This window comes from Mycobacterium sp. 1245111.1, assembly GCF_001673405.1.
In the GTDB taxonomy this organism is placed as follows: domain Bacteria; phylum Actinomycetota; class Actinomycetes; order Mycobacteriales; family Mycobacteriaceae; genus Mycobacterium.
The window spans coordinates 1-56,664 of sequence record NZ_LZLV01000153.1; the positions used below are offsets into that span (position 1 = coordinate 1).

At 66.4% G+C, this 56,664-nt stretch carries 58 protein-coding genes (1 of these 58 only partly in view); 41 read left to right on the top strand and 17 right to left on the bottom strand.

The genetic code is table 11. The annotated features are described in order from the left end of the window. Positions 1–96: 96 nt before the first annotated feature. From A5658_RS25335 to A5658_RS25365, 7 genes are all read right to left on the bottom strand, one after another. On the bottom strand, positions 97–324 hold the full coding sequence (locus A5658_RS25335) for a deoxyribodipyrimidine photolyase (protein WP_067341959.1): 228 nt from the start codon (positions 322–324) through the stop codon (positions 97–99). Between the two features lie 83 nt (positions 325–407). Beyond that, positions 408–1,010: a dTDP-4-dehydrorhamnose 3,5-epimerase gene (gene rfbC, locus A5658_RS25340; RefSeq protein WP_067341961.1), complete on the bottom strand. Its 603-nt coding sequence runs from the start codon at positions 1,008–1,010 to the stop codon at positions 408–410. 1 nt (position 1,011) lies between these two features. Then, a complete protein-coding gene (gene rfbB / locus A5658_RS25345) occupies positions 1,012–2,007 on the bottom strand; it encodes a dTDP-glucose 4,6-dehydratase (RefSeq protein WP_067341963.1) in 996 nt (331 codons plus the stop codon). 21 nt (positions 2,008–2,028) lie between these two features. Further along, entirely contained in the window at positions 2,029–2,892 is an 864-nt protein-coding gene (locus A5658_RS25350; protein ID WP_067341966.1) for an LLM class F420-dependent oxidoreductase, read from the bottom strand. A gap of 20 nt (positions 2,893–2,912) precedes the next feature. After that, positions 2,913–3,764, bottom strand: a complete 852-nt coding sequence (locus tag A5658_RS25355; protein ID WP_067341968.1) for an LLM class F420-dependent oxidoreductase — start codon at positions 3,762–3,764, stop codon at positions 2,913–2,915. Positions 3,765–3,812: 48 nt separating this feature from the next. Next, a complete protein-coding gene (locus A5658_RS25360; RefSeq protein ID WP_067341970.1) occupies positions 3,813–5,324 on the bottom strand; it encodes an ATP-binding protein in 1,512 nt (503 codons plus the stop codon). Then, entirely contained in the window at positions 5,321–6,991 is a 1,671-nt protein-coding gene (locus A5658_RS25365) for an FAD-dependent oxidoreductase (RefSeq protein ID WP_067341972.1), read from the bottom strand. Before A5658_RS25365 ends, A5658_RS25360 begins: the two co-directional genes overlap by 4 nt. Before the next feature lie 247 nt (positions 6,992–7,238). On the opposite strand from A5658_RS25365, the gene infA reads away from it, so the two are divergent. The 8 genes from infA to truA all read left to right on the top strand — a co-directional run bounded on the left by infA (position 7,239) and on the right by truA (position 11,874). Then, on the top strand, positions 7,239–7,460 hold the full coding sequence (gene infA / locus A5658_RS25370; RefSeq protein ID WP_003418601.1) for a translation initiation factor IF-1: 222 nt from the start codon (positions 7,239–7,241) through the stop codon (positions 7,458–7,460). A 53-nt stretch (positions 7,461–7,513) separates the two neighbouring features. Then, positions 7,514–7,627 carry a 50S ribosomal protein L36 gene (gene rpmJ / locus A5658_RS27780; RefSeq protein WP_003879483.1) on the top strand — a complete coding sequence of 38 codons (114 nt, stop codon included), beginning with the start codon at positions 7,514–7,516 and terminating at the stop codon, positions 7,625–7,627. Positions 7,628–7,786: 159 nt separating this feature from the next. Further along, a complete protein-coding gene (gene rpsM / locus A5658_RS25375) occupies positions 7,787–8,161 on the top strand; it encodes a 30S ribosomal protein S13 (RefSeq protein ID WP_067341974.1) in 375 nt (124 codons plus the stop codon). A gap of 3 nt (positions 8,162–8,164) precedes the next feature. Next, positions 8,165–8,584 carry a 30S ribosomal protein S11 gene (rpsK, locus tag A5658_RS25380; protein ID WP_067341977.1) on the top strand — a complete coding sequence of 140 codons (420 nt, stop codon included), beginning with the start codon at positions 8,165–8,167 and terminating at the stop codon, positions 8,582–8,584. 10 nt (positions 8,585–8,594) lie between these two features. After that, the gene (gene rpsD / locus A5658_RS25385) at positions 8,595–9,200 is read left to right on the top strand and encodes a 30S ribosomal protein S4 (protein WP_067341979.1); all 606 of its coding nucleotides are present in this window, start codon (positions 8,595–8,597) and stop codon (positions 9,198–9,200) included. Positions 9,201–9,275: 75 nt separating this feature from the next. After that, the gene (locus tag A5658_RS25390) at positions 9,276–10,319 is read left to right on the top strand and encodes a DNA-directed RNA polymerase subunit alpha (protein ID WP_067341981.1); all 1,044 of its coding nucleotides are present in this window, start codon (positions 9,276–9,278) and stop codon (positions 10,317–10,319) included. Positions 10,320–10,394: 75 nt separating this feature from the next. Beyond that, entirely contained in the window at positions 10,395–10,994 is a 600-nt protein-coding gene (gene rplQ, locus A5658_RS25395; protein WP_067341983.1) for a 50S ribosomal protein L17, read from the top strand. Between the two features lie 7 nt (positions 10,995–11,001). Continuing rightward, complete coding sequence (truA, locus tag A5658_RS25400; RefSeq protein ID WP_067341985.1) at positions 11,002–11,874, top strand: tRNA pseudouridine(38-40) synthase TruA; 873 nt, start codon at positions 11,002–11,004, stop codon at positions 11,872–11,874. Here the strand turns inward: truA and A5658_RS25405 are convergent. From A5658_RS25405 to A5658_RS25415, 3 genes are read right to left on the bottom strand one after another with little or no spacing between them, the layout of a single operon-like run. After that, complete coding sequence (locus A5658_RS25405; protein WP_067341987.1) at positions 11,871–12,491, bottom strand: cutinase family protein; 621 nt, start codon at positions 12,489–12,491, stop codon at positions 11,871–11,873. The genes truA and A5658_RS25405 overlap by 4 nt on opposite strands. A 60-nt stretch (positions 12,492–12,551) precedes the next feature. After that, positions 12,552–13,211, bottom strand: a complete 660-nt coding sequence (locus A5658_RS25410) for a cutinase family protein (protein ID WP_067341990.1) — start codon at positions 13,209–13,211, stop codon at positions 12,552–12,554. A 35-nt stretch (positions 13,212–13,246) separates the two neighbouring features. After that, complete coding sequence (locus A5658_RS25415; protein ID WP_067342236.1) at positions 13,247–14,035, bottom strand: cutinase family protein; 789 nt, start codon at positions 14,033–14,035, stop codon at positions 13,247–13,249. 186 nt (positions 14,036–14,221) lie between these two features. Between A5658_RS25415 and eccB the strand changes: the two genes are divergently transcribed. Next, on the top strand, positions 14,222–15,631 hold the full coding sequence (eccB, locus tag A5658_RS25420; protein ID WP_067341992.1) for a type VII secretion protein EccB: 1,410 nt from the start codon (positions 14,222–14,224) through the stop codon (positions 15,629–15,631). On the opposite strand, the gene mycP is transcribed toward eccB, so the two are convergent. Next, positions 15,581–16,924 (bottom strand): type VII secretion-associated serine protease mycosin, encoded by a 1,344-nt coding sequence (mycP, locus tag A5658_RS25425; protein WP_067342238.1) that lies wholly within the window; start codon positions 16,922–16,924, stop codon positions 15,581–15,583. The two genes, eccB and mycP, sit on opposite strands and share 51 nt — an antisense overlap. An 11-nt stretch (positions 16,925–16,935) precedes the next feature. Then, positions 16,936–18,267, bottom strand: coding sequence for a type VII secretion integral membrane protein EccD (gene eccD, locus A5658_RS25430; RefSeq protein WP_197503223.1), 1,332 nt, complete (start codon positions 18,265–18,267; stop codon positions 16,936–16,938). A gap of 119 nt (positions 18,268–18,386) precedes the next feature. On the opposite strand from eccD, the gene eccCa reads away from it, so the two are divergent. The 9 genes from eccCa (at position 18,387) to A5658_RS25475 (ending at position 28,488) form a co-directional block, all read left to right on the top strand. Continuing rightward, on the top strand, positions 18,387–22,133 hold the full coding sequence (eccCa, locus tag A5658_RS25435; RefSeq protein WP_067341996.1) for a type VII secretion protein EccCa: 3,747 nt from the start codon (positions 18,387–18,389) through the stop codon (positions 22,131–22,133). Next, the gene (locus A5658_RS25440) at positions 22,115–23,341 is read left to right on the top strand and encodes a type VII secretion-associated protein (protein ID WP_082993419.1); all 1,227 of its coding nucleotides are present in this window, start codon (positions 22,115–22,117) and stop codon (positions 23,339–23,341) included. Before eccCa ends, A5658_RS25440 begins: the two co-directional genes overlap by 19 nt. A gap of 43 nt (positions 23,342–23,384) precedes the next feature. Next, positions 23,385–23,732, top strand: a complete 348-nt coding sequence (locus A5658_RS25445; protein ID WP_067341998.1) for a WXG100 family type VII secretion target — start codon at positions 23,385–23,387, stop codon at positions 23,730–23,732. An 11-nt stretch (positions 23,733–23,743) separates the two neighbouring features. Then, positions 23,744–24,049, top strand: coding sequence for a WXG100 family type VII secretion target (locus tag A5658_RS25450; protein WP_067342000.1), 306 nt, complete (start codon positions 23,744–23,746; stop codon positions 24,047–24,049). A gap of 406 nt (positions 24,050–24,455) precedes the next feature. Continuing rightward, complete coding sequence (gene rplM / locus A5658_RS25455; protein WP_067342002.1) at positions 24,456–24,899, top strand: 50S ribosomal protein L13; 444 nt, start codon at positions 24,456–24,458, stop codon at positions 24,897–24,899. Then, on the top strand, positions 24,899–25,390 hold the full coding sequence (rpsI, locus tag A5658_RS25460) for a 30S ribosomal protein S9 (protein ID WP_082993420.1): 492 nt from the start codon (positions 24,899–24,901) through the stop codon (positions 25,388–25,390). Before rplM ends, rpsI begins: the two co-directional genes overlap by 1 nt. Positions 25,391–25,489: 99 nt before the next feature. After that, complete coding sequence (gene glmM, locus A5658_RS25465; RefSeq protein WP_067342005.1) at positions 25,490–26,827, top strand: phosphoglucosamine mutase; 1,338 nt, start codon at positions 25,490–25,492, stop codon at positions 26,825–26,827. Between the two features lie 41 nt (positions 26,828–26,868). Beyond that, positions 26,869–27,171, top strand: coding sequence for a type VII secretion target (locus A5658_RS25470; RefSeq protein ID WP_067342007.1), 303 nt, complete (start codon positions 26,869–26,871; stop codon positions 27,169–27,171). Next, the gene (locus A5658_RS25475; protein ID WP_067342009.1) at positions 27,172–28,488 is read left to right on the top strand and encodes a hypothetical protein; all 1,317 of its coding nucleotides are present in this window, start codon (positions 27,172–27,174) and stop codon (positions 28,486–28,488) included. It begins immediately after the preceding gene. 5 nt (positions 28,489–28,493) lie between these two features. Here A5658_RS25475 and A5658_RS25480 read toward each other — a convergent pair whose 3' ends face one another. After that, positions 28,494–29,336 (bottom strand): hypothetical protein, encoded by an 843-nt coding sequence (locus A5658_RS25480; RefSeq protein WP_067342242.1) that lies wholly within the window; start codon positions 29,334–29,336, stop codon positions 28,494–28,496. Positions 29,337–29,499: 163 nt separating this feature from the next. Here A5658_RS25480 and A5658_RS27785 point away from each other — a divergent pair, with 163 nt between their 5' ends. The 5 genes from A5658_RS27785 to A5658_RS25495 all read left to right on the top strand — a co-directional run bounded on the left by A5658_RS27785 (position 29,500) and on the right by A5658_RS25495 (position 34,265). Further along, complete coding sequence (locus A5658_RS27785; protein WP_082993421.1) at positions 29,500–29,880, top strand: hypothetical protein; 381 nt, start codon at positions 29,500–29,502, stop codon at positions 29,878–29,880. Between the two features lie 262 nt (positions 29,881–30,142). Continuing rightward, on the top strand, positions 30,143–30,376 hold the full coding sequence (locus A5658_RS27790) for a hypothetical protein (RefSeq protein WP_231997453.1): 234 nt from the start codon (positions 30,143–30,145) through the stop codon (positions 30,374–30,376). 158 nt (positions 30,377–30,534) lie between these two features. Beyond that, entirely contained in the window at positions 30,535–32,403 is a 1,869-nt protein-coding gene (gene glmS / locus A5658_RS25485) for a glutamine--fructose-6-phosphate transaminase (isomerizing) (protein WP_067342012.1), read from the top strand. Positions 32,404–32,526: 123 nt separating this feature from the next. Continuing rightward, positions 32,527–33,402, top strand: coding sequence for a DUF4436 domain-containing protein (locus tag A5658_RS25490; protein WP_067342014.1), 876 nt, complete (start codon positions 32,527–32,529; stop codon positions 33,400–33,402). Next, positions 33,399–34,265, top strand: coding sequence for a DUF4436 domain-containing protein (locus A5658_RS25495; protein WP_067342016.1), 867 nt, complete (start codon positions 33,399–33,401; stop codon positions 34,263–34,265). Before A5658_RS25490 ends, A5658_RS25495 begins: the two co-directional genes overlap by 4 nt. On the opposite strand, the gene A5658_RS25500 is transcribed toward A5658_RS25495, so the two are convergent. Next, positions 34,240–36,177, bottom strand: coding sequence for an NAD(P)/FAD-dependent oxidoreductase (locus A5658_RS25500; protein WP_067342018.1), 1,938 nt, complete (start codon positions 36,175–36,177; stop codon positions 34,240–34,242). The two genes, A5658_RS25495 and A5658_RS25500, sit on opposite strands and share 26 nt — an antisense overlap. A 129-nt stretch (positions 36,178–36,306) precedes the next feature. Here A5658_RS25500 and A5658_RS25505 point away from each other — a divergent pair, with 129 nt between their 5' ends. Next, positions 36,307–36,939 carry a rhomboid-like protein gene (locus tag A5658_RS25505; RefSeq protein ID WP_231997444.1) on the top strand — a complete coding sequence of 211 codons (633 nt, stop codon included), beginning with the start codon at positions 36,307–36,309 and terminating at the stop codon, positions 36,937–36,939. Here the strand turns inward: A5658_RS25505 and A5658_RS25510 are convergent. After that, the gene (locus tag A5658_RS25510; protein WP_067342244.1) at positions 36,911–37,837 is read right to left on the bottom strand and encodes a class I SAM-dependent methyltransferase; all 927 of its coding nucleotides are present in this window, start codon (positions 37,835–37,837) and stop codon (positions 36,911–36,913) included. The genes A5658_RS25505 and A5658_RS25510 overlap by 29 nt on opposite strands. A 72-nt stretch (positions 37,838–37,909) precedes the next feature. Between A5658_RS25510 and A5658_RS25515 the strand changes: the two genes are divergently transcribed. From A5658_RS25515 to A5658_RS25575, 13 genes are all read left to right on the top strand, one after another. After that, the gene (locus tag A5658_RS25515; RefSeq protein ID WP_067342020.1) at positions 37,910–39,331 is read left to right on the top strand and encodes a bifunctional ADP-dependent NAD(P)H-hydrate dehydratase/NAD(P)H-hydrate epimerase; all 1,422 of its coding nucleotides are present in this window, start codon (positions 37,910–37,912) and stop codon (positions 39,329–39,331) included. A gap of 12 nt (positions 39,332–39,343) precedes the next feature. After that, positions 39,344–40,726, top strand: coding sequence for a glutamate decarboxylase (locus A5658_RS25520; protein WP_067342022.1), 1,383 nt, complete (start codon positions 39,344–39,346; stop codon positions 40,724–40,726). A 97-nt stretch (positions 40,727–40,823) separates the two neighbouring features. Continuing rightward, positions 40,824–41,984, top strand: coding sequence for an alanine racemase (gene alr / locus A5658_RS25525; protein WP_197503224.1), 1,161 nt, complete (start codon positions 40,824–40,826; stop codon positions 41,982–41,984). Continuing rightward, positions 41,981–43,108 carry an alpha/beta fold hydrolase gene (locus A5658_RS25530; protein ID WP_231997445.1) on the top strand — a complete coding sequence of 376 codons (1,128 nt, stop codon included), beginning with the start codon at positions 41,981–41,983 and terminating at the stop codon, positions 43,106–43,108. The genes alr and A5658_RS25530 overlap by 4 nt, the downstream gene beginning before the upstream one ends. Beyond that, positions 43,101–43,562, top strand: coding sequence for a tRNA (adenosine(37)-N6)-threonylcarbamoyltransferase complex ATPase subunit type 1 TsaE (gene tsaE, locus A5658_RS25535; RefSeq protein ID WP_067342026.1), 462 nt, complete (start codon positions 43,101–43,103; stop codon positions 43,560–43,562). The genes A5658_RS25530 and tsaE overlap by 8 nt, the downstream gene beginning before the upstream one ends. Further along, positions 43,547–44,182 carry a tRNA (adenosine(37)-N6)-threonylcarbamoyltransferase complex dimerization subunit type 1 TsaB gene (gene tsaB / locus A5658_RS25540; protein WP_369830571.1) on the top strand — a complete coding sequence of 212 codons (636 nt, stop codon included), beginning with the start codon at positions 43,547–43,549 and terminating at the stop codon, positions 44,180–44,182. Before tsaE ends, tsaB begins: the two co-directional genes overlap by 16 nt. After that, a complete protein-coding gene (gene rimI / locus A5658_RS25545; RefSeq protein WP_067342028.1) occupies positions 44,179–44,637 on the top strand; it encodes a ribosomal protein S18-alanine N-acetyltransferase in 459 nt (152 codons plus the stop codon). Before tsaB ends, rimI begins: the two co-directional genes overlap by 4 nt. After that, positions 44,634–45,659, top strand: a complete 1,026-nt coding sequence (gene tsaD / locus A5658_RS25550; RefSeq protein ID WP_067342030.1) for a tRNA (adenosine(37)-N6)-threonylcarbamoyltransferase complex transferase subunit TsaD — start codon at positions 44,634–44,636, stop codon at positions 45,657–45,659. The genes rimI and tsaD overlap by 4 nt, the downstream gene beginning before the upstream one ends. Positions 45,660–45,835: 176 nt before the next feature. Continuing rightward, positions 45,836–46,138, top strand: coding sequence for a co-chaperone GroES (gene groES, locus A5658_RS25555; RefSeq protein WP_067342032.1), 303 nt, complete (start codon positions 45,836–45,838; stop codon positions 46,136–46,138). Between the two features lie 78 nt (positions 46,139–46,216). After that, a complete protein-coding gene (gene groL, locus A5658_RS25560) occupies positions 46,217–47,839 on the top strand; it encodes a chaperonin GroEL (RefSeq protein WP_067342035.1) in 1,623 nt (540 codons plus the stop codon). A gap of 53 nt (positions 47,840–47,892) precedes the next feature. Beyond that, positions 47,893–49,404 (top strand): adenylate/guanylate cyclase domain-containing protein, encoded by a 1,512-nt coding sequence (locus tag A5658_RS25565; protein WP_067342040.1) that lies wholly within the window; start codon positions 47,893–47,895, stop codon positions 49,402–49,404. A gap of 147 nt (positions 49,405–49,551) precedes the next feature. Then, the gene (locus A5658_RS25570) at positions 49,552–51,060 is read left to right on the top strand and encodes an adenylate/guanylate cyclase domain-containing protein (protein WP_067342042.1); all 1,509 of its coding nucleotides are present in this window, start codon (positions 49,552–49,554) and stop codon (positions 51,058–51,060) included. A 96-nt stretch (positions 51,061–51,156) separates the two neighbouring features. Further along, complete coding sequence (locus tag A5658_RS25575; protein ID WP_369830570.1) at positions 51,157–51,732, top strand: class I SAM-dependent methyltransferase; 576 nt, start codon at positions 51,157–51,159, stop codon at positions 51,730–51,732. 25 nt (positions 51,733–51,757) lie between these two features. Here A5658_RS25575 and A5658_RS25580 read toward each other — a convergent pair whose 3' ends face one another. Further along, positions 51,758–52,159: a hydrogenase gene (locus A5658_RS25580; RefSeq protein ID WP_067342048.1), complete on the bottom strand. Its 402-nt coding sequence runs from the start codon at positions 52,157–52,159 to the stop codon at positions 51,758–51,760. A 133-nt stretch (positions 52,160–52,292) separates the two neighbouring features. Here A5658_RS25580 and A5658_RS25585 point away from each other — a divergent pair, with 133 nt between their 5' ends. Genes A5658_RS25585 through A5658_RS25595 form a run of 3 tightly spaced genes read left to right on the top strand, consistent with a single transcriptional unit; the run spans position 52,293 to position 54,971 of the window. Then, on the top strand, positions 52,293–52,940 hold the full coding sequence (locus A5658_RS25585; RefSeq protein WP_067342050.1) for a hypothetical protein: 648 nt from the start codon (positions 52,293–52,295) through the stop codon (positions 52,938–52,940). 37 nt (positions 52,941–52,977) lie between these two features. Continuing rightward, positions 52,978–53,400: a Rid family hydrolase gene (locus A5658_RS25590; protein ID WP_067342052.1), complete on the top strand. Its 423-nt coding sequence runs from the start codon at positions 52,978–52,980 to the stop codon at positions 53,398–53,400. Between the two features lie 50 nt (positions 53,401–53,450). Continuing rightward, the gene (locus A5658_RS25595; protein ID WP_067342054.1) at positions 53,451–54,971 is read left to right on the top strand and encodes an adenylate/guanylate cyclase domain-containing protein; all 1,521 of its coding nucleotides are present in this window, start codon (positions 53,451–53,453) and stop codon (positions 54,969–54,971) included. Here the strand turns inward: A5658_RS25595 and A5658_RS25600 are convergent. Continuing rightward, complete coding sequence (locus A5658_RS25600) at positions 54,968–56,083, bottom strand: NmrA family NAD(P)-binding protein (protein WP_067342055.1); 1,116 nt, start codon at positions 56,081–56,083, stop codon at positions 54,968–54,970. The two genes, A5658_RS25595 and A5658_RS25600, sit on opposite strands and share 4 nt — an antisense overlap. Before the next feature lie 111 nt (positions 56,084–56,194). Between A5658_RS25600 and A5658_RS25605 the strand changes: the two genes are divergently transcribed. Then, a protein-coding gene (locus tag A5658_RS25605) for a TetR/AcrR family transcriptional regulator (protein WP_067342056.1) crosses the window boundary here: on the top strand, positions 56,195–56,664 show its 5' portion. Its footprint extends 151 nt past the window's final position; 470 of the gene's 621 nt are visible here — the first part of the coding sequence; its start codon is at positions 56,195–56,197; the stop codon falls past the right edge of the window.

The window sequence follows — 56,664 nt, forward strand, 5'->3', positions numbered from 1 at the left end:
CTCAATCATCAAGCGCACCAAGCTGTTTCATGCGGACCCGCACCCCCGGCCCAAGACGACCAGCCCCCGCCCTTCTAGTTGCCGGCGCAGCCGAGGCTACTTCTTCGACGGGACGATGATCACCGCGATCAGCGTCAGGATGCTGAAGAACAATCCGAGGATGCCCCAACCGATTGCGCTGCGGCCCTTGGTCGCTGCGATGAGTGCGCAGACGATCGCTGCGATGATGCTGCCGATTGCGACGAAAATGCCTTTGATGCCACGCAGGATGAAGCCTGCGGCCTCCGGCTGGGTGTAGCCGGCCAGCAATAGTTGGTGAAGCATGACGACCTCCTCGACGCCAACTGGGGTCACCCGTCTGAAACCCCGGGAGGAAATACCCCAAACGGCGTGAATCAAACCACGTTCTAGCTGTTATGCAGGCTCTCCACGAATGCCCGGGCCTCGTCCCATGTCGGCAGCAGGCCGGCGGCGCGCACTTCGTCCAAACTCGGTGCGGCGGCGTCCCGGTCGGAAATCAGCAGCTCGTGCCCGCCCGGCCAGTCGATCGCCACGGCGGGATCGGTGGGGGAGATGGTGTGTTCGCGTTGCGGGCTGTACTCGGCCGAACACAAATACATCAACGTCGAATTGTCCTGCAGCGCAAGGAAGCCGTGTGCGAGGCCCTCGGAGATATACACCGACTTGTGGCTGCGGTCGTCCAGCGTTACGGCGTCCCACCGGCCGAACGTCGGCGAGCCCACCCGAATATCGACGACGACGTCGAACACCGAGCCGGACACGCAGGTCACGTATTTGGCTTGGCTCGGCGGCAGTTGGGCGAAGTGCAGACCGCGCAGCACACCGGCGGCCGACACCGAGCAGTTGGCCTGGCGGACGTCCAGGCGATGCCCGGCGAACTCGGTGAAACCGCGGTCGGTGAGCCATTCGAAGAACAGACCGCGCGAATCGGGATGCACCGCCGGCGTGATTTCCCATGCTCCGGCAATGTCGAGTTCACGGACCTGCATCTCATTGACCCTGTCGTTCGTAGCGAGCCTCGGCGGCGTCTTTGAGGGGCCGCCACCACGATTCGTTGTCGCGATACCAGTCGATGGTGGCGCGCAACCCCTCGGCGAAATCGGTATGTTTTGGCGCCCAGCCCAATTCGTCGCTCAGCTGAGACGGATCGATCGCATACCGGAGGTCGTGCCCGACCCGGTCGACGACGTGGTCGAAGTCGTCGGGATCGTGGTCCATCAGCTCGAGCAGGGTCCGCAGCACCGAAAGGTTGTCGCGTTCGCCGTCGGCGCCGATCAGGTACGTCTGCCCGGGCCGACCGCTGTCGAGGATGCGGCGGACCGCGTCGTTGTGGTCCTCGACGTGGATCCAGTCCCGGACGTTGGCGCCCTTGCCGTACAGTTTCGGCCGCCGCCCGGTGAGGACGTTGGTGATTTGGCGTGGGATGAACTTCTCGACGTGCTGATACGGCCCGTAGTTGTTGGAGCAGTTGGAGATTGTCGCGCGCACGCCGTAGGAGCGCACCCAACCGCGCACCAGCAAGTCGGACGCGGCTTTGGTCGACGAATAAGGGCTCGACGGGTTGTAGGGCGTGGATTCGGTGAACCGCTGCGGATCGTCGAGCTCCAGGTCGCCATAGACCTCGTCAGTGGAGACGTGATGCAGCCGCACCCCGAACCGGCGCACCGCTTCCAGAATGGTGAAGGTCCCGATCACGTTGGCGTGCACGAACGACGCCGGATCTGCGAGCGAATTGTCCACATGGGTCTCGGCCGCGAAATGCACCACCGCATCCGACTCGGCGACCAGTTGCGAAACGAGCTCCGCGTCGGTGACGTCGCCCTCGACCAGCCTGATGTCGTTCTCGACGGGAGCCAGTGATTCACGGTTACTCGCATAGGTCATCGCGTCCAACACCGTCACCGCGTCGTCCGGATGCTCGCGCACGGTGGCATGCACGAAGTTCGCGCCGATGAACCCGGCGCCACCGGTCACCAGCAGCCGCATGGCGAAACCCTAGCGTGGCCCTCAGCCGGGAGGTGTCAGATCCAGCGGTCCGGCGAGTGCTTCGAGCGCGCCGAGGAGTTTGCCGTCGGGCCCGCCCAGCACCTGGATCGCCACGTGATCGGCGCCTGCCTCACGGTGCTCGTTGAGCCGCGCCGCGACCTGCTCGGGCGTGCCGTGGGCGACGACGGCGTCAATCAGCTTGTCGCTACCGGGTTTACGCACATCCTCGTCGGTGAACCCGAGCCGGCGCCAGTTGTTCACGTAGTTGCGCAGGCCGAAGTAGTGCTCGGCGGTCCGCCGCCCGATCTCGCGGGCCTCGTTGACGTTCTCGGTCAGCACCACCTTGTGTTCGGGCGCCAAGAACACCGTGTTGCCGACCTGTTCGCGGGCCTGCGCGGTGTGTTCGGGCGTGGTCAGGTAGGGATGGGCTCCGGCGCTGCGTTCGGCCGCAAGAGCCAGCACCTTCGGGCCCAGCGCCGCGAGCACCCGACGGCTGGTCGGCACGCCCGCGCCATCCAGCTCATCGAGGTAGTCGACCAGCGCGTCGTAGGGCTTCTTGTACACGTCGGTGTGCTCGGGGTGGCCTACCCCGACACCCAGCAAAAACCTTCCGGGGTAAGCACTTTCGATGCGTTCGAAGGACTTGGCCACGTCTGCCGCCGGCGATGCCCAGACGTTGACGATCCCGGTCGCCAACTGCAGCGTCGACGTCTCGGCCAGGGCCGGTTCCACCCAACTGAGGTCGGCATCCGGCGATCCACCGACCCAGACGGCGCCGTAGCCCAGCGATTCGATCTGTTTGGCGACGCCCGGGCTGACGGACCGATTGAGCAGCCAGACGCCGTATCGGCCCAAGTCAGGTTTGAGCGAAACGCCCTCGGTCATCGAGATCCCCCTCTGGTTCGTCAGGCCGGGGTCAATCCCAGCGGCCCCGCGAGTTCGGCCAACGCCGACACCAGGTTTTCATCTTTGGTCAGGACCTGTACAGGCACGTGGTCGGCGCCGGCGTCCAGGTGCTCCTTCAGCCGCGCCGCGATGGCCTCTGGGCTGCCGTAGGCCACCAGCGCATCGATCAGGCGGTCGCTGCCCGGAAAAGTGGTCTCTTCCTCGGAGAATCCCAGCCGCTTCCAGTTGTTGCGGTAGTTGGCCAGGTTGAAATACACCGGGAGCAGCTTGCGGGCGACTGCCCGGGCCTGCTCGGCATCGGTGGTCAGCACCGCCTTGTGCTCGGGGGCCAGGAATGCCGACGGGCCCATCAGTTCGCGCGCCTGCGCGGTGTGCTCCGGCGTGGTCAGGTACGGGTGCGCGCCGGCGCTGCGCCGCGCCGACAGCTTGAGCACCTGCGGCCCCAGGGCCGCGACCACCCGACGGTTGGCGGGGACGCCGAATTCGTCGAGCTGGTCCAGGTACTCCACCAGCGCGTCGTAGGGCTTGCGGTATTCGGTGATCGCCTCGGGATGGCCGACACCGATGCCCAGTAGAAAACGACCGGGGTAGGCGCGGTCGATGCGATGGAAGGACTCGGCGACCGGTTTGGCCGCGTCCGACCAGATGTTGACGATGCCGGTGGCCACCTGCAGCGTGGTCGTCGCTTCCAGGATGGGTTCGACCCAGGCCAGCTCGGCCGGCGGCGAGCCGCCGACCCAGACCGACCCGTAGCCGAGGGCTTCGATGTCTTTGGCCTGCTCAGGCGTGACGCCGCGGCCGAAGGATCCGAACCGGCCAAGGTTGGGTTTGCTCGCAACTGAATCGGTCATGGTCGCTCCAACCTACCGCCCGACCGACGCTATTCCGGGGCCCGCGAATTACGGCCGCGCAATTTCCTCGGCAGCCTCGCCGTCCTCTGGCAGGGCCACGTCCACGACGGGCGGCATCTCCAGCGGCAGCAGCACGATGAATCGCGTGTCGCCCGGCACAGACTCGACCCGTAGGTCGCCGTGGTGTTTGTTGACGATGATCTTCCAGGCCAGATCGAGGCCCAGGCCGGTGCCTTCACCCACCGGTTTGGTGGTGAAGAACGGCTCGAAGATGTGCTCGAGCACGTCTTCGGGAATTCCCGGGCCGGTGTCGCAGATCTCGACCCGCAGCATCTCGTTGGCCTCGCGGCAGGTACGGATCGTCAACGTGCCGCCGGCACTTCCCATCGCCGCGATCGCGTTGTCGATGATGTTCGTCCAGACCTGGTTGAGATCGCCCGGGAAGCAGGGGATTTGCGGCAGGGAGTGATCGAATTCTTTGGCCACCTTGATGTGGCAGGTGCTGTCCTTGCCCAACCGGTCGGCGAACATGGTCAGCGTGCTCTTCAACAGATCGTGCACGTCGGCCACCTGGAAGGGCGCCCGATCCATTTGCGAATACTGCTTGGCGTCGGCGACCAGCGCTGAAATGCGTTGGCTGGCCTCGAGAAGCTGATTCATCAACAGCTCGCTCTCGATGGTGTAGCTGATCCATTTGATCGCCTGTCCCAACGACGTCGAGGCTTCCAGTTCCTCGGCGGTGGCGGCGATGCGCTCCAGCCAGTCGGTGTCGATGCCGCCCTCGACGAAGGTCGGCGCGATCTCCCAGCCGTCGTCGATGTCGTGATCGTCCAGCCAGTCACCGACGGCGTCCTCCCGGTCCGCTGTCTCGATCGCAGTCAGGTGTTGGGAAGCCGACTTGGCGACCTGCTCGGCGACGGCATCTTGCAGTCGCACCAAGGCGTTCAGCGTCTCGGGGCTCACGGTGCCGTCGGCCAGCATCGCCAGTTTGCCGCGCATGTTCGAGATCCGGCCACGCAATTCCTGGGCCGCCCGCGCGATGGCGGCGGCCGGGTTGTTCAGCTGATGGGTCAGCCCCGCCGAAAGCTGGCCCAGCGCAAGCAACTTCTCACGATTGTCGATCAACCGACGGGTCCGTTCGGTGCCGACGGCGATGCCGTCGAGCAGGTGAACCGCCATCGGGAACTGGTCTTTCATGAACTCGGCGAACGCCGGAGCATCCATCACGAAAAACCGTGAGGGCTTGGTCACGTGCACCGATGCGGTGTAGAGCTGTTGTTTCTCACCGGTAAACGCTTGCCACGCACCGCAATACACGCCGCGATGCGAGGTTCGGTTGGTTTCGATGTCCTGCCCGCCGGACAGCTTGGACATCGCCAGCTCACCCTCGATCAGCACGTAGAAACAGGTGGCGGGCTCACCTTCGAGAAACAGTGGGCCCGGCTCGTAGTGCGCGATCTCGCCGACGGCGCACAGTGTGGCGAGCTGCTCCTCGCTGAGATGCTCGAAAAGGAACAGCGTGCGCAATTCGTCTGCGTCACAACTACTTTCGACGGTCATGATTCCGCCAGGTAACGGTGCACCAGCATCACGGCCATTGACCCCTCTCCGACCGCCGCCGCGACTCGCTTGGCGGACTCGGACCTCACGTCGCCGGCGACGAATACGCCAGGCACGCTGGTTTCCAGATGATGTGGTGGACGGTCCAGCGTCCAGCCACACACGTTGTGCAGATCCGGCCCGGTGAGGATGAAGCCGTGATCGTCGCGGGCGAGAACGCCGTCGAGCCAATCGGTGCGCGGCGCCGCGCCGATGAAGATGAACATCCGGGCGCATTTGACATCTTCAGTGCGGCCGGTTTTGTTGTCGATCAGGGTGAGGGTCTCGAGGTGCTCATCGCCTGTGGCGCAATGCACTTCGGTGCAGGTGCGGACATTGATGTTGGGCCGCGCCTCGATCTGCTGAATCAGGTAGTGCGACATCGAGGCTTCCAGGGACGGCCCGCGCACCAAGATCGTGACCGATTTCGCCCGGGTCGACAGCTGCATCGCCGCCTGGCCCGCCGAGTTCGCGCCGCCGATGACGTAGACCTCTTCGCCCTCGCAGTCCGCCGCGACCGAGGCGCCGTAATACACGCCGCGCCCGGACAGGACGTCGCAGCCTTCGGCGTTCAACTGGTTGTAGGAGACACCCGTGGCGACGATGATGGCGCGCCCGTCGATCGAGCTGCCGTCGTCGAACCGGACGGTCCGCTTGGATCCGCTGACTTCCAGCGCGACGGCCGTGCGGGTGGTGATGAGTTCGGCGCCGAACTTCTCGGCCTGCCGGCGTGCCCGGGTGGCCAGCTGGTCGCCGGAGACCCCGTCCGGGAAGCCGAGGTAGTTCTCGATCTTCGAGCTCTGGCCGGCCTGTCCGCCGGTCGCGGTGGATTCGATCAACACCGTGTGCAGGCCTTCGGAGGCGCCGTAGACGGCGGCGGCCAGGCCGGCGGGCCCGCCACCGACCACGATCAGGTCGTAGAAGTCCTGCGATGGGGTGGTCGTCAGGCCCAGCTTGTCGGCCAGCTCAGCATCGGTGGGCTCGACGAGAGGGTCGCCCTTCTCGGTCACGACGACGGGCAGCCGCTTGCCGTCCTCACCGGCCGCCAGCAGCAGCTGTTCGCCGTCGGGGTGGTCGGCCTCGAACCACTTGTAGTGCAGCCCGTTGCGAACCAGGAAGTTGCGGGCCTCCCAGGACCGCGCGTGCCAGCGGTGCCCGATGAGCTTGGTGTGCGGGATCGCGCGCTCCGGAGTCCGCCGCCAGGCCTCCAGCAGGTCGTCGATGACGGGGTAGAGCTTCTCCTGGGGCGGATCCCATGGCTTGAGCAGGTAATGGTCCAGGTCGACGACGTTGATGGCGTCGATTGCGGCGTGGGTGTCGGCGTAGGCGGTCAGCAGCACCCGCTTGGCAGCGGGGTAGAGGTCCATCGCCGCTTCGAGGAACTCGATGCCGGTCATCTGCGGCATCCGATAGTCCGCGACCAGCATCGCGACCGTCTCGCCGCGTAGTTTGAGCTGCTTGAGGGTGTCGAGCGCGTCGGGGCCAGATTCAGCTCGGACGATGCGGTTGGCGTCGCCGTAGCGGCGGCGCAGATCGCGCGCAACGGCCCGAGACACCGCGGGGTCGTCGTCGACGGTCAGCATCACCGGTTTGCGGGAGATGGCATCGGCACTTGCGGGGCTAGTCATCAGCGTCAAGTATGCGCTTGTCAGAGCTGGCGCGTCAGGCGACCGTGGCGGCCCCCAAATTCTCTGACAGCGATTTTGGTCAGCACGAATCAGCAGGTATCGTGGAGCAACGGTGCTTCATCGCGCTGGTTTCTCGCGTGCCCTGTCTTAGGAATTTCCTGTCACTGGCTCACGTTGTAGGGCCGGCGCATGCTGCGCTGATCCGGGCGTAGATGCAACGACACTAAACGAGGATTCGAAGAGAAGTATGGCCAAGAAGGACGGCGCCATCGAGGTCGAGGGCCGCGTGGTCGAGCCCCTGCCCAATGCGATGTTCCGCATTGAGCTGGAAAACGGCCACAAGGTGCTTGCCCACATCAGCGGCAAGATGCGGCAGCACTACATCCGCATCCTGCCCGAGGACCGGGTGGTGGTGGAGTTGTCTCCCTACGACCTGTCCCGGGGCCGCATTGTGTACCGCTACAAGTAACGCCAGCCCGAACCAAGCAACCGACGAGTAGACAGAACAGGATCTGAACAGCCGTGAAGGTGAACCCGAGCGTCAAGCCGATCTGCGACAAGTGCAGGGTGATCCGTCGGCATGGACGGGTCATGGTGATCTGCTCTGATCCGCGCCACAAGCAGCGTCAGGGCTAAGAGCCCCGAGCTAGGCGTACACAACTGAATGCAGACCTCCCAGCACCACTGAACGCATAGGGCGTTCAGCCACGTCCGGAACGGAGGCCGGACCCCGAAGCGCTCAGTCGGGAACGGGCTGGGGATTGAGACCTCCGCATAGAGAAGGAATGCCACCCCATGGCTCGACTAATGGGCGTCGACCTCCCGCGCGACAAGCGCATGGAGGTCGCGTTGACGTACATCTTCGGCATCGGCCGAACCCGCTCCCTCGAAATTCTGGCCGCGACCGGGATCGACAAGGATCTGCGCACTAAGGACCTCACCGACGATCAGGTGACCCACATGCGCGACTACATCGAAGGCAACCTCAAGGTCGAGGGTGACCTGCGCCGTGAGGTTCAGGCCGACATCCGCCGCAAGATCGAGATCGGCTGCTATCAGGGCCTTCGGCACCGCCGCGGCCTGCCGGTGCGCGGTCAGCGCACCAAGACCAATGCGCGCACCCGTAAGGGCCCCAAGCGCACCATCGCCGGCAAGAAGAAGGCCAGGTAAGTCATGCCCCCAGCAAAGAAGGCTGCTGCCTCCGCGCCCAAGAAGGGTCAGAAGACCCGGCGGCGGGAAAAGAAGAACGTCCCGCACGGCGCCGCGCACATCAAGAGCACGTTCAACAACACGATCGTGACGATCACCGACCTGCAGGGCAACGTCCTCGCGTGGGCGTCGTCGGGTCACGTCGGCTTCAAGGGGTCGCGTAAGTCGACGCCGTTCGCCGCACAGCTGGCCGCCGAGAACGCCGCCCGCAAGGCGCAGGAGCACGGCGTCCGCAAGGTCGACGTGTTCGTGAAGGGCCCGGGTTCGGGCCGCGAGACCGCGATCCGCTCGCTGCAGGCCGCCGGACTCGAGGTCGGCGCGATCTCCGACGTCACTCCCCAGCCGCACAACGGCTGCCGCCCGCCCAAGCGCAGAAGGGTCTAGGTAAGAAAACATGGCTCGTTACACCGGACCCGTCACCCGCAAGTCGCGCCGCCTCGGCGTCGACCTGGTCGGTGGTGACCAGTCGTTCGAGAAGCGCCCCTACCCGCCCGGTCAGCACGGCCGCGCGCGGATCAAGGAGAGCGAGTACCGCCAGCAGCTGCAGGAGAAGCAGAAGGCCCGCTTCACCTACGGCGTCATGGAGAAGCAATTCCGCCGCTACTACGAAGAAGCGGCCGGCCGTCCCGGCAAGACCGGTGACGAGCTGCTGCAGATCCTCGAGAGCCGGCTGGACAACGTCGTGTACCGGTCGGGCATTGCCCGCACCCGGCGGATGGCCCGTCAGCTGGTCAGCCACGGCCATTTCACGGTCAACGGCGTCAAGGTGACCATCCCCAGCTATCGGGTGTCGCAGTACGACATCATCGACATCAAGGGCAAGTCGCTGAACACCGTGCCGTTCCAGATCGCCCGCGAGACCGCCGGCGACCGTCCGATCCCCAGCTGGATTCAGGTGGTCGGCGAGCAGCAGCGGATCCTGATCCACCAGTTGCCCGAGCGCGCGCAGATCGAAGTGCCGCTCACCGAGCAGCTCATCGTCGAGTACTACTCGAAGTAACACCCCTGCGGCCGGCCGGCCGGAGGTCTTAGCGGCATCAAATAGCGGGTGCCGAGAAGGAGATAAAGAAACACCATGCTGATTTCACAGCGACCGACCCTGTCCGAAGAGATCATCAGCGACAGCCGTTCGCAGTTCGTCATCGAGCCGCTGGAGCCGGGTTTCGGCTACACGCTTGGTAACTCGCTGCGGCGCACGCTGCTGTCCTCGATTCCGGGCGCGGCCGTCACCAGCATCCGCATCGACGGTGTGCTGCACGAGTTCACCACCGTGCCGGGTGTCAAGGAAGACGTCACCGACATCATCCTGAACCTGAAGAGCCTGGTCGTGTCGTCCGAAGAGGACGAGCCGGTCACCATGTACCTGCGCAAGCAGGGCCCGGGCGAGGTCACCGCGGGTGACATCGTGCCGCCGGCCGGCGTCACCGTGCACAACCCGGAGATGCACATCGCTACCCTGAACGACAAGGGCAAGCTCGAGATCGAGCTCGTCGTCGAGCGTGGCCGCGGGTACGTCCCGGCCGTGCAGAACAAGGCCTCGGGTGCTGAAATCGGCCGTATCCCAGTCGATTCCATCTACTCGCCGGTGCTCAAGGTGACCTACAAGGTCGACGCGACCCGTGTCGAGCAGCGCACCGACTTCGACAAGCTGATCCTCGACGTCGAGACCAAGAGCTCGATCGGCCCCCGGGACGCGCTGGCGTCCGCAGGTAAGACGCTGGTCGAATTGTTCGGGCTGGCACGGGAACTCAACGTCGAGGCCGAGGGCATCGAGATCGGCCCGTCGCCTGCCGAGGCCGACCACATCGCCTCGTTCGCCCTGCCGATCGACGACCTGGACCTGACCGTGCGCTCGTACAACTGCCTCAAGCGGGAGGGCGTGCACACCGTCGGCGAGTTGGTCTCGCGCACCGAGTCCGACCTGCTCGACATCCGCAACTTCGGTCAGAAGTCGATCGACGAGGTGAAGGTCAAGCTGCACCAGCTCGGCCTATCGCTCAAGGACAGCCCGGCCAGCTTCGACCCGTCGGAGGTCGCCGGCTACGACGTCGCCACCGGCACCTGGTCGGCTGACGCCGCCTACGACGACCAGGACTACGCCGAAACCGAACAGCTGTAACACCCCAACCTCTCGAAAGAGAGCCGTCCCGGTCCTACCTGATACGGGGGCCGGCCCCATTTAGGAGAAGTCGAAATGCCCAAGCCCACCAAGGGTCCTCGCCTCGGCGGGTCGTCCTCGCACCAGAAGGCGATCCTGGCCAACTTGGCGACGGCGCTGTTCGAGCACGGCCGGATCAAGACGACCGAGCCCAAGGCGCGGGCACTTCGGCCCTACGCCGAGAAGCTGATCACCCACGCCAAGAAGGGCACGCTGCACAACCGGCGCGAGGTGATGAAGAAGATCCGCGACAAGGACATCGTGCACGCGCTGTTCGCCGAGATCGGGCCGCACTTCGCCGACCGCAACGGTGGCTACACCCGCATCATCAAGGTCGAGAACCGCAAGGGCGACAACGCCCCGATGGCGGTCATCGAGCTGGTGCAGGAGAAGACGGTGACGTCTGAAGCCGAGCGTGCGCGTCGGGCGGGTGGGTCGAAGGCCGCCAAGGCTCCGGCTGCCAAGGCCGCACCCGAGGCCGCCGCGGCGGCGCCGCAGGCTGCGGTCGAGCCGGAGGCCATCGCGGACGTGCCGGACGCGGTTGCGGAAGCGCCTGAGGCCGAAGCCGCTGAGGCCGAAGCCCCTGAGGCCGAGGCTCCTGCCGAGGAAGAAGCCAAGGACGCTGACGAGTCCTGATCTGCCGTTGAACGACGTGCCCGCCATCGACTCCGATGGTGGGCACGTTCGTCTTCGGCTCGATATCGCTTACGACGGAACGGAATTCGCGGGCTGGGCCACGCAGGCCGGCCAGCGTACCGTCGCGGGCGTTCTCGAGGAGTCGCTGTCGACGGTGTTTCGCAGCGCGGTGCGGCTGCGCGCCGCCGGTCGCACCGACACCGGTGTGCATGCGACCGGACAGGTTGCTCACGTCGACGTGCCCCTCGACGCGCTACCCAACGTCTATCCACGCACTCCGCGGCCGAACCAGCCCGAATTCCAGCCGTTGGTCCGCCGCCTGGGTCGATTGTTGCCCGCCGACGTCCGTGTCCGTCGAATCGTGCGCGCGCCAGCGGGTTTCGATGCGCGCTTCTCGGCGCTGCGCCGACATTACGTCTACCGGATCTCCACCGCCGACTACGGGGTGGATCCGCACCAGGCCCGCTTCATCACCAGTTGGCCGCGGCTGCTGGACGTCGACGCGATGGCATCCGCCTCTCGGAAGCTGTTGGGGCTCAACGACTTCGCCGCATTCTGCCGACACCGTGAAGGCGCGACGACGATCCGCGACCTGCAACGGTTCGACTGGGAGCGCGACGGCGACCTGATCACCGCGTATGTCACCGCCGATGCGTTCTGTTGGTCGATGGTGCGGTCACTGGTCGGGGCGGTGCTGGCGGTCGGGGAGCATCGCCGGACCGCCAGCTGGTGTGCTCAATTGCTCACCGACACAAGGCGTTCCAGCGACTACGCCGCCGCGCCGGCGAGGGGTTTGACATTGGTCGGGGTGGATTACCCGCCGGACAGCGAGTTGCAGGCGCGCACGCTGATCACCCGCGACCTTCGGAAAAGGGACTAGATCCGGCCGGCGACGAAATTTGCCGCCTGATCCACCAGCCCCGAGTCGATGTATGACGGCTGCAGGTGTGAGGACCAGTGCATATCGTGGATGCCTGGTTTGCAGATCGGGTCGCCTTGCGCGCACTGGTCAATCGTCTTGCCTGCGAAGGCGGGGGCGACGTTGTGGGTGCCGTTACCGAACAAGGCGACCGCCGCGACGTGCCGATCCATACCCGGGGGTATGTGGCCCGCGGCTGCGACGTCAGCCACCTCGGCACCGAGGGAATAGCCGCCGAGCACCTCGCGGGTGTCCGGGCAACTTCTTGCCATGGATTGAACGTGCGCGCCCATATCATTGGCGCCGCTTTCGACGTCGATATTTGCCGGATAGTTGACGCCATAGGCCCCGACCGACATGTTCGGCAGCTTTGCGCGCAGCGAGTTGACCAACGCGTCGCCGACCGCGCCGAGTCCGGGTGGCTCCTCACGGCCGCGGGCGAACACCACCTCCACACCGGGGCAGGCCGCGGACGCCGTTGGCAGCGACGTCCATGCCAGGGGTGCCAGGGCCGGGGCCGTCAGCAATCCGTCGGCGAGCAACGCCACCGCTGCTAGACGGAGTAGGCCAGATCGCATGAGCAAACGGTAACCGGGAAAACTATTCGCCGGCTGTGAGCAACCTATAGATCGGGGGGGTTAGCCGAGTTTGCCGGCGACGAAGTCGGCCGCCTGGTTGACCATGCCGTCCTGGATGTAGCCACCGGCCATGTGTTGGCTCCAGTTGTTCTGCCAGGTGTGCGGGTCGGCCGGGTTGCAGATGGGGTCGGCGCCGTGGCACAGGTCGATGGTCCGGTCGTTGTAGACCGGGTTGAGGTTCGCAATGGGCCCCACCCAATTGCTGCCGTTGCCGAAGAGGGCGACCGCGGCGATGTGCTGATCGGCGCCCGGGGGGAGCGGGTTGTTGAAGCCGAACGCCGAGATCGGGGCCGCCATCACGACGTCGGTGACCGCCGCGCCGAGGGAGTAGCCGCCCAACACGATGCGGGTATCCGGGCAGCCGTTGATCGTCGACTGGACGTGTGCGCTCATGTCGTTGGCGCCGATGTCGACTTGGGTGTCGGCGGGGTAGCGCACGGCGTAGAGGCTGACGCCCCGGTTGACCTTCGATCGCAGCGCGCCGACGAACGCGTTACCGATGACCCCGGCGCCGGCCGGCTCCTGGCGTCCGCGGGCGAACACCACCTCGACGGGCGAGCATGCGGCCGAGGCCGCGGGGATTAGCGCGGGCGCCAACGCCGGCGCCAACACTGATACCGCGGCCAGACCCAGGGCAGCCGCTGCACGCGCAATTGTCATGGGCCGATCCTATTGGGCGCGCGGACAGTAAGCGATCAGTGGAAGGACGCGGGCTGGGTCTGGTCGACCACGGTCGGGCCGGGGCCGCCGGGGATGGGGCCGGGCGCCGGACCCTGGCCGGGTCCGAACGGTCCGGGCGCGTACGGCGCGGGCGACCCGAGGCCGGGCGGGATGCCCAGGGGCCCTTCGGGTCCGGTCTGCGGCAGCACCGTCAGCAGTCGGGTCTGCACGAAGCTGGCGGCCTGGTTGGTGTAGACGGGCACGTAGCCGTCGGTGTGGCCCTTCCACTCGTTGCCCTGGCCGGCGTGGCAGATCGGGTCTTCGGGGTTGCAGTAGTCGACGGCCTTGGCGCCGAACAGCGCGCTCTGGGCGGCGATCGATCCCCCGCTGCGGTCGGCCGGGTTACCGAACGTGGTGACCGCGACGACGTGGCTGGCGTACTGCGCCGGCAGGGCATCGCCCCAGCCGACGCCGCCGATCTGGGTGCCGGTGACGATGTCGACCACCGACGCGCCCTGGGAGTAGCCGCCGAGCACCTGCGGAGTGGCCGGGCACTTGTCGGCCACCTCCTTGATGTGCTTGATCGCGTCCTTGGCGCCGTCGTTGCCGTGGATCTGCAGCAGCGTGGCGCGGTAGTTGACCGCGTAGGCGTCGATGTTCTTGCCGGTGTTCTGGCGCAGCGCGTCGACGAGGGCCTGGCCGACGCGGCCGAGGCCTTGCGGCTCGTCGGTGCCGCGGGCGAAGGTCACCGACACGTCGGGGCAGTTGTCGGCCTTGGCCGACGGCGCGGCGCCCGGTGCCACGAGCAACACACCCGCCCCCAGCAATGCGGCGGCGGTCAGGCTAAAGGGGCGTGACCAGGATTTACAGTAATTACCACGGCTCTTGCGGCTAAGGCTCACCAGGCGATTCTACGGATTTTTGGGTCCGCGGTCACATCTACGGTTTTGCCACTCTGGCTGTGGATCGTGGGCGGGGCGCGGGGCGGCCGGTGCCTATCGTGATGGGGGATGGCATGGCACCCGACCACCAAGCTCGAGATCAGCGGTCACCGGTTTCTGCGCCGACGTATCGAGTGCGCGTTGCTGGGCATCGACCTTCGTGCCGTTAACGAGTCGATCCGTGCGCCCGCGCAATCGCTGACGGTCGGCCTCGTGTTGGCCATCCTCGTGGTGGCCGCGTGCCTGGGCCTCGCCCTGCTGCGCCCCCAGGCGCGGGCTACGACGGCGCCGATCGTGATGGAGCGGCAGTCCGGCGCGCTTTACGTCCAGTTGGGCGACACGCTGCATCCGGTGCTGAACCTGGCCTCGGCCCGACTGATCATGAAGACCAATGCGGACCCCGAACCGATGGCCGCGTCAGCGCTCAGCAGCAACAAAATGGGTGCGCTGCTGGGCATCCCCGGCGCTCCGCAGTTTCTCGGAAAGCCACTCGAAGAAAGCGAATCGCAGTGGACCGTCTGCGACGAGCCCGACCGCACGACGGTCATCGTCGGTCGCCAGGCGCAGTCCGACATTCTGCGGCGGGACCAAGCGCTGCTCGTCACGCCGACCACCGGTGGCTCGACGTACCTAGTGTTCGACGGCCGACGGGCCGTGGTGAACCCGGATGACGCTGCAGTCGCGCACGGGCTGGGGTTGGACGGCCAGACGCCACTGCCCGTTTCGGCGTCGCTGCTGAACCTCATTCCGGAGACCCCGCCGATCACCCCGCCTCGGATTCCTGGCATCGGCAAACGTGGACCCGATTCCCTTCCAGGCTTTCCGGTCGGCAGCGTGCTGCGGGTGGCCCACAGTATCGGCGACGAGTACTACGTCGTGTTGACCGACGGCGTCCAGCGGGTCGGGCAACTGGCCGCCGAACTCGTTCGGTTCTCCGATTCGCAAGGATCTCGCACCGCCGTTTCCGTTGCGCCCGACGTCATCCGCGCCACCAAATCGGTGACGCGACTGCCGGTGTCCGACTTCCCCGATCGGGCCGTGCCGCAGTCGGTGGCGGCCGGTACCACGGTCTGCGTCGGATGGGCCCACGCCGCGTCGAAAAGAGCTACTGTCTCGATTTCGCTTGGCGGACTGCCTGTTCCAGCGGGGCAAGCACCAGTCGCGCTGGCGCAGGCCGATGGAAAAGGGCCTGCCATCGACGCGGTCTACCTGCCGCCGGGGCGCGTGGCCTACGTCCGCTCAGCCAGCCTGTCCGGCAGCGACGCCCGGGCGGGTACGCGGTACCTGATCTCCGATACCGGTGTCCGGTTTGGGGTTCACGACGACGATGCGGCCAAGGACCTCGGGCTGCCGGCCGCCGTGGTCGCCGCACCGTGGCCGATAGTCGCTAAACTGCCCGCTGGGCCGGATTTGAGCAGGGCCAATGCCTCAGTCGCACAGGATGTTCCGGTCATCTCTCGACCGCTCGGCGCGTCGTAGTCGGGCGCGCAATGAGCCAGCGGTCAGCGCCGCCGCCAAGATGCCGGCGCAGATCGCGGCCCCGGTGAACGCTGCATGTCGGGCGCGGTGATCCGGGGGCGCGGTACGCGCGGGTTCGGCGGCAGGCACCCTCTTCTGGGTCGCCGGTGGGGTCGGAGCGGTCGGGGTATCGGTGCTCACTGCGGCCAGGAAGTCGACTCTGCCGTAGCCGATTCGCGGGTTCCACCCGTTGGGCGGATGGTGAGCGGTGGCTTTGATGCGTTGTATCACCTGACGGGCTGTCCACATCGGAAACCGCGAGCGGACCAGCGCCGCCAACCCGCTGACAACCGGCGTCGCGTAGCTCGTGCCCGACAGCGGAGTCGAACCATCCTTCCCGGCAAGCGCATTCGCCAGCCCAACACCGGATGGGCTCAGGGAGATCACCGCTTCGCCGGGCGCGGCGACATCGACCCACGGCCCGGCGAGTGTGAACGACGACGGCTCGCCGTGTGCATTCACCGATCCAACGGTCAGTACATAGTCGTCGTACCAAGCGGGGCTCACAACGCCCCCCGACTCGGAGGCCTGTGCGGGACACTGCCCGGTGCCGGCATTTCCCGCGGCCGCCACCACGACGGCGTCCTTGGTGTCGACGGCATAGGCCAGCGCGGCGCCCAGCGGGCGATCATCGAGCGCGGAGTCGTCGGGGGCGCAGGCCACCGAGGAAATGTTGATCACCGTGGCGCCGAGGTCGGCGGCGGTGCGTACGGCTCGTGCCATGGTGTCGACGTCTCCGAACCCGGATCCCGTCCGGCCCGACGCCGCGCCGAACTTCGTGCTGGACTGCCGAATGCTGATGAGTTTGACGCCTGGAGCGACACCGCTGAAATCGTCGCCGTGACTGGAATCCACTGCAGCGCCGACGATCCCAGCAATGACAGTCCCATGACCATCGCAGTCCTGGGTCCCGTCGCCGGTGTAAACATAGTCGCCACCCGGCGCTAGATACGGCAATCGCCGATGTGGCGCAACTCCGGTGTCGATCACGGCGACGCGCTGACCCGAGCCGTCTGTCAGTTTCCAAACCTGTTGCAGATCAAGCCCAGACAGCTGTGTTACGTCGGCGTCGCGAATTACCGACGACACTGCGCAGATCTCGCGCTGGACGGTTGGTTGGGGCGGGTGAGCGGGTGCCGGCGGTGGGAGCCGGCTTTCGTCAACAGGTGGCGGCGATACCGCGTTGGCGGGCGGTGCGGTAAACCACGGCAGGACGGCCAATGCCGCGACCGCCGCACGTCGTCGCCGTCCCAATCGCGGTGACCTCACGGCAGATTCAGGCCGCGCGCTGCGCCGTACAGGCCGCAGAGCCAGAAAGCCAGCGGGGCAATCGTCGCCAGCGCGAAATACTGCGCCAGTTCCACGCTTCGCCGACCTGTCGGAAAGACTGTCGTTGAGCCGCTGATGAATCCAAGGTAGAGCGCAACGAGGCTCAGGGTCATCGACAGCGCCGCGATGGGCAGCGCCTGACGGGGGTACGCAACTGCGGCAGCAACGACAACCGCGCAGAGCGTCGCCGCCCCGCAGACGATCGGCGGCACCGATCGACCGATGTCCTGATGCGCCCGCGCCCGAAGCACTAGCACGGTGCCTACCATGGCGGCGAAGCCGATACTGGGCAGCGAAAGTTTGGCTGCCGCACCGATGGCCCCCAGCGCGGCCGAGGCAGAGAATGCGGCGATCAGACTGTTGAGCCAGGTCCGCGCGCGGACCGCCTTTTCGCGCAGCCTATCTGGGCTGTCGGCCGGCACCGGCGACAATCGTGCGAGCAGGACCGATATCGGTGCCGCCGCCTCGACGAGCGCCAACGAGATCGCTGCTAACCCTGCTCCAATCGCCGGCATCGGCGCGATGGTGACCGCACTCACCGCGGCCGCGATCGCACAGGCCGCTGCCAGGCATGTCAACGTGGTGAAGACGGCTGCGTGGCTGGCGAACCCGCGGACAATCGCCGCGACTGTGCCCATGGCGGCTACCGCGAAGAGCGCGTTGGGAGCACCCGGACCACCAGGGATGGCAAACAGCCCGGCAAGTGCGGCAAATCCGGCGCCCATCAAGCCCAAGGTCAGGCCCGCGCCCGGTTCGTCGAATACCCGATCCGCGATTACCGCCGCCAACACGGTGAGCAGTCCGATGCTCAGGGCAACGACGACGCAGCCCCTCCGGTGTGCGTCGACGTCAAAGGCCGTCCGGATCAGCACCGCGGCAGTAACGCCGGCCAGACAACAAGAGACCAGAGCGCCGGCAAGCCGCGTCGCGCGTCGGGTCCAGGGCCGTTCGGCCTGCGCGACGGTCGCCGCCACGGCCTCGGCCGCATCGTCGCAGGATGGCGGGACGAACTCAGTCGGCGAGCGAACCAGGAACAATGTGCAGCCATCCCGAATCCCCAATTCATTCAACGTCTTCGACGCATCCAGCACACCACCACCAGGGCGGGACAGCTGGAACGAGACAGCGGTGTTGACATTGCCCTGGCCCAGCGCGTCGACGATCGACGGGATGACTGATCCGACCGGCACCGCGGCCGACACCACGAGGTCGACACGGGCGGCGTCGGCATGAACAGCCACTCGCCGCTGCCCGGTCGCTACCGACACCCGATACACATCGACCTCCCTTCGTCGCATCGGACGCTAGCCGCACGGCACCTGACCCGTATGCGTTGCTCCACAGGCGACTTGCCGCGGAATACGGCTGTGCCTACCGTGCCCGAAACATGGAGGTCGATCAGGCGGAGCGAATACCGCCGCCGGCTCACGAGACCACGGACATCGACATCGCGGTACCACCGGAAGTAACGCGCACGCAGTCGAATCCGCTGATCCGCCTCGTGCCGATCATCACCGCCGTCGCAACGGTCGGCGCGATGGCTGCGGCGTACTACGCCCGATCGACTGTGGTGCGCAATCCGGCGTTCATGATGTTCCCGCTGATGATGCTCGTGTCTGCGGTCGCGACGGCGCTATCAGGCGCGGACCGGCGTCGCGGCCACATCAATGTCCAACGCGCAGACTATCTCGGCTATTTATCGGAGTTGCGGACCACCGTGCTGAAGAATGCAGCAGCACAGCACTATTCGATGACATGGCGCCACCCCGAGCCCGACACGCTGTGGACACTGGTCGGCGGCGCCCGCATGTGGGAGCGAGCAATCACGGACTCAGATTTCTGCCACGTGCGCATAGGCCTCGGAACGCTGCCTCTTGCGACGCGGTTGGTGGCGCCCGCCACGCAGTCGGTGAACAGGTTGGACCCGGTGGGAGTGGCCGCGCTGCAGCGCTTTCTCCGGACGCACTCGACGGTGTCGAACCTCCCGATCGCGGTTCCGCTCGACGGGCTGGCCGCGGTACGCATCCGGGGCCACGCCAGCCAGGCGCGGGCGCTCGCGCGCGCGATGATCTGTCAATTGGCAGTGATGCACAGTCCGGAGACGGTATCGATCGCGGCCGTCGTCGACGAGCGAAGCCGACCCGACTGGGAATGGCTGAAGTGGTTGCCGCACAACCGACATCCGAATGCCACCGACGACATCGGACCGGCGCGGATGGTGTACCCCTCGGTTGCAGCGGCGCGTGCTGCGCTCGGCGCGCAAGGGCAGCGGCACACGGTCGTCGTCGTCGACAGCGAGGAGCGATCCGACGACCGCGCCGGCCACGCTGCCACGATGCTGACGATCGAGAGCACGGACGACGAGCCCCTGGTCGTGTTCGCGTCGGGCCAAGAAGTTGCCGCCCATGCCGATCAGCTGAGCTACGCGACCGCGCTGGTATGCGCGCAACGACTGGCCGGCTACCGGGTCGGCCGATCGAGCGCGCGGTCGCGCGGCACGGATTGGCAGGACCTCGTCGGCATAGCTGATATCACTTGCTATTCCGCGGTTGCGCACCGGAGCGCCAAGACCCTTGACGAATTCCTTCGCGTGCCGGTCGGCACAAACGACACTGGCGAGCCGGTGGAACTCGACATCAAAGAAGCCGCTGCGAACGGAATGGGTCCGCACGGACTCTGCATCGGCGCAACGGGTTCCGGAAAGTCGGAGTTCCTCAGGACCGTCGCTCTCGGCATGATCGTCGGTCATTCACCGCAAGACCTCAACCTGGTGCTCGTCGACTTCAAAGGCGGTGCGACGTTCGCCGGACTCGACCCCGCCCCGCATGTGGCCGCGGTGATCACGAACTTGGCCGACAAGGCGGCGCTGGTAGCCAGAATGCGCGACGCGTTGATGGGCGAGATGTATCGCCGCCAAGAAGTGCTCCGCGCCGCGGGGAACCTCGACGGCGTTACGGCGTACGGCCGCAGGAGACGCGCCGGGGCGCGACTGGATCCGTTGCCGGCCTTGTTCATCATCGTCGACGAGTTCTCCGAATTGCTCAGTCAACAGCCAGATTTCGCCGATGTCTTCGTCGCGATCGGCCGGCTTGGACGGTCATTGGGCATCCATCTGCTGTTGGCAAGTCAACGTCTGGATGAAGGCCGGTTGCGGGGTCTGGAATCGCATCTGTCTTATCGAATCTGCCTGAAGACACTCTCGGCCAACGAGTCTCGAACAGTGCTGGGCACACCCGATGCCTACGAGCTGCCCGGAACGCCGGGTGCCGCGTATCTGAGGGTGGGCACCGATGCGCCTGTCCGGTTCCAGACCGCGTTTGTCTCCGGCCCTAGTGCGACGTCACTCGCTGTCGACGAGCACGTTTCACCGGCTCGTAATACCGGGGCGCTGGTGCATGCGTTCACCACGGCACCCGTCGGCCCGGTCTCATGTGATCGCGGGGCCGACACCGAATCTGGCGCATACCGCACCGTGCTGCAGGCGATCATCGAACAACTATGCGACGATGGCCCGCGCGCGCACGAGGTATGGCTACCGCCGCTGTCGGCATCGCCGTCCCTGGACACCGTCGGTTGTGACCTCGAACCCGCGGCGACGTTGACGGCTCCAATCGGAATCGTGGACCGTCCTTTCGAGCAGCGACGGACGCCGCTGATGGTCGATTTATCCGGGGCGGCAGGCAATGTCGCCGTGGTCGGCGCGCCGCAGTCCGGCAAGTCGACGGCGTTGCGGACGCTGATCACCGCCCTGGCGGTCACGCACGACCCGCGACTGGTGCAGTTCTACTGCCTCGATTTCGGCGGCGGCTCGTTGGCGATGCTGCGAGACTGGCCGCACGTCGGCTCCGTCGCGGGGCGTTCCGATGGCGAGCGGGTACGCAACACGCTGTTGCGACTCGCTGGCATCGTTCGGTCGCGTGAGACGCTTTTCCGTGAGCACGGCATCGAATCGATGGGCCACTATCGGCGGCTCAAGGCGGAGCAAGACCGGCGGTGCGACCGATTCGGCGATATCTTTCTCGTTGTCGACGGTTGGCTCAGCCTGCAACGCGAGGTCGAGGCAGCGGAGTCGTGGTTGACATCGCTTGCTGCGGAGGGCCTCTCGTACGGTGTACATACTGTGGTGACTGCCTCGCGTTGGGCGGAGATCAGGCCTGCCTTGAGGGATCAGATCGGAACGCGTATCGAGTTGCGGCTGGGTGACCCATCGGATTCCGAGGTGGACCGTCGTCGGGCTCAGCAGGTGCCAGAGGGAAATCCCGGGCGAGGGCTGTCCCAAGATGGCATGCACATGGTCGTCGCGCTACCCCGCCTTGACGGCGACGGCGTTGAGAGATTGCGGCGCCGCCATGGTGGATGGGTGGCGCCTCCCGTCCCAGTGCTACCGGCACACATTGATCTCGAGCGCATAGTCGAACAGGCGGCTGAGGTCGACACCGGGGTAGTACTTGGCGTCGAGGAGACCGAGCTTGAGTCGCTGACAATCGATTTCGCGCAGCAGCAACACCTGTTGATCCTCGGCGACGGCGAGTGCGGTAAGACAGCGACGTTGCGCGCTTTGTGCGGCGAGCTGCTGCGAACTACGAGTCCCGCCCAATGCCAACTATTTATCGTCGACCCGAGGCGCTCGCTACTTGGCGTTGTGGAGCCTCAATCCGGGCAGCTCGGCGACTACGTCACTTCTGTCGATGCGATACGCGACGCCATGCCGCGGTTGCTGGAGCTACTGCGTCGACGATTGCCTCCCGCAGACGTGACGGCGACGCGATTGCGCGACAGATCGTGGTGGTGTGGACCGGAAATCTACACCGTGATAGACGATTACGACCTTGTCGGCGGCGCGGGTGGTAACGCACTGACAGCGCTGCTTGAGATACTCCCGTATAGCCGAGATGTGGGATTTCATCTTGTGGTGGCGCGTCGCTCTAGCGGTGCCGCCCGCGCCATGTTCGAGCCTGTGCTCGCCGGGCTCCGAGACGCCGGCTGCGCGACGCTGTTGATGAGCGCAAGTGCCGAGGAGGGGCTGACTGTTGGCCCGGTGCGTCCGTCGCCGCTGCCGCCGGGGCGGGGAGTGTTGATTACGCGTCGCGGCGACCCGCAGACGATCCAAGTTGGGTGGACACCGGTGCCGTGAGGGCGCACCTCATCGAGGTCGGTCCAGCTGCGGTTCGTCGATTATGTTGCGGCGGAGCGACTGTCGCCGACGCTGACGCCGAACGGGAGGCGTTCGCGAGCATCGACGACCCCGTGGCCCTTGTCGGCCTTCGACCGGTGAGCGTCGAATCGCTATGGCGACAGGTCCTTGCGTCCGTCGACTGCGGGTCGGCCGGGCAGGTGACGATCGTGCACCCGTCCTGGTGGTCGCCGCACCGGCTCGATGTCATCCGCGCCGCCGCGCAGGATTTGGCAGGCCTTGCCGAGATGCGGTCGCGCTCATGGCTGCTGGCTAAGGCCTCTCCTTCCGGGACTGCGTCGGCGACGTTGGTCGTAGAAATCGCAGACGGTTTCGTGGTCGCGACCGGCGACGGTGTGGCGGTCGAAGCGCGCAATCGGGACGTCGAGGTCGTCGCGGAGGCTGTCGCGGATTCAGTCCTTACGACGGCACCCGGCACCGCTCAGACGGCGGTCATCGATGCCCCGGCAACTGTGCGCGGGGCTCGAAGACTCGCAGCGGCGATCGTCAAGCGTCTGCCGCACACCGCCGGGATGACGGTGGTGCTTGTCGACGACATCCGGCTGAGAAGGATGGTCGGAGAGCTGAAACCGAGCGATCAAACATTCGCTGAGTCGAATCACCCGAGAAGGGCGGAGAGGGCTTGGCAGGGATTGACGTTGGCGGTGATCGTGGCCGGTGCGGTCATCGGCGTGGGCGCGGTCCATCGTCATACCGCCGCTCGCGCAAATGAGCCCTTACCGACGACGTACTTCGTGGAAGGTCACGTCGCACTTGAGATTCCGGCTCAGTGGCCGACGCGGCGCATCGTAGCGGGACCGGGTTCGGCGCGAGTAGAGATACGTTCGCCAACGGATCCGGACGTGGCGCTCCAGGTAACGCAGTCGCGCGTCGCGTTGCCGGGTATGGACGCGACCGCGGAGTTTCTCAAGAGTGCGATCGACGCTGCGCCGGTCGGCGTATTCGTCGACTTCAACCCGGCGGCCCGTAGTGCAGGACATGCCGTGGTGACGTATCGCGAGGTTCGGGATGAGCATGACATCCGCTGGACGGTGTGGGTCGACAAGTTGGTCCGGATCAGTATCGGATGTCAGAACCCCCGCGGTCGCGACGCCGCCGTGCGCCGGGAGTGTGAAACCGCAGTTCGGTCAGCGCGGGCATTGATCTGAGATCGGTGGGAACCAGGCGCTGCCGGTTCGAGTCTTATTTGTCATGAGCGTGGAAAGAGGACACGTGAGCGCACCGACAGGTGGCAATGCACTCAGTACCGATTTCGACTTGATGAGGTCGGTCGCGGCGACGATTGATACCCGCAATGAGGAGATTCGTGCGGCGCTGCAGGCCTTTATCGGGCGCATGACTGGCGTGCCGCAATCGGTGTGGGGCGGACTGGCGGCGTCGAGATTCAAAGACGTGGTGCACCGGTGGAACGCCGAGTCGGTGAAACTCCATCAAGCGCTGCACGGCATTGCGGAGACCATTCGCTACAACGAAACCTCGCTTCGGGACGCCGCTGAGAACCATGCGCTGCACATCGGTGCTGCCGCCGGAAACCTGTGAGGCCGGCGGCGATGGATTCGCGATTGTCATACAACTTCGACGAGATAGAAGCTTCTGTTCGCCAAGACATTCACTCCGCGTCGGCGCAGTTCAACTCGGCGTTGCAGGACCTCAAGGCGCAGGTCGCTCCGTTACAGGAACTGTGGACTCGCGAAGCGGCGACGGCATACGGCGTGGAGCAGATCAAGTGGCATCAGGCTGCCCATGCACTCAACGAAATCTTGACGGACCTCGGCAACGCCGTCCGCGATGGCGCCGACGATGTCGCGGCCGCCGACCACCGAGCGGCAGGGGTGTGGGACCGGCACGGGCGGTGAGTGTGTCCAGAGACCCTGCGCGGTTCCGTCGGTGGGAGAGACCGACGGAACCGCGCAGTTCTTTTCTCATGAGTCACAGCAGCACCGTCTCTCGGGTGGCACTCTTTTTTGAAATCGTGCTCATATGCGATATCACCGGGCCGGGTGATATCGCCGGTGGTCACAAAACGAAAAAAGAGTGCCACCTCGGATCGGGGACAGATGAGGTTCGTGAGCCCGTTGAGGTTTGCGGGCGCCGGTGAAGGACACGTTTTGACCTGCCCGGATAACCGCAGGTAAGCTGCTCCGTTGGCGTGCGGAACGCCGGGACTCGGGTCAACGTCGGTCGCCGAGAACATCCCCTCCGCAAGCGTCTGACCGGCACCCGGGTCACCGGGATCCACTCGAGAGAAGGATAGGTAAGCGCGTGTCCACTTACGTGCCTAAGGCGGGTGACACCACGCGGACGTGGTACGTCATCGACGCCCAGGACGTGGTGCTCGGTCGCCTTGCCGTGGCGGCAGCCAACCTGCTGCGCGGCAAGAACAAGCCCACATTCACCCCCAACGTCGACGGCGGTGACTTCGTCATCATCGTCAACGCCGAAAAGGTCGCTCTGAGCGGCGACAAAGAACACAAGAAGCTGGCCTACCGCCACTCGGGTTACCCCGGCGGGCTCAAGAGCCGCACGATCGGTGAGCTGCTGCAAAAGCATCCCGACCGCGTCGTCGAGAAGGCCATCGTCGGCATGATCCCCAAGAACAAGCTCGGCCGTCAGATCAAGCGCAAGCTGCACGTTTACGCCGGTCCGCAGCACCCCCACGCTGCTCAGCAGCCGACCCCGTACGAGATCAAGCAGGTGGCCCAGTAATGACCGAGACCGCAGGAACCGAAACCGAGGTCGTTGCCGACCAGGTCGAAGAGACCGTCGTCGAAGCTGCCGCCCCGGCCCCGCGCGAGGACCACATCGTCATCGAGCGCCCGATCCAGACCGTCGGCCGCCGCAAGGAAGCCGTCGTGCGGGTCCGCCTGGTGCCCGGCACCGGCAAGTTCGACCTCGACGGCCGCAGCCTGGAGGCCTACTTCCCGAACAAGGTGCACCAGCAGCTGATCAAGGCCCCGCTGGTGACCGTCGACCGGGTGGACTCCTTCGACGTCTACGCCCACCTCGACGGTGGCGGCCCGTCCGGCCAGGCCGGCGCGCTGCGGCTGGCGATCGCCCGGGCGCTGATCCTGGTCCAGCCCGAGGACCGGCCCGCGCTGAAGAAGGCCGGCTTCCTCACCCGTGACCCGCGTGCCACCGAGCGCAAGAAGTACGGCTTGAAGAAAGCCCGTAAGGCGCCTCAGTACAGCAAGCGCTGATCCAGGCGGCAATCACGGCCGCGTTTCAGTTGGGTGGCACTACGGGCATTCCCCATGTCACGCGTGTGCGCGGTCACCAACTGTGAGAGGTTTGACCGCATGGGTCGACTTTTCGGCACTGACGGCGTCCGAGGGGTCGCCAATCGCGAGCTCACCGCCGAGCTCGCATTGGCCCTCGGCGCCGCCGCAGCCCGGCGTCTGACCAGGGCGGAGAGCGGGCGTCGCCGCGTAGCGGTGGTCGGTCGCGATCCCCGAGCCAGCGGCGAAATGCTCGAATCCGCGGTGATCGCCGGTCTTACCAGCGAGGGCGTCGACGCGCTGCGCGTCGGCGTGCTGCCGACCCCGGCGGTGGCCTACCTGACCCACGACTATGACGCCGACTTCGGCGTGATGATCTCCGCGTCGCACAACCCGATGCCCGACAACGGGATCAAGATCTTCGGGCCGGGCGGACACAAACTCGACGACGCGACCGAAGACCAGATCGAGGATCTGGTCGCCGGCGGCCCGGGTCTGCGGCCAGTCGGCACCGGCCTCGGCCGCGTGGTCGACGCCGACGACGCGCTGGACCGTTACCTGCGGCAGGTCGGCAAGGCCAGCACCGCTTCGCTCGACGGGTTGACCGTGGTGGTCGACTGCGCGCACGGCGCCGCGTCGGTCGCCGCGCCGCGGGCCTACCGCGCGGCCGGTGCGAACGTGATCGCGATCAACGCCGAACCCAACGGCCTGAACATCAACGACCGTTGCGGCTCAACACATCTGGACGTGGTACGAGCCGCGGTGCTGGAGCACGGCGCCGACCTGGGCCTGGCGCACGACGGTGACGCCGACCGATGCCTGGCCATCGACGCCGCCGGTGAGGTCGTCGACGGCGACGCGATCATGGTGATTCTCGCGTTGGCGATGCAGGAGGCCGGCGAACTGGCCGGCAATACGCTGGTGGCCACCGTGATGAGCAACCTCGGCCTGCACCTGGCGATGCGGGCGGCCGGGGTCGAGGTTCGCACCACCAGTGTCGGCGACCGATATGTGTTGGAAGAGCTGCGATCTGGGAATTTCAGTCTCGGCGGTGAACAGTCCGGTCACATCGTGCTGCCCACGCTGTCGACCACCGGCGACGGGATACTGACCGGCCTGCGGCTGATGTCGCGGATCGCGCAGACCGGCGCCTCGCTCGCCGGGCTGGCCTCGGCGATGCACACGCTGCCGCAGGTGCTGATCAACGTCGACGTCGCCGACAAAGCCGCCGCTGTGGCTGCGCCCTCGGTCCAGTCCGCGGTGCAGCAGGTCGAGGACGAACTCGGCGACACCGGTCGAATCCTGTTGCGGCCCTCCGGAACCGAACAGATGATCCGGGTGATGGTCGAGGCCGACGATGAGCACGTCGCTCACCGGCTCGCCGCCCACGTCGCCGACACGGTGCGCGCCACCCGCTAGCTGTTTGGAACCTTCGTGCGGCTCGGTGCGTCGAATTTGTTATGGCACAACGAGACGCATTCGTGGACGCTGCAGCTGTGCATGCCGTCGCGAATCGATTTGACGACGCGGCACATCTCATCGACGGCGCGATACGCACCCAGGTGAGTCGGTTGACGTTCGACGGGGCAACCTCGGGCCGCGCCTACATCGGCCAGGGCGACGCACTGCGGTTCGCGCTGCACCGGCTCAGCGGTGAGCTTGCGCAATGGGCACGAGCCAGCATGGAAGTCGCCGCCGCGCTGCGGGCCGGAATCGACCGCTACGCCGACGCCGATCAACTGGCCGCGGCGCGGATCGGCTAGATGAGCGACCGCTACGACGTGGCGGCCCGGCTCGCCGAAGGGGAGCCCGCGGCGGCACGCATTCAGACCTACGTGCAGGCTTGCCACTCGCTCGGTTATCAGCAGCCAGAGCTCACCGCGCATGCGTCGCAGGTGGGGGACTGGTACGGCACCGAAGTGGGCCTTGACCTGCGGGTGCTCGACGCCGATGTCGCCGAGCTTCGCGCCGCGGCGACGGCGATCGACGAGGCGCTGTGGGTGCAGCGGACGCAGGTCACCGAGCTCGCGGCGGCGTGGCGAGGGTCTGGCGCCGAGTCGGCCACGCGCTTTCTCCAGCGCCATTGCGACTTAGCGGAGGAGGTGGCCGGACACGTTCGCGCTGCCGCCGAGCAGTGCGCCACACTTCGCGACGACCTGTGGCAGGCCATCGACGGCAAGGTCGCCACCACCGTCGCGATCGACGAACGCCATTCGGCGCAACGATCGACCTGGCTCGCCGCGGCGCGGGCGGTCACGACTGGCGGGGGTGAGCGGTCGACGGCCGAGCTGGTGGTCCAGCGCGAGGTAATGCCGTTCGTGGACAACGACATTCGCAACGACTGGCTGGCGGCCATGAGTGCGGCCAATGCGTCGGTCGCAGCGTCTTACGACGACGCCATTCACGCGCTGGCGTCGACACGCGATGTACGGTTCGACATACCGGACGACCTCGGCCCACGCTGGCAACCCGATGAACGGCCGACTCCTCCTGCGGCACCGGTGATGTCATTGCCCGCAAGCCCGTCGCCGACCATTCCGGCGGCGGCGCCGGCCGCACCGCAGCCGACACCCGAAGCGCCGCAGCAGCTTCCAGCAGACGATCCCGATCCGTTGCCACCGGCGCCTACGAGTCCGCTCGGCGATGCGGCCGGGTTATCAAGCGGGGCCGGGGGTCTCGGCGGGCTTGGCGGCATGACCGGTGGACTCGGCGGCATCGTGGGGAGCATCGTCGACGGCATCGGCAGCCTGCTCGGTTTACTAGCAGGCGGTTCGGACGAGAGCCTCGGCGACGACCCCGTGGACCTGGACGACGACGACCCGCTCCTTGACGACGTCGACGAGCCAGACGACGCCGGACTCGAACCGGTAGCCCTCGACGAGAACGTCGTCCCCGAAGCGCCTGCCGTCGAATGTCCGCCCCTACCAGCCAATGCCGTCGCCGAGCCGGCCGCGCAACCCGTCGACCCGCCCCCGCCCGATGCGCCGCCCGCTGATCCACCTCCGGCGGCAGAGCCTGCCGCCGACGGGTCGACGCCGTGTGAGATCGCGGAAGACCAACTGCCGCAGGCCGGGCAGTGAGGAGGCTAGCCCTTGAGCAGCGCGACGAACTTCTCTTCCGGCGTCAGGGGTGCGGCCTCTTCGCCGAGCGGGAGTGTCGTGGGTAATTGCACGTCGGGGTCGGCGAAATCGCGATAGGTCTTGTCGCCGCCGAGCGTGTAGAGCAGGTAGCCGGTCAGCAGTGCGCGAACTCTCTTCTGCGTCTTGCGATCCGGACCGCCCAGCCCGAACGCTGTGGTCAACCGGCGACCCTCGGCCAGCCCGTTGGCCTGAGCCTTGCTGACGATTCGCAACGTCGCGGCGTCCCAGGCCTGCCAGAGTTCAATGGCGTTGGAGCGCAATGCCTTCCCCGAACCCGGCGCGCTGAACACCACGCCGGGTACCCGCAGCGTCGAGGCCGGGTCCGTGGGCGACGGGGTGGTGACCGCCGGGAACAGCGCGGCGACCGCCTGCGGCTTGACCTTCATGCCGGCGGCGGCGAACACCGCGGCCGAGGCGCCGAAGCCGTGCCCGATCACGCCGAGCTTGTCCGGATGCACGCTGATCTTGCCCGGGCCCAGTCGTACGCCGGTGGCGATGTCCAGCGCGGTACCCATGTCGAAGGCGAGGTTGAGCACCGACGGCGCCACCCCGCGCTCGGTGTCCGGGGCTGCCGCGACGATGCCCCAGGACGCCAGGTGCTCCAGAAAGCCGGCATACCGCGCCACACCGGTCAGCCAGTCGTGGCCGAACGCCACAGCGGGCAGATGCAGACCCGCCTCGGGCGTGTACACGACGCCCGGCAGGCCCGCGAAGGCCAGATCGCCGCGCAAAACCTTGTGTGGACCGCGCCGGCTCAGAGGGCCGATCAGCTTGCTGGTCTTTGCCACCCGATGACGGTAGCGCACGTCGCGGGCATTGATACCTCGCACACAGAGCCAACCACTTCCCGGTATTGAATCTCATTCAATACCAACGGTATTCACAGCAACTCATAACAAATTTTGCGGGCTAAGGGTTTAGCTGGATTAGACCGGGTGGTACCAAGAAGGGGTGACAAACATCAAACGAATCGCAGCTGCGACCGCTATCGCCTCGGGTCTTGGACTTGCTGGCGTCGGTGCGGCGAGCGTCGCTGAGGCCATGCCGATGGCCCCGATGCCGGACTACCACTGGTGTCCCGGCCAGTGGTGGGACCCGGGTTGGGGCAACAACTGGGACTGGGGCCGCTGCCACGACGACGGCTTCTTCGACGGTGAGCCCCGCGACCAGGGTCACTGGCACGGAAACGGCCCCTGGCATGGGGACGGCCCCGGATGGGACAACCACGGTCCGGGGTGGGATAACGGCCGCGGCCCCGGGGGCCCCGGCTGGGACAACCACGGCCCAGGTGGCCCTGGCGGCCCCGGTTGGAATGACCACAACGGCCACTGAGCCGGTTAACCGATAACTGACCTTTCGCAGGTCAGCGGCGTGCAGCCGTCCCGGTTGGGGCGGCTGCACTGCCGTTAAGGGTCCTGCGTGGGCGCCGAAGGTCGCTGCTGGAATTGTTTGAGGCACCCGGACCGAGTGGTACTTCATCTCCATGAAAAGTGTCAGACGATTAGCAGCTGCGACTGCCCTCAGCACAGGCATTGGCCTTGCGGGGCTGGGCGCGGCGAGCGTTGCTGAAGCAATTCCCGGGCCAGCCGGACCGATGCCGGGTGACTGGTGTCCCGGGCAGTTCTGGGACCCGGGCTGGGGTAACAACTGGGACTGGAACAGCTGCCACGGCGGCGGTCCGGGCTGGCAGCCGAACGGCGGCCCCGGCCCGGGCCCCATCGGGCCCAACGGCATGCCCAACGGCGGGCCCGGCCCCGGGCCCTTTGTGCCCAACGGTCCGGGCGGTGGCGGCCCCGGCGGCTGGGGCGGTGGCCACGGCGGCCACTGACCTGACGTACCCGGAGCGGTCGCTTCGGCCCGCTCCGGGCCCGGGTTGTGGTGAAAACGCAGACCCCCAGCTAGAACGCACTTTTACCCGATAAAGCCGCATCTTCGACGGGTGAGTGCAGCCGCTCGTAGGGGACGCCTGCACTATCCTGGCGGGCTATGTGCGGAATCGTCGGCTACGTCGGGCATCAGCCTGCCCTGGATGTCGTCGTCGACGCACTGCGCCGGATGGAGTATCGCGGTTACGACTCGGCCGGAATCGCGCTGGTCGACGGGGACGGTGACCTTACCGTCCGACGCCGGGCCGGCCGGTTGGCCAACCTGGAGAGCGCGCTCGCCGAGACCGACCCCGACTCGCTGCGCGGCACCACCGGTCTGGGGCACACCCGCTGGGCGACCCACGGCCGTCCCACCGACCGCAACGCCCACCCGCACCGCGACGCGGCCGGCAAGATCGCCGTCGTCCACAACGGCATCATCGAGAACTACGCGCCGCTGCGCCACGAGCTGGAAAGCGCCGGCGTCGAGTTTGCCAGCGACACCGACACCGAAGTGGCGGTCCACCTGGTCGCGCGCAACTATCACCACGGCGACACGGCCGGGGATTTCACCGCTTCGGTGCTGGCCGTGCTGCGCCGCCTCGAGGGGCACTTCACGCTGGTGTTCACCAGCGCCGACGAGCCGGGCACGATCGTCGCGGCGCGGCGCTCGACACCGTTGGTGGTCGGCATCGGTAAGGGCGAGATGTTCGTCGGCTCCGACGTCGCCGCATTCATTGGCCACACCCGCGACGCCGTCGAGCTCGGCCAGGACCAGGCCGTCGCGATCACCGCCGACGGCTACCGGATCACCGACTTCCACGGCAACGACGTGACCACGAGTGCTCGTGCCTTCCACATCGACTGGGACGTGGATGCCGCCGAAAAGGGTGGCTACGAGTACTTCATGCTCAAGGAGATCGCCGAGCAGCCCACCGCGGTCGCCGACACGCTGCTCGGGCACTTCGTCAACGGCCGTATCGTCCTGGACGAGCAGCGCCTCAGCGATCAGGAACTGCGCGAGATCGACAAGGTGTTCATCGTCGCCTGCGGCACCGCGTACCACTCCGGGCTGCTGGCCAAGTACGCCATCGAGCATTGGACGCGATTGCCCGTCGAGGTCGAGCTGGCCAGCGAGTTCCGCTACCGCGACCCGGTGCTGGACCGCAGCACGCTCGTCATCGCGATCTCGCAGTCGGGGGAGACCGCCGACACCCTGGAAGCCGTCCGGCACGCCAAGGAGCAAAAGGCCAAGGTGCTGGCGATCTGCAACACCAACGGCTCGCAGATTCCCCGCGAATGCGACGCGGTGCTCTACACCCGTGCCGGCCCCGAGATCGGCGTCGCGTCGACCAAGACGTTCCTCGCGCAGATTGCCGCCAACTATCTGGTTGGGCTGGCACTGGCGCAGGCGCGCGGCACCAAGTACCCCGACGAGGTCGCGCGCGAATACCGCGACCTGGAAGCGATGCCGGACCTGGTGGCCCGCGTCATCGCCGACATCGAACCCGTTGCCGCGCTGGCTCACCGATTCGCGCAGGCATCGACGATCCTGTTCCTCGGGCGTCATGTCGGCTACCCGGTGGCGCTGGAAGGCGCGCTGAAGCTCAAGGAGCTGGCGTACATGCACGCCGAGGGTTTCGCGGCCGGCGAGCTCAAACACGGCCCGATCGCGCTGATCGAAGACGACCTGCCGGTGATCGTGGTGATGCCGTCACCGAAGAGCTCGGCGATGCTGCACGGCAAGCTGCTGTCCAACATCCGCGAGATCCAGACCCGCGGCGCGATCACGATCGTGATCGCCGAGGAGGGCGACGACACCGTTCGTCCCTACGCCGACCACTTGTTCGAAATACCGTCGGTGTCAACGCTTTTGCAGCCGCTGCTCTCGACCATCCCGATGCAGGTGTTTGCCGCCTCGGTGGCGCAGGCCCGCGGCTACGACGTCGACAAGCCGCGCAACCTGGCCAAGTCGGTCACCGTCGAGTAATCGAGGCGCTTCGCCCGTTTGGTCACGGGGCTAGCAGCCGTGAACTAAATTGCCCTGACAGGCGCGCATTCTCGGAATGCCGGTGGGGGCGTTCATAGATGGGGGGCCAAACGCGTGCGACCTATGCTCAAGAGAGTCGGCATCGTCGGTTTTGTCGTGCTGATCCCCGTGGCCTACGTCTCGTTGAACGCGCTCTATGCCGACACCGTCGAAGGTGTCGCCGCAGCCAACCTGACCGACGAGCCAGAGTCGCCCGCTCACAGTAAGGCGACTCTGACCGTCGAAGAGATGCAGTCGAATTACGGTGCGGTATCGGCGAATCTGGCTGTGTCGCTCGGCGCTGACCTGCTCGACCCCGTCACGCACCGGCTTAACCAGGACCTCGTCATCAGAGTCAGATCGTCAGCCGTACCTAGTGCCCGCCAGTACACCAAAGGCGTGCTGCCCGGGGTCTTTCCCGTACCGCTGACCCTTGCCGGCCACGTCGAGCGATGGCCGTTCGACCTGTACCATTCCGGGCCGATCGAAGTACAACTCTTCCACGGCAACGAAACTGGCAAGCCACCGGAACTCATACCGGTGAGATTTATCGACCATCTGTCGGGGTTCAAAGTCTCTGCGGCGAAACCCGGTGCGCAGCAGGTGTACCGGATGAGCGTCAAGCGAGCGCGCAGCACTGCGTTGTTCGGCATCGTCATCTGCTCCGTGCTTGTCAGTGTTGCCGCGCTGGGCATGTTCGTGGCCATCCAGACGCTGCGCGACCGGCGAAAATTCCAGCCGCCCATGACGACGTGGTACGCGGCGATGCTCTTCGCGGTGGTTCCGCTGCGCAACGCGCTTCCCGGCTCGCCGCCGTTCGGCGCGTGGATCGACGTGTCGATAGTGCTGTGGGTGATCGTCGCTTTGGGCGCGGCCATGCTGCTCTACATCGTCTGCTGGTGGCGGCATCTGAGGAACGACGCGGTCGGCGTATCGGGCGGGCCGGTGACGCAGTTATGAAATTCGGTGTGATCAGCGTCGTGGTGGCCGTCGTTGCGATCTACATCGGGTCGATCGTGCTGTATGCCCACGGCGCCGCGGTGCACCACCAGGCGGAAGTCGCTGCCCCCGGCGATAAGACGACGGCCATCATCTCGGTGGAGGACATCCAGTCGAATTACAGCGTCCTGCTCGTCAACCTCGCCATTTCGCCGGCCTCCTCACTGTTGGATCCGCAGACGAAGCACATCACCGAGGACATGAGCGTATGGGTCCGGTCGGCGGCAACGCCTACCCGCCGCACCTGGACGAAAGGAATGCTCCCCGGTGTCTTTCCGGTGCCGCTGACCATCGCCGGGGAAACCGAGCGGTGGCCTTTTGACACGTACCGTTCGGGTCCGATCGAGGTCCAGTTGCTGCACGGCGGCGAAAACGGCACACCCGAACCGCTGCCGGTCACCATCGTCAACCACCTGCCCGGCTGGAAAGCTGTCGCCACCGACGGGCAGGCGGCCGGGTCCCAACACGTGACCATGCGCCGCTCGCTTTCCGCGGCGACGTTCGGCATCGTCATCTGCGGCGTGCTGGTGGCGATTGCGTTTCTGGGCCTGTTCGTTGCTATCCAGACCCTGCGCAACCGCCGAAAGTTTCAGCCGCCGATGACGACGTGGTACGCGGCGATGCTCTTTGCGGTGGTTCCCTTGCGCAATGCGCTGCCTGGCTCGCCACCCTTCGGGGGCTGGGTAGACGTGACGGTGGTGCTGTGGGTGATCGTCGCCTTGGTGGTGTCCATGCTGATCTACATCACTTGCTGGTGGCGACATCTGAGGCCCGACGCCGCAGCGCCGGATGCCCCGGTCACCGTCGAGCAGAAGTCCGGATGACGAACGCGGACCAGTCCGGCTCACGGGTGGCGGCCCAGTACTCGTTGAGGCGCCACGGGCTGACCGTGTGAATCTCGCCGTCGGCATTCTTGAAGTACGAGTGCTTGACTTTCGGGTGCGCCCACACCATCTGCTTGATCTCGTGCTGGGTGCGCTGATGCCAGTCCGCCGCCGCCTCGGCCGTCGGCTCGATCGAATGCACCTTGGGGTCAGCCAGTTTCGCTAGGCAGCTGTTGATGTAGCGCATCTGTAGTTCGGAGTTGAAGATCAGGCTGCCGCCGTGGGCGAGATGGGCGCCCGGCCCGTAGATGACGAAGAAGTTGGGGAACTGAGGAACGGTGATGCCCAGGTAGGCGAACGGCTTGCTGCCCCAGACCTCATGCAGGTCGACCCCGTCGCGGCCGGTGATCGTCATCGGCCACAACACGTCGGTGTGACGAAAGCCGGTGGCGTACACGATGATATCGACATCGTGGGTCTCGCCGTCGTCGGTCACGACACCGTCGGCGCTGATCTGCTGGATCGGGGTGCGGACCAGGTCGACGTTGTCGCGCCGCAGCGTGCGCAGCCAGCTGCCGTTGTCCTGCAGGGTGCGTTTGCCGGTGGCCGGATAGTCCGGGAGGACCTTGGCGAGCAACTCCTCGTCGCCGTCGACCTGACCGGTGATCCAGTCGGTGAACATGATTCGGGCGATGGCGTTGATCTCGCTGACGGCGTTGTCCTGGTCGGCGTAGTCCGGATCGACCCGCGCGGCGTCGAGTCCCTTGTCCGAGCCGGGCCATAACACCAGGAATCGGTACCAGCGGCCGTAATAGGGGAGGTGCTCCATCGCCCAGCGCACGCCGTCGCCGACCTCGTCGTGATACATCGCGTTGGGAAACATCCACTGCGCGGAGCGCTGAAACACGGTGAGATGCTCGACGTGGTCGGCGATGGCCGGCGCGATCTGGAAGCCGCTGGCGCCGGCGCCGATCAGCGCGACGCGCTTGCCGGTGACGTCGACGGAGTGATCCCATGCCGCGGAGTGAAACGCTCGCCCGCGAAAAGTCTCCGCTCCGGGGAACTTTGGCATGTGCGGGCGGTTGAGCTGGCCGACGGCGGTGATGAGCGCGCGCGCCTTGATCGTGGTCAGGCCCTCGTCGTCTTCGCGCGAGGTGATCGTCCACAGGCCGTCTTCGTCATCCCATTCGACCGAGATGACCTCGCAGCGCCAGCGCACGTGGTCGTTCAGGTGATACTTGTCCATCACGCCGTCGAAATAGCTCTGGAGTTCGGGCTGCTCGGCGAAGAAGTGAGACCACTCGTTGCTGGGTTCGAAGCTGTAGCAGTAGAAGTGGTTGGCGACATCGACACGTGCGCCCGGATAGCTGTTCTCCCACCACGTGCCACCGGGCCCGGCGTTCTTCTCCAGGATGGTGAACGGAATGTTGGCCTGCTGCAAGCGAATCCCGGCCAGGATTCCCGATTCGCCGCAGCCGATGACCACCACCGGAATCTGGGCGGCGCGGTCGGAGTCCAGCGGCTCCGGGCGGCGCGGATCGACGCCGTCCAGGTCCATCTCCTCGGCGAGCAGTGGCAGGTAGTCGTCGGGCACGGTCTCGCAGACCGCCCAGTCCATCATTTCTTTGATGAGCTCCGGGGGCAGCGGGGCAGGCTCCGGACAACCGCGGTCGCGATAATCGGCGATCACCGGCAACGCCTCGGCGCGGGCGCGGGCCTTGTCCTCTTCGGACATGAAGCCCTGGACCTCGTTGAGGAAAATTCCGGCGGGCTTGAAGTCGCGCACGAAACGAGGGTCGCCGCTGAGGTGCACCAGCGACAGCAGCAGCGTGGGAATGCTGACTTGCTCGAGCGCGGCGGCAATGTCGGTGTCGGAGGTGGTGAAAGGTTGGCCCGCGTAACGGCTGCGCACCAAGGGGGATCCTTTCGCATCATCGATGAGCGCCTGCGGCGGAAGCAGGAATTACGATACGCAGGGTTTCGTAATTGGAATTCAACGATACGCGCGGCGTCGCACCGGATCAAGGGCGGTCGTGTCAAGGTGGACGGCGTGAGCCGAGTGTGGCGATTCGTTCGCAATGCGCCGCTGACGTACGTGTGGCTGATCGTGCTGCTGGGAACGACGATCTATCAGCGTCGGATGGGGGAGCGCCAGCTGCGCGAGTTTCTGGTGCACTACTCGACCAATATCCGCCACTTGGCCACCGACCCGCTGGGCGCACTGTTCGAGAGTCTGCTGTGGGTCGAGGGCCGCTACTGGGCGCCGTATCTGGTGCTGTTCACGTTGTTTTTGGCACCCGCCGAGCACTGGCTGGGACAAATGCGTTGGCTGACAGTCGGATTGACGTGCCACGTCGTCGCCACCTACGTCAGCGAGGGCTGGCTGTACCTGTCGATCCAGTACCACGACGCGCCGGAGCGAATGGTCCGCGCCACCGACATCGGGGTCAGCTATTTCCTGGTCGGCGTGGCCGCGGTGCTCGCCTATCGTGTTGCCCCGCCGTGGCGCTGGGGGTACCTCGCTGTATTGATCGCCTTCTACCTGGCCCTGCTGATCACGCAGTTCAACTTCACTGCGATTGGCCATTTCTCGGCGATCTTCATCGGGCTGATGTTCTACCCGATGGTCCGACGACGGCCTGCTACTACTGTCGGGTCGCACTCACATAGCTGAATCCGGCGAAGTTCTTGGCCTCGTCGTCGCTGGGAGTCGCGACGGAAAGCCCGTGCGACGCAACGAGTTCCGCAGCGCCACGGGCCGACACATCCCAGCCGTGGCTGCCCAGGTATTCGACCACGTCGTTGCGATCGCCGCCGTACCACAGGTCGGTCATTTCCACGTCGAAGCCGTGCTTGCGCCACGCCTCGGTGGACTTCCTCATCCGGTCGGCCATCTCCGGCACGGCCTGGCCGGCGTTTGGCATGTTCTCCGTCGCCAACCGGCTGCCTGCGGCGCTGAGCTGGGTGATGTTGTCCAGCAACGCATCCTGGGCCTCCGGCGGCAGGAATGGCAGCAAGCCTTCGGCGCTCCAGACGGTCGGCCGAGTGGGGTCCAGGCCGGCGCCGCGCAGCGCGGTGGGCCAGTCGTCGCGCAGGTCGATCGCCACCGCCCGCAAATCGGCGGTGGGGTCGGCGCCGAGCTCGCTCAGCGTTGTCGCCTTGAACTCGACGACCGTGGCTTGGTCGATCTCGTACACGGTGGTCCCGTCCGGCCAGGGGAGCCGATAGCCGCGCGCGTCCAACCCGGACGCCAGGATCACGGCCTGACGAATTCCGGCGTCGGCCGCCTCGAGAAAGAAGTCGTCGAAGAAGCGGGTGCGCACGGCCATCATGTCGCCCATCCGCGCCAACCCGAACTCGCCGCCGTCGTCAACGTCGCTTGCGGCCAGCTCACCGGTGGCCACCCGGGTGAAGAAGTCGACCCCGACCGCGCGCACCAGCGGCTCGGCGAAAGGATCGTTGATCAGCGGGTTCTCCGCCCGGTTCGCCAACGCGCGGCCCACCGCGACGCCGGTCGCCGTCGCGCCTACGCTGGTAGCCAGATCCCAGGTGTCGTTGTCAGTGCGTGCCATGTCCACCCCTCTGCGATATTTAGCCTGTTTAATCGACTGTACGCGCGTTGCGAGACCCGTAATCTGGGCACAATGCGGCACTACTACTCGGCTGACGCGATCCGTGACGCCGAGGCACCGCTGTTGGCCAGCCTGCCCGACGGCGCGCTGATGGCTCGTGCCGCCTACGGGTTGGCGACCGCGATCATCGCCGAGTTGACCACCCGCACCGGGCAACTCGCGGGGCGACGGGTGTGCGCGGTCGTCGGATCCGGGGACAACGGCGGCGACGCGTTGTGGGCCGCGACGTACTTGCGCCGCCGCGGGGTGGCCGCCGACGCGATCCTGCTCAAGCCGGAACACACCCACCAGAAGGGCCTGGCCGCCTTCCTCAAATCAGGCGGTCACGTCGTCGAAAGCGTCGACCCGTGGACCGATCTGGTGATCGACGGGGTCGTGGGCATCTCGGGCTCGGGACCGCTGAGGCCGGATGCCGCCGAAGTGTTCAAAACCGTGCACGCGCACGGCATTCCGGTGGTGGCCGTCGACATCCCCAGTGGCGTCGACGTCGCGACCGGCGCCATCGGCGGCCCGGCCGTGGATGCCGCACTGACGGTGACGTTCGGCGGGCTCAAGCCCGTCCACGCGCTGGCCGACTGCGGGCGGGTGCAGCTGGTCGACATCGGGCTCGACCTGCCGGACACCGACATCCTCGGCTTCGAAGCGGGCGACGTCGCGGCACGCTGGCCGATCCCGGGACCCCACGACGACAAGTACACCCAGGGCGTCACCGGGGTGATGGCCGGCTCGTCGACCTACCCGGGTGCCGCGGTCCTGTGCACCGGCGCGGCCGTCGCAGCAACGTCCGGAATGGTTCGCTATGCCGGCAGCGCACACAGCGAAGTGCTGGCGCATTGGCCCGAGGTGATCGCGTCGCCGACCCCGGCGGCGGCCGGTCGCGTGCAGGCCTGGGTCGTCGGGCCCGGGCTCGGCACCGACGAAACCGGTGCTGCCGCACTATGGTTCGCACTCGAGACGGACCTGCCGGTGCTGATCGACGCCGACGGGCTGACCATCCTCGCGGCGCACCCCGACATGCTCGCCTCCCGTCGCGCTCCGACGGTGCTGACACCGCATGCCGGCGAGTTCGCCCGATTGGCCGGCTCACCGCCGGGCGACGACCGCGTCGGCGCGACCCGCAAACTCGCCGACGCGATGGGCGCCACGGTGTTGTTGAAGGGCAACGTCACCGTCGTCGCCGACCCCGGTGGCCCCGTCTACCTCAACCCGGCCGGGCAGTCCTGGGCGGCGACAGCGGGATCCGGCGACGTGCTGTCCGGGATGATCGGCGCGCTGTTGGCCGCGGGTCTGCCCGCCGCCGAAGCCGCGGCCGCGGCGGCGTTCGTGCACGCCCACGCCGCGGCGCTGTCGGCCGCCGACCCGGGACCCGGCGCAGCCCCGACCTCGGCGTCGCGCATCCTCGCCCACATCCGCACCGCGTTAGCGAGCCTTTAGAGAGGAAGGCCAATGCCACAACACCCGTCTTTGCCCGCCCACTCCATCGCGCCTGCCTACACCGGCCGCCTGTTCACGGCGCCGGTGCCCGCGCTGCGACTCCCCGAGGAGTCGATGGACCCCGACGCCGCCTACCGGTTCATCCACGACGAGCTGATGCTCGACGGCAGTTCGCGGCTGAACCTGGCGACCTTCGTCACCACCTGGATGGATCCCCAGGCCGGCCGGCTGATGGCGGAAACGTTCGACAAGAACATGATCGACAAGGATGAATACCCCGCGACCGCGGCCATCGAGCAGCGCTGTGTGTGTATGGTCGCCGACCTGTTCCACGCCGACGGTCTGCGTGACGACGATCCGTCCAGCGCGACGGGGGTGTCGACGATCGGGTCCAGCGAAGCGGTGATGCTCGGCGGGCTGGCGCTCAAATGGCGGTGGCGCGAGAAGGTCGGCAAAGACTGGAAGGGCCGCACGCCAAACCTGGTGATGGGCTCCAACGTCCAGGTGGTCTGGGAGAAATTCTGCCGCTACTTCGATGTCGAGCCGCGCTACCTGCCGATGGAGGAGGGCCGCTACGTCATCACGCCGGAGCAGGTGACCGATGCCGTCGACGAAGACACCATCGGCGTGGTGGCGATCCTCGGCACCACCTACACCGGGGAGCTCGAGCCGATCGCGGAAATCTGCGCCGCGCTGGACAAATTGGCGGCCGGCGGCGGCGTCGATGTGCCCGTCCACGTCGACGCGGCTAGCGGCGGATTCGTGGTGCCGTTCCTGCATCCCGAGCTGAAGTGGGACTTCCGGTTGCCCCGCGTGGTGTCGATCAACGTCAGCGGGCACAAATACGGCCTGACCTATCCCGGGGTGGGCTTTGTGGTGTGGCGCAGCGCCGAGCATCTGCCCGACGATCTGGTGTTCCACGTCAACTACCTGGGTGGCGACATGCCGACGTTCACGCTGAACTTCTCCCGGCCGGGCAATCAGGTGGTCGGTCAGTACTACAACTTCCTGCGGCTGGGCCGCGAGGGCTACACGCAGGTGATGCAGACGCTGTCGCAGACGGCGCGCTGGCTGGGCGAGCAGTTGCGGGTGGGAGACCACTGCGAGCTGATCTCGGACGGCTCGGCGATCCCGGTGGTGAGCTTCCGGCTCGCCAAGGACTGCGGGTACACCGAATTCGACGTCTCGCATGAGCTACGCGGATACGGCTGGCAGGTGCCGGCCTACACCATGCCCGACAACGCCACGAACGTCTCGGTGCTGCGCGTCGTCGTGCGGGAAGGGCTCTCGGCCGACCTGGCCCGCGCGTTGCACGACGATGCGCGCAGCGCGCTGGCCTCGCTGGACAAGCTGAAGCCGGGCGGGCACTACCAGGCCGAGCACTTCGCGCACTGATATTCGTCGAGAGTGCAACTCGCGGCTCATCGGCCGAGCAATAGCGCTGGTACCGCACTTTCGCGGCATTTTCCGCGCTTCTGGGACAATGGCGGCCGTGCCCGCAACGCCCATCTCCCTGACGCCTGGTGTGCTCGCCGAGTCCGTCGTGGATCTGGGCGCCATCCAGCACAACGTGCGGGTGTTGCGCGAGCACGCGGGTAGCGCGCAGGTGATGGCCGTGGTCAAGGCCGACGGCTATGGCCACGGCGCCGTCGAGGTGGCCAAGGCCGCGCTGGCCGCGGGTGCCGCCGAACTGGGTGTCGCCACCGTCGACGAGGCACTGGCGCTGCGTGCCGCGGGCATCACCGCGCCCGTGTTGGCCTGGCTGCATCCGCCCCGCCTCGACTTCGGTCCCGCGCTGCAGGCCGACGTGCAGATCGCGGTGTCCTCGGCGCGGCAACTCGACGAGCTGCTCGACGCCGTCCGTCGCACCGGGCACACCGCCGCCGTGACGCTCAAGGTGGACACCGGCCTCAACCGCAACGGTGTCCCGCTGGCGCAATATCCGTCGATGCTCGATGCGCTGGCACCCGCCATCGCCGAGGATTGCATTCGGCTGCGCGGCATCATGTCGCACATGGTGCACGCCGACCAGCCCAACAGTCCGATCAATAACCTTCAGGCGCAACGGTTTACCGACATCGTGGCGTTGGCGCGCGAGAAGAAGGTGCCATTCGACGTCGCGCACCTGTCAAACTCCTCGGCGACCATGTCGCGACCCGACCTGGCCTTCGACATGGTCCGTCCCGGCATCGCAGTGTATGGGCTGAGCCCGGTGCCGACATTGGGCGACATGGGTCTGATACCGGCGATGACGGTGAAATGCTCTGTTGCACTGGTGAAATCAGTTCACGCCGGCGAGGGCGTGTCGTATGGGCACACCTGGATCGCGCAGCAGGACACCACCGTGGCCCTGATGCCGATCGGCTACGCCGACGGTGTCTTCCGGTCACTGGGCGGACGGCTCGAGGTGCTGATCAACGGCCGCCGTCGCCCCGGCGTCGGTCGCATCTGCATGGACCAGTTCCTCGTCGACCTGGGTCCCGGCCACGTCGACGTCAGCGAAGGCGATGAGGCGATCCTGTTCGGGCCGGGCACCCGCGGGGAGTCCACCGCGCAAGACTGGGCAGATCTGCTCGACACCATCCACTACGAAATCGTGACCAGTCCGCGCGGTCGCATTGTGAGAACCTATCGCGAGGCTGAAAAGCATTGAGCGAAAAACATATTGACGGCTTCCATATCGGCAGGCCGGGGCGGGGACGTTGGCTGGCCGGCGCCGCCGGTCTCGGCGCGATCGGCACCATCGCCGGTGCCACCGCGGCCCGTTCGATGCTCAGTCGGCGGGCGGTGATCAACGACCCGTTCGAGCACGAGGACTTCGAGTTGCTGGACGGCGACCGCGCCTATCTGGTCACCACCCCCGACGGCGTGCACCTTGCCGTGCGCGAGGTCGGGCCCACCGACGCGCCCTTGACCGTCGTGTTCGCCCACGGCTTTTGTCTTCGCATGGGAGCCTTCCACTTTCAGCGGATGCGGCTGTCCGAGGAGTGGGGTTCCCAGGTCCGGATGATCTTCTACGACCAGCGCGGTCACGGCCGCTCCGGGGAGGCGCCGCCGGAGACCTACACGATCTCCCAGCTTGGCAAGGACTTGGAGACCGTGCTGCAGGTGATCGCGCCGCGCGGCCCGATCGTGCTGGTCGGCCATTCGATGGGCGGGATGACGGTGCTGTCGCACGCCCGGCAATTCCCGGAGCAGTACGGAAGTCGGATCACCGGGGCGGCGTTGATCTCATCGGCGGCCGAAGGGGTCGCTAAGTCGCCGCTCGGTGAAGTGCTGAACAATCCTGCGCTGGAGGCGGTTCGGCGCGCTGCGCGGACGGCGCCCAAACTGGTCGATCGTGGCCGCGCCGCCGCGCGTTCGGTGATCGGACCGGTTCTGCGGGCGGCGTCGTATACCGACAAGCGGGTCAGCCCGAGCATTGCGGCGTTCTCGGAGAAGATGATGCTCGGCACGCCGATCGCGACCATGGTCGAGTTTCTGCACGCCCTGCAGGTGCATGACGAGACGGCGGCGCTGCCGACGCTGGCCAAGATTCCGACACTGATCGTCTGCGGCGACCGTGATTTGGTCACGCCGGCCGAATACTCGAGGAAAATGTCGGCGGCGTTGCGGCAATCCGAGTTGGTCATCGTCGCCCGCGCGGGCCATCTCGTCTTGCTGGACAAGCCGGCGTCGGTCAGTGACGGGTTGGTGCGGCTGGTAAAGCGTGCCAGTCCGGGCCGATTCACGGTGTTCAGTCAGCGGCTGCGCGAACGGGTCATGCGCCGTGACTGACGCGGGCATCGCAACACTGCCGACAGTGGAAGACACCGTCGCCCTGGGCTCGCAGCTCGGTGGCCAGTTACGTGCGGGCGACGTCGTCGTGCTCTCCGGCCCGCTCGGTGCCGGGAAGACGGTGCTGGCCAAAGGAATTGCCGCGGCGATGGACGTCGATGGCCCGGTGACCTCGCCGACGTTCGTGCTGGCCCGGGTGCATCCGGCGCGGCGCGACGGCGCCCCGGCGATGATTCACGTCGACGTCTACCGCCTACTGGAGCACACCGGAGCCGACCTGCTCGACGAGCTGGAGAGCCTGGATCTCGACACCGAACTCGACGACGCCGTGGTCGTGGTGGAGTGGGGCGAAGGCCTGGTCGAACGACTGTCCGACCGGCATCTCGACGTCCGTTTGGAGCGAATCAGCAACTCCGACACCAGGACTGCGACGTGGCAATGGAGCCGACCATGAGTCGTCTGGTGCTGGCCATCGACACGTCGACGCCCGCGGTCACCGCAGGGATCGTCGCCGACGGCGAACTGCTGGCCGAGCGGGTCAGCGTCGACGCGCGTGCGCACGCCGAACGGATCACCCCGAATGTGTTGGCCGCGTTGGCCGATGCGGGCCGCTCGATGGCCGACCTCGACGCGGTGGTGGTCGGTTGCGGCCCCGGCCCATTCACCGGGCTGAGGGTCGGGATGGCGACCGCGTCGGCCTATGGACACGCGCTCGGCATTCCGGTGTACGGGGTGTGCAGCCTCGACGCCATCGGCGGCCAGACCAGCGGCGAGGCATTAGTGGTCACCGATGCCCGTCGACGCGAAATCTATTGGGCCCGTTACCGTGACGGCGTCCGCGTCGGTGGCCCGGCGGTCAGTGCGCCAGCCGACGTCGATGCCGCGGGAGCGCAGTCGATCGCCGGTTCGCCCGAGCACGCCGCACCGTTCGGGCTGCCGTGTGTTGAACCGTCGTATCCCAATTCGGTGGGCCTGGTTGCCTCGGTGGACTGGTCGCGGCCGCCGGATGCGTTGGTGCCGCTGTATCTGCGACGGCCGGACGCCAAGACGCTGGCCGAGCGGGGTGCTCAGTGACTGTCACCATCGGCCGCCTCGCCAAAGACGACGCACGCCGGTGCGCCGAGTTAGAAGCCCTGCTGTTTCCCGGCGACGACCCGTGGCCGACAGTCGCATTCGTCCGCGAGCTCGCCGCCGACCACAATCACTACGTGGCCGCGCGCGACGAGGACACCCTGGTCGGCTACGGCGGCATCTCCAGGCTGGGCCGCACGCCGCCGTTCGAGTACGAAATCCACACCATCGGCGTCGATCCCGCCTACCAGGGCCGCGGCATCGGCCGGCGGATGCTCGATGCGCTGCTGGAGATCGCCGCGGACTCCGTCGTGCATCTGGAGGTCCGCACCGACAACGAGCCGGCGATCGCGCTGTACCGCAGCGTCGGGTTCACCGAAGTGGGCGTGCGGAAGCGGTACTACCGGATCAGCGGCGCCGACGCGTACACCATGCGACGGGAGGCTCAAGCCGAATGACCACGATCCTGGCGATCGAAACATCCTGCGACGAAACAGGAGTCGGCATCGCCCGACTCGACGATGACGGGACCGTGACACTGTTGGCCGACGAAGTGGCCTCCAGCGTCGACGAACACATCCGCTACGGCGGCGTCGTGCCCGAGGTCGCCTCGCGCGCTCACCTGGAGGCGCTCGGGCCGGCGATGCGCCGCGCGCTGGACACCGCCGGCCTGCAGAAGCCCGACATCGTCGCGACCACCATCGGGCCGGGCCTGGCGGGTGCCCTGCTGGTGGGAGTGGCGGCGGCCAAAGCCTATTCGGCCGCCTGGGATGTGCCGTTCTACGCGGTCAACCATCTGGGCGGCCACCTGGCGGCCGACGTCTACGAGCATGGGCCGTTGCCCGAGAGTGTGGCGTTGCTGGTGTCCGGTGGCCACACCCACCTGCTGCACGTCCGTTCGCTCGGTGAGCCGATCGTCGAGCTGGGCAGCACCGTCGACGACGCCGCGGGGGAGGCCTACGACAAGGTGGCCCGGCTGCTGGGGCTGGGCTACCCGGGCGGCAAGGTGCTCGACGACCTGGCGCAGACCGGTGACCGAGAGGGGATCGTGTTTCCGCGCGGCATGACCGGGCCGCGCGACGAGCCGCACGCGTTCAGCTTCTCCGGGCTGAAGACCGCGGTGGCGCGCTACGTCGAAAGCCACCCCGACGCCTCGACCGCCGACATCGCCGCGGGATTTCAGGAGTCGGTGGCCGACGTGCTGACCATGAAAGCCGTCCGAGCCGCCACCGAGTTGGGGGTGTCCACCCTGCTCGTGGCCGGCGGCGTGGCCGCCAACTCGCGGCTGCGGGAGCTGGCCGCTCAGCGCTGCGAGGCGGCCGGCCTGACGCTGCGCATCCCGCGGCTGCGGCTGTGCACCGACAACGGAGCGATGATCGCCGCGTTCGCCGCGCACCTGGTGGCCGCCGGAGCGTCGCCGTCCCCGCTGGATGTGGCCAGCGACCCAGGACTCCCGGTAGTAAAAGGCCAAGTCGCCTAAAGCACCAGCCCAACCTTGAGTGCTAGCACTCGCATGTATAGAGTGCTAGGTGGCAATCGGACAACCCGCGCGTCGGCACCCGCGACGACGACGCGTCGGCACGGATGAAAGCCGAAACACCTGGTAAATCGGGGCAACCGCCCCGGACTTGACTAACTAAGTGGAGGGCTCCAATCGTGGCGAGCGTGAACATCAAGCCACTCGAGGACAAGATCCTCGTACAGGCCAACGAGGCCGAGACCACGACCGCATCCGGTCTGGTCATTCCCGACACCGCTAAGGAAAAGCCCCAAGAGGGCAAAGTCGTCGCCGTCGGCCCCGGCCGGTGGGATGACGACGGCTCGAAGCGGATTCCGCTGGACGTGTCCGAGGGCGACACCGTCATCTACAGCAAGTACGGCGGCACCGAGATCAAGTACAACGGCGAGGAGTACCTGATCCTGTCGGCACGCGACGTGCTGGCTGTCGTCAACAAGTAAGTACGTGAGTCCCGCCCCGGAGCTTCCCGTTTCAACGGGTGAGTTCCGGGGCGGCACTCGTTAGCCATAAGGACATTCATGAGCAAGCAGATTGAGTTCAACGAGACTGCGCGCCGCGCGATGGAAGCAGGCGTGGACAAGCTCGCCGACGCGGTCCGCGTGACGCTGGGCCCGCGCGGCCGGAATGTGGTGCTGGCCAAGGCCTTTGGTGGGCCCACGGTCACCAACGACGGCGTCACCGTGGCCCGGGAGATCGACCTGGAAGACCCGTTCGAGAACCTGGGCGCCCAGCTGGTCAAGTCGGTGGCCACCAAGACCAACGACATCGCCGGCGACGGCACCACCACCGCGACCGTGCTGGCGCAGGCCATCATCAAGCACGGGCTGCGCAACGTCGCGGCGGGTGCCAACCCGATCGCGCTCGGGTTGGGCATCGGCAAGGCCGCTGACGCGGTATCCGAGGCGCTGCTGGCCGCGGCCACCCCGGTTTCCGGCCAGAAGGGCATCGCGCAGGTCGCCACCGTCTCGTCCCGCGACGAAGAGGTCGGTGAGCTGGTTGGCGAGGCAATCAGCAAAGTCGGCGACGACGGCGTGGTCAGCGTCGAAGAATCCTCGACCCTCAACACAGAGCTGGACTTCACCGAGGGGGTCGGGTTCGACAAAGGTTTCCTGTCGGCGTACTTCGTCACCGACTTCGACGCTCAGCAGGCCGTGCTCGAGGACGCCCTGATCCTGCTGCATCGCGACAAGATCAGCTCGCTGCCCGACTTCCTGCCGCTGCTGGAGAAGGTCGCCGAGGCGGGCAAGCCGCTGCTGGTGATCGCCGAGGACGTCGAGGGCGAACCGCTGTCGACGCTGGTGGTCAACGCGATCCGCAAGACGCTGAAGGCCGTCGCGGTCAAGGCGCCGTTCTTCGGCGACCGGCGCAAGGCATTCCTGGAGGACCTCGCGATCGTCACCGGTGGCCAGGTGGTCAACCCTGAGGTCGGGCTCTCGCTGCGCGAGGTCGGCCTCGAGGTGCTCGGGTCGGCCCGCCGCGTGGTGGTCAGCAAGGACGACACCGTGATCGTCGAGGGCGGCGGCGGCGCCGAGGCCATCGCCAACCGCGCCAAGCAGCTGCGCGCCGAGATCGAGTCGACCGACTCCGACTGGGATCGCGAAAAGCTGGAGGAGCGGCTGGCCAAGCTGGCCGGCGGCGTGGCCGTGATCAAGGTCGGTGCCGCGACCGAGACCGCTCTCAAGAAGCGCAAGGAAGCTGTCGAGGACGCGGTCGCCGCGGCGAAGGCCGCCGTCGAAGAGGGCATCGTGTCCGGCGGTGGGTCGGCGCTGATCCACGCCCGCAAGGCACTTGCCGACCTGCACAAGTCGCTGTCCGGCGACGAGGCCAGCGGTGTCGAGGTGTTCTCCAACGCGCTCAGCGCCCCGCTGTTCTGGATCGCCACCAATGCCGGGCTCGACGGCGCGGTCGCGGTCAGCAAGGTAGCCGAGCTACCCGTCGGGCATGGCCTGAACGCGGCGACGCTGGAGTACGGCGACCTGGCCGCCGACGGGGTCATCGACCCGGTCAAGGTCACCCGATCGGCGGTGCTCAACGCCGCATCGGTGGCGCGCATGGTGCTGACCACCGAGACCGCGGTCGTCGAGAAGCCGGCCGAGGAGGCCGACGACCACGGTCACGGCCACGGTCATCACCATCACTAAAACGAGTTCGACAAACCCCCCGGTCACCAGGCCGGGGGTGTTTTGTTTTCGGCATGGACCGCATTTGGCAGTGGGCGTGGGATCGGCACGGATCGAGGTACTCATGGACGATCTGGGTTGTCGTGTTCGCGGCGATGCTCCCGGTCTTCGTTCTCTTGGCATTCGTAATCGTCAGAATCGACAGCTCAGATCATTACGGCCAGGCGGTCGTCTTCACCGGCCTGGCCGTGGTGGTGAACGCCTCCGTCGCGATACTCCCCGGAAGCCATCTGTTACACCTCGCGCATCAGTGGGCGACCGGCCGTGACGTAGATCGTGCACAAGCGCTGCGCGACACCTACATCTGGAGTCGTGCGGCCGCGATCCGCGCGCTGTGGTTCGAACCCTGCTGGACCGCAACGCTCGTCGCTGTAGTCGCCGCAATCTCCGGAGCGAGTGGGTCGCGGCTGTTGCAATTCGGGATTCTGGGCGCGGCCTTGGGGCTTGCCTTGGCGCTGATCGGTTCGCACACCTCGTTACAGGGAGCTTTGCGACCGGTCAGATCGTCCCTCGCCGGGGATACCGGACTCGGTGAGGCGTTGCCGCGCTCCCGCCCGACGTTCGCGGCGTGGTTGGGCCTCTCGATGCTGGGCGCGTTCTTCGCCTTCGCTGTCGGTGGCGCGATGCTGGCCGTCATGCTGGGGCGGACGGGCGACCACCCCTTGCTGTTTGTGGCGATCGGTTGTCTGTGGACCGGCCTGGCGGTGCCGATCACCCTCGGTGGCATCGTGTCGCCGTCACTGCGGCCGATACGCGATTTGGCTGCAGGGACTGAACGTGTTGCAGCGGGCGACTACAGCCAACGTATGCCGGTAGTTCAGGATGACGACCTTGGCGCGCTGGCGGCGTCGTTCAACCGCATGCAGGCGGGTTTGGCTGAGCGGCAACGACTTCAGGCGGCGTTCGGCACCTACGTCGACCCCGTCCTGGCCGCGCGGCTGCTTGAGCAAGGTGACGATGTCTTCACCGGCGAGCGCCGCGAGGTGACGGTGATGTTCGTCGACATCCGCGATTTCACCCCGTTCGCCGAGGCCAACACGGCCGAGGACACGGTGGCGCGCCTCAATGCGCTGTTCGAGATCGTTGTGCCTGCGGTCGTGGACGCCGGTGGGCATGTGAACAAGTTCCTCGGCGACGGTGCTCTGGCTGTCTTCGGCGCACCGAATGACGTCGCGGATCATGCCGACGCTGCCATGAAAGCCGCTGTGCAGATTCACCGCCTCGTCGCCGAGCGATTCGCCGGCGCACTTCGAATCGGCGTCGGGATCAACACCGGCGTGGTGATTGCAGGCACCATCGGCGGCGGGGGCAAGCTGGAGTTCACCCTCATCGGCGACACCGTCAACGTCGCGGCCCGCGTTGAGCAGCTCACCAAAAGCACCGGTGACGCGATTCTGCTCACCCAGCAGACCGTCGACGCCCTGGGCTCTCCACCATCCAGATTGACCGACCGGGGACCGCGTGCGGTGAAGGGTAAGTCGACCGCAGTAAACGTCTTCGGCCTCGACCCGGCGGTCGGTCGTTAGCTGCGTACATCCAGCACCACCGAGACGGCTGTCGTGAACAAGCCCGCCGAGGTGGCCGACGACCACGGTCACCGCCATCACCACCACCACTAGAACGCGATCGACGAAACACCCGCGGCCGCCTGGTCGGGGGTGTTTCGTTTTGGGATGAATCGAATCTGGCAGTGGGCCTGGGATCGGCACGGGTCGAGGTATTCGTGGGCATGCTGGGCGCTTACTCTGCCCCTTGCCCTCCCGGTCTATCTCGCCTGGTCGATGGGCATCATCGCTTTCGAGCGGTCTCATCGCTACCTCGACGCGGCAGCAGTGACGACGGTCGCCGTCCTCGCCTACCTTTATGTGCTGGCTGCTCCCGGCGGGAGGGATGTTCGGCTCATTGAGCGGTGGGCCGCTGGTGATGACGTTGATCGCGAGAGCGCACTGCGCGCTACCTACAGCTATGGCCGAAAACTGATTGCGAAGGGGGTGGTGGTCACCTTTGTTTGGGTCGCGGCCCTCTTCGTGGTGGTGGCAATGATCGCCGGGGCGAGCGGGTCGCGGCTCATTCAGTACGCGGTTCTGGGCGCAATCGCCGGAACTTCAGGCCAGCTGATCACGGTGCACAGCTACGTCGAATCAACCCTGCGGCCCGCCCGGGCTGCGATCGCTGCGGATACGGAGATCGGCGATTCCATGCCTCGCGCACATCCGGCGTTCGGCACGTGGGCCAACGTGGCCATGCTTGCGGTGGGGTTCGCCTTCGCAGTCGCGGGCGCAATTCTGGCAGCCGTGTTAGACGCGGCCAGGCACGGCCCTGGCCTCACCATGGTTATCGGCGGTCTACTAGTTCTTGTCGTCGGGCCGTCGCTCATTGCCGCGTATTCGCCACTCCTGCAACCCATTCGCGATCTCGCCGCAGCAACTGAGCGTGTTGCGGACGGGGATTTCAGCCAACGCCTGCCGGTGGTGCAAGATGACGACCTCGGCGCGCTGGCCGCGTCCTTCAACCGAATGCAGGCGGGTTTGGCTGAGCGACAACGACTTCAGGCCGCCTTCGGGACCTACGTCGACCCGGCCTTGGCAGCGCGGCTGCTCGAACAGGGCGACGACGTGTTCAGCGGTGAGCGCCGCGAGGTGACGGTGATGTTCGTCGACATCCGCGACTTCACCCCGTTCGCGGAAGCCAACAGCGCTGAAGACACCGTCGCACGGCTCAATGCCCTTTTCGAGATAGTGGTTCCCGCCGTGGTCGACGCTGGCGGGCATGTCAACAAATTCCTCGGTGACGGGGCACTGGCTGTGTTCGGTGCCCCCAACGATCTTGCGGACCATGCCGATGCCGCGGTGAGCGCAGCGGTTCTAATCCATCGCGTCGTCGCCCAGCGTTTCGACGGCGAGCTTCGGATCGGCATCGGTATCAACACGGGCAAGGTGATTGCCGGGACCATCGGAGGCGGAGGCAAGCTCGAGTTCACTCTCATCGGCGACACCGTCAACGTCGCCGCCCGCGTCGAGCAGTTGACCAAGACGACCGGTGACGCGATTCTGCTCACCCAGCAGACCGTCGACGCCCTAGGCTCTCCACCATCCAGATTGACCGACCGGGGGCCGCATGCGGTGAAGGGTAAGTCGACCGCAGTAACGGTCTTCGGTCTCGACCCAGCGGTGAATGGTTAGCGGCTTACATCCAGCTCGAGTGAGGTAACGGTCATGGGTTTACGTCAGCGAATGTTTGCGACGGTCGCCGGGCAACTCGGCCGGCCGCATGGTCTGGTGGGCCGCGGCGTCGCGGTACTGCTCAACCGCGGCAACCGTCCAGCCGTGGCCGGCGCTGTGGATGCGGCGGAACCAACGGCCGGACAGACGGTGGCCGACATCGGTTTTGGCGGCGGACTAGGGCTCGATCTGTTTCTGCGGCGGGTTGCTCCGCAGGGCGTCGTCTACGGTGTGGAGGTCGCCGAGGACATGCTCGCGCGCGCCCGGGCGCGCTTCGCCGACCAGAGCGCGGCCGGCCAGATCAGGCTCGTCAGCGGGTCTTTGACCGAGTTGCCGCTCGACGAGAAGTCGCTTGACGCGGCAATCTCGGTCAACACGGTGTATTTCGTGTCAGACCTTGACGCCGCCTGCGCCGAACTGGCTCGGGTGCTGCGACCCGGCGGTCGCGCAGTGGTGGGGGTCGGTGATCCCGACGCGATGGCCCGCTTGCCTTTCACCGCTTACGGTTTCACGCTGCGCCCGATCGCCGAGATCGTCGCTGCCTTGAAAAACGCGGGATTCACGGGCATCGAGGATCGCCGCCTCGACGACGTGGCCATCCCTCACCATCTGCTCGTTGCCGTCGCGAGCTAGACCGCGGCAAAAGACTCGCGCCTCATCAAAGCCCGACGATGAGGATGCCGACGCCGAACACGATCGCGATCGAGAGCGACACCAACAGAAAACTGACGAGGCCCTCCTTCATCACTGAGGCCTCGTGGTCGGCGGCCGCGATCGGCGCGAATCTGCGGCCCGCACCCCATGCCGCTGCGAGCAGCGTCGCCAACCAGTTCGCGTAACCGGCGTAGACGATGAGCACGACTGCGGTGACGCCCCAAACGTGGGTCAAGTGGAGGTGTGGCCAGAGCAGCCCAATCAGAACGAGGAACATGCCGTTGACCACTGCCTCGAGGTGGCTCGACAGTGCCATGCGCGGGTTCTTCACCGCGGGGACGGCGAGCCCGGTGAGTAGACCGATCAGGAACAGCACCAGCCCAAGCCTCAACAGCAACGACTGCATGTCAGAACAGTATGGGCGTCTTGCTGTGCGCACCTCGGATTGGTGTTTGTTTGTTTTTCCTGCGCTTTCAGACCGCTGCACCGCATAGCATTGGGCTCCGCACATCGGGGGACTCGACAAGGAGCAAGACGCAATGAGGGTTTCTCAGATGATGCTCGTCGGCCCACTGGCGGCGACGATGCTGGCCGCGTCGGTGGCCGGCTGCAGTAGCACTACATCGTCGACGACGAAGTCGGGATCGGCCACCTCTGCGACCACAACCGGTAGCTCGGGTCCGAATTCTTCGGCGCCGGCGCAGCCGAGCGACTACACCACGCTGTTGATCAAGGTGACAGATCTCGATGCGCCGATGCCCTTCGTCGCAGACCCGCCGACGAGCAACCCCAATGGCCAACCGGGCGCGGCGATCACCTTCAACAGCCAACCCCACCCCGAGGATCAGGAGGGCGTCACGGTCAAAGACGTCCACATCATCGACACCATCCAAGTTCTGCCGGACGCGGCCGCTGCCACGAACGCGCTGAACTCCGCAAAGTCGGGACAAGGTCTGGTGAAAGATCCGAAGGTGGATTCGGCCAATGTCGGCACCGGCGGAACCACATTGGCGGGTATGTCACCGGACGGTTCGAAGAGCGTGACGGTGTTGATGTTCACCGAGGGCCGGGGTTTCGTCACGCTGCAGTTTGTGGGCGGATCGGACTCGCCCCCGCCGCCGCCGGACTTCGTCACCGATGTCGGCCAGAAGCAAGACGCGGCCGTCAAGAAGGGACTTGGCGGCTGACGGTGCCGGCGGTACGCGTGTTCTGACAATGGCGCACATGGACAAGCCGATATTTTCCATTACTCCTGGCTACGGCGAACGCCAGCTGCGCGAATTCCACTACGCACAGGCCGTTCGGTATGGCGACCGGATAGAGACCGCCGGTCAAGGAGGTTGGGATGACGCGTGGTGCTATCCGGAGTCAGTTCGCGACGAAGTCATTCAGGCGTTCGACAACGTCGAACGGACATTGGCAACTGTAGGAGCGTCGTGGCGTCACGTCATCACCGTGCACTCCTACCACGTGCCGGATGCAAACGGGCGGATCGGGTCCGAGCACCTCGACACCATGGTCGAACAGTTCCGTCTCCGCACGGGTGATCGCGCACCGGTGTGGACCTGCATCGGCGTCGCTGCCCTGGCGGGTCCACAGATGCGCGTCGAGATTCAGGTCGCTGCGATCGTTGAGGATCGAGACTGAACCGCTTGAAACACCTCCGGCCCGCAGGTTAAAGGTGTTTTGTTTGCGCCATGGACCGCATTTGGCAGTGGGCATGGGATCGGCACGCAGGACGGTACTCGTGGGCGATCTACGCGGTCACCGTCGCCACGGTACTCCCGATTTACCTCGTGCTCGCGATGATCGTTGTTGCGTTCGAAAGGTCGGATCACCACCTCGGGGCGGCGCTGGTCACCGTTGGCATGGTGCTGGCGATGGCGTATGTGATGGTTCTCCCCGGCCTGGGTCATGGCCGCATCATCGACCGGTGGGCAGCGGGCCAGGAGTCAGACCGGGTGAAGGCGCTCAACGCCGCATACTCGTGGACCCGGACGACGGCTCCCCGAGCGTTGAGCGCCAACATCGTTGTGATCGCCATACAGTTCGTCGCCGTCGGGGCGGTCACCGGAGCGACCGGGCCTCGCCTCATTCAGTACGCGATTCTGGGTGCCGCCTCAGGATCTGGCGTGTCGGCGATCGCCGTGCACAGCTTCCCTGAGACAGCGATGCGGCCGGCCAGGGCAGCGCTCGCCGGTGAGACGGGCCTGGGTGACGACCTTCCGCGCTCGCGGCCGACCTTCGCGGCCTGGTCGAACGTGTCAATGCTCGGCTGCGCATTCGCATTCGCGCTCGGCGGCGCCATGCTGGCTGCCGTTATTCACCGCACCGACGAAGTGCCCCTAATATGCGCTGCGATCGCGGGTGCGTTGACGGTCGGATTCGCGGTGCCGATCACCGTCGGCGCCGGCTTTTCACCCTCCCTGCAACCTATTCGCGACCTTGCGGCAGGATCGGAACGTGTTGCGGCTGGGAACTATTCGCAGCGTTTGCCGGTCGTTCAGGACGATGACCTGGGTGCGCTGGCTGCGTCGTTCAATCGCATGCAGGCGGGTTTGGCTGAGCGGCAACGACTTCAGGCGGCGTTCGGCACTTACGTCGACCCGGCCCTGGCGGCACGGCTGCTTGAGCAGGGTGACGACGTCTTTACCGGTGAGCGCCGCGAGGTGACGGTGATGTTTGTCGACATCCGCGACTTCACGCCCTTCGCCGAGGCGAACACCGCCGAGGACACGGTCGCTCGCCTCAACGCGTTATTCGAAATCGTTGTCCCGGCTGTAGTCGAGGCTGGTGGGCACGTCAACAAGTTCCTCGGCGACGGTGCCCTCGCCGTGTTCGGCGCGCCGAACGACCTCGCGGATCACGCCGATGCGGCCGTGAGTGCCGCCGCGCTGATTCATCGGTTTGTCGCCGAGCGATTCGGCGGCGAGCTTCGGATCGGCATCGGTATCAACACGGGCAAGGTGATTGCTGGGACCATCGGCGGTGGAAGCAAACTTGAGTTCACGCTTATCGGTGACACCGTCAACGTCGCTGCCCGCGTCGAGCAGTTGACCAAGTCGACCGGTGACGCCATCCTTCTCACCCAGCACACCGTCGACGCGCTGGCTATTCGACCTGTCGGACTCGCAGACCGGGGATCCCATGAGCTGAAAGGGAAGTCAGCCGCGGTGACGGTGTTCGGCCTTGATCCGACGCTTGGCTCGCGCGACTAGGACGATAGTCGAAGCTCGGGTACGCCGAACCGATCGCTCGTCGCGTCTGCCGATGCGGCGTGCTCGTTTCGCCATACGGCCGACTCGCCCGAGTATCGCGGTGAGGCGGGTCGGGGATGCTGCTGGCGCCGATCGAACTTGTCGAGGTCGTGCGCCGGCACGAGTCCGATCAGCATGAACTGGCCGATCGCGCGCAGGAGATTGCCGGCGGTGCGCCGGGTGTCCGCACGGTCGACGTAGCGACGCGCGATGGTCGCAAAGTCCTCGGGTTCGACACCCGCGACATCGCGGACGTGCGTCGTCGGCCCGCCGACCTCCCATGTCCCAAGCCCGTTCTCGGGCAGGTAGTTTCGCACACTGGACTCGAAGTACAGGCCGGCGCCGGATTGCCTCGCGATCTGGCGGACCGCTCGCAGGAACATCCACGGCGGGGTTTCGATGTGCCGTACCGGTCGGCCCAGTGCTTCGCCTACCGCGTCGGCGATATCGTTGCCGGACAACAACGTCGGGCCTGTCGGGCGGTAGGCGCGTCCGTCATGGCGGTGCGGGTCGAGTAGGGCGCCCACCGCGACCCGGGCGATGTCCTCGTTGGACGGTGGCGCATTTCGGCGTCCTCCCATCGGTATCGGCAACACACCGAGCTGAGCCGCATAGGGGAGAACCTGCAGATAGTTGTCTGCGAAAAACCCGGGATCGATGGCGACGTGAGCGGTGTCAGGCAACAGTGCGAACAGCCTGTCGATCAACCACTGCTGGCGCGTCATCAACGACGGATGCTCCGGGCTGGCTAACCATTGCCCCAACGCCACCACCGCCTCCACCCCCGCCTGGCGGGCTGCGCCGGCAAAGCTGACCGCGCTGTCGAGAGCGTGTGGGTGATAGGGCGGGTTGAAGAACAGCCGGGAGACTCCGTCCATCGCGGCCCGAACCTGTTGGATGTCAAGCATGTCGGCGACGACGACCTCGGCGCCCAATGCTCGCAGTCTGTCGCTTCGCCAATCGTCCCGGTGCACCAACGCCCTTGTCGGCACACCCTTTTCCAACAATTGGGCGGCAACCGCGCCGCCGACCTTGCCCGTCGCACCGGTAACGAGTACGCGCTTGTTTGTCATCGGAGTTCCTCTCACAGTCAAAACGTGGCAATGTGACCACTGGTTACATCGCCAGTATGCGATTGGATGTGACCGTTGTCAACATTCTGGTCGGCGTGCGATCGTGATGGCATGAGTTCCGTCAGCGACCCCACTGGCAAGAAGGGCTACCACCACGGCGCATTGCGTTCGGCGCTGGTTCAGGCCAGCATCGCGTTGGCTCGCGAGGGTGGGCCGGATCGAGTGATCCTGCGCGAAGCCGCCCGCGCGGCCGGGGTGTCACACTCGGCTGCCTACCGCCATTTCGCCGACCGCGAAGCGCTGTTGGCCGAGGTGTCGATCTTTGCCCGCAACGAGCTCGCCGAGGAGATGCGCCGACGAGTCAGTCGCAGCAAGGACCCTCGCCGGCGGCTACGAGCGGTCGGTACCGCCTATATCCACTTCGCACTCACCCAGCCCGGTCTGTTTCGCAGCGCGTTCACCTCGCATCCGGCGACGGCCGACGTCCCAGAGGCCGTCAGTACCGGAGCCGAGCCCTTCGAGGTCCTTGGTCAAGTGCTCGACGAAGCCCAGGCCGCCGGTCTGCTGGATTCTCGCCGCAG

What these genes read in the sequence shown, in the direction of transcription:
- A5658_RS25335 (WP_067341959.1), bottom strand. Translation starts at nt 324, where the DNA reads ATGCTTCACCAACTATTGCTGGCCGGCTACACCCAGCCGGAGGCCGCA.
- rfbC (WP_067341961.1), bottom strand. Translation starts at nt 1,010, where the DNA reads ATGCAGGTCCGTGAACTCGACATTGCCGGAGCATGGGAAATCACGCCG.
- rfbB (WP_067341963.1), bottom strand. Translation starts at nt 2,007, where the DNA reads ATGCGGCTGCTGGTGACCGGTGGCGCCGGGTTCATCGGCGCGAACTTC.
- A5658_RS25350 (WP_067341966.1), bottom strand. Translation starts at nt 2,892, where the DNA reads ATGACCGAGGGCGTTTCGCTCAAACCTGACTTGGGCCGATACGGCGTC.
- A5658_RS25355 (WP_067341968.1), bottom strand. Translation starts at nt 3,764, where the DNA reads ATGACCGATTCAGTTGCGAGCAAACCCAACCTTGGCCGGTTCGGATCC.
- A5658_RS25360 (WP_067341970.1), bottom strand. Translation starts at nt 5,324, where the DNA reads ATGACCGTCGAAAGTAGTTGTGACGCAGACGAATTGCGCACGCTGTTC.
- A5658_RS25365 (WP_067341972.1), bottom strand. Translation starts at nt 6,991, where the DNA reads ATGACTAGCCCCGCAAGTGCCGATGCCATCTCCCGCAAACCGGTGATG.
- infA (WP_003418601.1), top strand. Translation starts at nt 7,239, where the DNA reads ATGGCCAAGAAGGACGGCGCCATCGAGGTCGAGGGCCGCGTGGTCGAG.
- rpsM (WP_067341974.1), top strand. Translation starts at nt 7,787, where the DNA reads ATGGCTCGACTAATGGGCGTCGACCTCCCGCGCGACAAGCGCATGGAG.
- rpsK (WP_067341977.1), top strand. Translation starts at nt 8,165, where the DNA reads ATGCCCCCAGCAAAGAAGGCTGCTGCCTCCGCGCCCAAGAAGGGTCAG.
- rpsD (WP_067341979.1), top strand. Translation starts at nt 8,595, where the DNA reads ATGGCTCGTTACACCGGACCCGTCACCCGCAAGTCGCGCCGCCTCGGC.
- A5658_RS25390 (WP_067341981.1), top strand. Translation starts at nt 9,276, where the DNA reads ATGCTGATTTCACAGCGACCGACCCTGTCCGAAGAGATCATCAGCGAC.
- rplQ (WP_067341983.1), top strand. Translation starts at nt 10,395, where the DNA reads ATGCCCAAGCCCACCAAGGGTCCTCGCCTCGGCGGGTCGTCCTCGCAC.
- A5658_RS25405 (WP_067341987.1), bottom strand. Translation starts at nt 12,491, where the DNA reads ATGCGATCTGGCCTACTCCGTCTAGCAGCGGTGGCGTTGCTCGCCGAC.
- A5658_RS25410 (WP_067341990.1), bottom strand. Translation starts at nt 13,211, where the DNA reads ATGACAATTGCGCGTGCAGCGGCTGCCCTGGGTCTGGCCGCGGTATCA.
- eccB (WP_067341992.1), top strand. Translation starts at nt 14,222, where the DNA reads ATGGCATGGCACCCGACCACCAAGCTCGAGATCAGCGGTCACCGGTTT.
- eccCa (WP_067341996.1), top strand. Translation starts at nt 18,387, where the DNA reads ATGGAGGTCGATCAGGCGGAGCGAATACCGCCGCCGGCTCACGAGACC.
- A5658_RS25445 (WP_067341998.1), top strand. Translation starts at nt 23,385, where the DNA reads ATGAGCGTGGAAAGAGGACACGTGAGCGCACCGACAGGTGGCAATGCA.
- A5658_RS25450 (WP_067342000.1), top strand. Translation starts at nt 23,744, where the DNA reads ATGGATTCGCGATTGTCATACAACTTCGACGAGATAGAAGCTTCTGTT.
- rpsI (WP_082993420.1), top strand. Translation starts at nt 24,899, where the DNA reads ATGACCGAGACCGCAGGAACCGAAACCGAGGTCGTTGCCGACCAGGTC.
- glmM (WP_067342005.1), top strand. Translation starts at nt 25,490, where the DNA reads ATGGGTCGACTTTTCGGCACTGACGGCGTCCGAGGGGTCGCCAATCGC.
- A5658_RS25470 (WP_067342007.1), top strand. Translation starts at nt 26,869, where the DNA reads ATGGCACAACGAGACGCATTCGTGGACGCTGCAGCTGTGCATGCCGTC.
- A5658_RS25475 (WP_067342009.1), top strand. Translation starts at nt 27,172, where the DNA reads ATGAGCGACCGCTACGACGTGGCGGCCCGGCTCGCCGAAGGGGAGCCC.
- A5658_RS27790 (WP_231997453.1), top strand. Translation starts at nt 30,143, where the DNA reads ATGCCGGGTGACTGGTGTCCCGGGCAGTTCTGGGACCCGGGCTGGGGT.
- glmS (WP_067342012.1), top strand. Translation starts at nt 30,535, where the DNA reads ATGTGCGGAATCGTCGGCTACGTCGGGCATCAGCCTGCCCTGGATGTC.
- A5658_RS25490 (WP_067342014.1), top strand. Translation starts at nt 32,527, where the DNA reads ATGCTCAAGAGAGTCGGCATCGTCGGTTTTGTCGTGCTGATCCCCGTG.
- A5658_RS25495 (WP_067342016.1), top strand. Translation starts at nt 33,399, where the DNA reads ATGAAATTCGGTGTGATCAGCGTCGTGGTGGCCGTCGTTGCGATCTAC.
- A5658_RS25510 (WP_067342244.1), bottom strand. Translation starts at nt 37,837, where the DNA reads ATGGCACGCACTGACAACGACACCTGGGATCTGGCTACCAGCGTAGGC.
- A5658_RS25515 (WP_067342020.1), top strand. Translation starts at nt 37,910, where the DNA reads ATGCGGCACTACTACTCGGCTGACGCGATCCGTGACGCCGAGGCACCG.
- A5658_RS25520 (WP_067342022.1), top strand. Translation starts at nt 39,344, where the DNA reads ATGCCACAACACCCGTCTTTGCCCGCCCACTCCATCGCGCCTGCCTAC.
- tsaB (WP_369830571.1), top strand. Translation starts at nt 43,547, where the DNA reads ATGGAGCCGACCATGAGTCGTCTGGTGCTGGCCATCGACACGTCGACG.
- tsaD (WP_067342030.1), top strand. Translation starts at nt 44,634, where the DNA reads ATGACCACGATCCTGGCGATCGAAACATCCTGCGACGAAACAGGAGTC.
- groL (WP_067342035.1), top strand. Translation starts at nt 46,217, where the DNA reads ATGAGCAAGCAGATTGAGTTCAACGAGACTGCGCGCCGCGCGATGGAA.
- A5658_RS25565 (WP_067342040.1), top strand. Translation starts at nt 47,893, where the DNA reads ATGGACCGCATTTGGCAGTGGGCGTGGGATCGGCACGGATCGAGGTAC.
- A5658_RS25570 (WP_067342042.1), top strand. Translation starts at nt 49,552, where the DNA reads ATGAATCGAATCTGGCAGTGGGCCTGGGATCGGCACGGGTCGAGGTAT.
- A5658_RS25580 (WP_067342048.1), bottom strand. Translation starts at nt 52,159, where the DNA reads ATGCAGTCGTTGCTGTTGAGGCTTGGGCTGGTGCTGTTCCTGATCGGT.
- A5658_RS25585 (WP_067342050.1), top strand. Translation starts at nt 52,293, where the DNA reads ATGAGGGTTTCTCAGATGATGCTCGTCGGCCCACTGGCGGCGACGATG.
- A5658_RS25590 (WP_067342052.1), top strand. Translation starts at nt 52,978, where the DNA reads ATGGACAAGCCGATATTTTCCATTACTCCTGGCTACGGCGAACGCCAG.
- A5658_RS25595 (WP_067342054.1), top strand. Translation starts at nt 53,451, where the DNA reads ATGGACCGCATTTGGCAGTGGGCATGGGATCGGCACGCAGGACGGTAC.
- A5658_RS25600 (WP_067342055.1), bottom strand. Translation starts at nt 56,083, where the DNA reads ATGACAAACAAGCGCGTACTCGTTACCGGTGCGACGGGCAAGGTCGGC.